Here is a 57,671-nt window from a genome sequence, read left to right as displayed (position 1 = left end):
TGGTGTGGACGCCAATGCACTTCATAAGCCCAAACGTTTCTTCGGAGCTGCCCGTAATATTGAAAACGGTGGTTCACTCACTATTCTTGCTACTGCCTTGATTGATACAGGTTCCAAGATGGATGAAGTTATCTTCGAAGAATTCAAGGGTACAGGTAATATGGAATTGCAGCTCGACCGCAATCTGTCTAACAAACGTATCTTCCCAGCTGTCAACATTGTTGCTTCCAGCACCCGTCGTGACGACTTGCTGCAAGACAAGCAAACGTTGGATCGTATGTGGATACTCCGCAAATATCTGGCTGACATGAATCCGATTGAAGCTATGGACTTTGTGAAAGACCGCATGGAAAAAACCAAAGATAATGACGAGTTCCTAATGAGCATGAATAGCTAAAACTACAGCTAAAAAAGACAAAATCAACAATAAATAGGATTATATATACAAAAAGGGCGAGACATTTTCGGATATCTCGCCCTTTTTATTTATTTTTGTCGCAAATAATCAGATTTCATTATATAAACATTTAATTAATCAGGTGAGGCTCAGTAAAACGATCATACTATTTTTGTTGATGCTATTTTACAGTGCTTACTACATCCAATCGAAAAATATGGATTTGGTAAATGAGCGTACACACCTAATGGAGTACTTGATGGATAATAATCTGGCCTATTCTCAAGAAGTCAGATTGCATGATATCACCCAGTGGGAAGACGAGCTTGTTGACGCATTTCGTAACAAGAAGGACTATAAACACATGTTCCTCATGCAGCAAATGGCTGCCTATGCACTTGTATCTGATGGACATGTCAATGAAGCATTGGAAAAAGCAAATGCCATGCTACAGCAAGCTACCTTAATGAAATATGACATAGGAATAGCCATATCACACTATGCCATTGGTGATACTTATCTCAATGCCAATATGAATAATGAAGCTATTGAGGAATATGAGATAGCCATACAAAAGCTATATAAAATTGCAGATTCCGAAAAATTACAAGAAAAAGTACTCATCCAATTAATCCCCACACTCATCAGATCAGGACGATTAAACGAAGCTAAAGACTATTTGGAGCAGATGGAGCAAGTAAAAGACTATAGACATAGCCGCTTCATAGAAAATATCTTTCAAGCCTATTATTATCTCCACGCAAATAATCTGGAACAGGCTCGGGAATACATTCAGGAGGCAGAAGAATGGTATGAATATTATCCATTCTTTTTTCACAGTTCTATTTTGAAATACATCCAAGCCGAATATGCCAAGCAAATCGAAGATGACGAACAAGCCATAAAATTATATAATGAACTGACCATTAGCACCAGTAGCGCCAATGTCTACAACAGATATCTGAAGATGAAGAATTCATTGGCACGGCTGTATATCAAACGTGGAAGAGCCAAAGAAGCATGCGAGATATTTCAGGATATCAATGCCGCACGAGATTCTATCAATGCGCGTAACTACTCCTCGCAAATTAATCTGTTGCGAACCATATATCAGGTAGACCGACTTGAAATGGATAATCAAAATGAACGTAACCGATTATTGTTTTATTCTATCATGGGGTGTATCCTTATTTTAAGCATATCCATTGCATCGGTACTCTACATCCGTAAGATCAATAAACGACTGATAGCATCCAGGCTAAAACTGGAAAAAGCACGGCAAATTGCAGAAAATTCCATCCGCACCAAGAGCGTTTTTCTGTCGAATATGAGTCATGAAATACGCACGCCTCTAAATGCTTTATCCGGCTTCTCTGCTATCCTGACGGATGCTAATATTGATATCAGTACCCGGCAACAATGCAATGAAATCATTCAGCAGAATTCAGATTTACTGTTGAAACTCATTGATGATGTCGTAGATCTTTCTAGTCTGGAAATCGGCAAAATGCAATTTCTTTTCGCTAACAATAATGCTGTAGCTATATGCCGGAATGTAGTGGATACGGTAGAAAAGATAAAACAAACATCCGCTTCTGTACTGTTCCAAACTTCTTTAGAGAACTTGGAAATCTATACAGATGAAGCACGTCTTCAACAATTACTAATCAACTTACTGATTAATGCCACTAAATTTACCACAGAAGGAAGTATTACTCTTTCATTAGAAAAACAGTCAGAAGAAGTTGCTCTGTTTGCCGTATCAGATACAGGTTGTGGCATAGCCCCGGAAAAACAGGGTACAATATTCAATCGTTTCGAAAAGCTGAATGAAAATGCGCAAGGTAGTGGATTGGGACTTTCCATTTGCCAACTGATTGTGGAACGTTTCGGTGGAAAAATATGGATTGACCCCGAATACAAGAATGGTTCCCGTTTCCTGTTTACCCATCCTATTGCCTCAACTGGCAGAAAGGAGGTATCAGAATGAAACGTCTCTTATTTATAGTAGTCCTTTTACTTCAAATCTTTTTCACATTTGCAAACAGACCAATCAAACGATCATCTGTTACCGATAGTCTTATAACAGAGTTGCAAACACTTCCACATGACACGACCAGACTAAAATTACTCGAAAAGCTTGTGCTTACGGAGCAGAATTCTCCGCATTATATAGAATATGCAGAAGAAATGTTCAACGAAGCGCAGCGTCAAAAAAATGCTAAATACATCTGTAGCAGTACCTATTTTAAAATTCTATATTACTATAATAAAGAAAAAATAGACAGCGTCAGTAAATTGGTTGATTATGTAAAACCCATTGCTGAACGCATGAAATACTACCGTTTGTACTTCAACGCACAAAAACTGCTTATATATACCTATATTTATAGCGAAAAGTATGAATATGCCATCAATGAAGCATTGGAAATGCTCAAGATAGCAGAAGAACTGGATAATGTAGATGGATGCATAGCTGCATATTCATGTCTGGCAAGTGCCTATCATGAAACCAATCGCAAGAAAGAAGAAGGAGAAGCGCTACGCAAGGCCTATCAATATGCTTCCGAGCAAAAGACAAGCAGTACGCAAGTCAATGTTTTGGGCCAACTGATTATGTTCAGCAATGACCAAAATGATTATAAAAAACTGAAAGTATATTTAGATGAAAACAAGCAGCTAATGGAGGAAATGTTAGCCTGGGACCCTGACATGTACGAGTCTTATTTCAACCTCTATCTATTTTCAACAGTATTCCAGTCCTACTACTATACAGGTATAGGAAAAACCGACTCTGCCCAATATTATATAAAGAAGGCACAAGATTTCATAACTCCTCAAAGTTATCTCCCTTACATAACCATGTATCATGATGCCTATGCCAAGTACTATCACCACACTAAAAATTATCAAAATGCATTAGTACACATGGATTCTACTCTGATATATATGCAACAATCTAAATCGGCATTAACGGAATACGCCAAACAATTATCCCGCAAAGCTGATATCCTGCTGGAAATGGGCCAATATGCAGAAGCATTACCACTATACGAAAAATCTAATCACATTCAAGATTCATTGACTGCTGCCATATCAGCCAAGCAATTGGAAGAAATCAAAGAAATATACCATCTTAACCAGCTAGTATGGGAACGCGGGAAACTCAGGAATCGTGTACAAACCAGTATTCTCCTGAGCCTTGGAATCATACTTGTGCTATGTATCACTTATATGCTCCGCATCAACCGAATACGAAAAGCATTGAAAATTTCAAAAAAAGAGACCCAGAAAGCCACACGTCAAACAGAGCGGGCCAATGAAATGAAAAACCGTTTCTTGTCTAACATGAGTCATGCCATCCGGGTTCCTCTGAACGGAGTATTGGGTTTCTCACAAATCATAGCAAACGAAGTGGAAATTGACGAGCCTACCCGTAAAGAGTATGCAGACATCATTCAGCAAAACACTGAACAGCTAATGCGTCTGGTAAACAATGTTCTTGATCTATCCCGTCTGGAGGCTGGTATGATGAAGTTCCAATTAAGTGACTATGACATTGTACAACTTTGCAAGGATTCCGTAGGAATGGCACAAATGCAGAATTCAACCTTGCATATTCATTTCCACAGTGACATTGACGAGTATATTGTTTATACTGATACAAACCGGATGATGCAACTCATCGTCAGTATTCTTACTTGCCCCTCTCCATCTTTCAAAGAAGAACGTGATATCCAATTCACTTTAGATAAAAATGGAGAAATATTATGCTTCAAGATCACGAACTCTCCATTGGCAGACCTCAATTATGCCAATCAGGACTCTGCTTTACGTAACGATGTCAACCTTTTATTACTGAAACACTTCGGTGGTACTTATCAGGTAATCCATGACAGTAAGGAAGGACCGACTATTCTTTTCACTTATCCTGCTACCTCAACTGAATAATATTCTTGCCTCAAAAGAAGGTAGATACAGGGATTTTTTGTACTTTTGCGCCTCAATAAGAGTAATTTGTAATTTATAAATAGTAATTATATCATCATGTTCGATAATTTAAGCGAAAGACTGGAAAGGTCGTTTAAAATCCTGAAAGGTGAAGGAAAAATCACCGAAATCAATGTTGCGGAAACCCTGAAAGATGTACGCAAAGCACTGTTAGATGCCGACGTTAACTACAAAGTAGCCAAAACTTTTACAGATACGGTTAAGGAAAAGGCATTGGGACAAAACGTGTTGACAGCCGTAAAACCCAGCCAATTAATGGTGAAGATCGTGCACGATGAGCTGACCCAGTTGATGGGTGGCGAGACTGCAGAAATTGACCTGGAAGGAAAACCGGCTGTTATTTTAATGTCTGGTCTGCAAGGTTCCGGTAAGACAACTTTCTCCGGTAAGCTGGCACGAATGCTGAAAACAAAAAAGAACAAGAAACCGTTGTTGGTGGCTTGTGACGTATACCGCCCTGCCGCTATCGAACAGTTGCGCGTATTAGCAGAGCAAATTGGAGTTCCAATGTACTCTGAACCGGACAGCAAGAATCCGGTGAAGATTGCCGAAAACGCCATTCAAGAAGCTAAAGCGAAAGGATATGATGTAGTCATTGTCGATACAGCCGGACGTCTGGCAGTAGACGAAGAGATGATGAACGAGATTGCCGCTATTAAAAAAGCAATCAATCCGAACGAAATCCTGTTCGTAGTAGACTCCATGACTGGTCAGGATGCTGTTAATACGGCCAAAGAATTTAATGAACGTCTTGACTTTAATGGTGTGGTACTGACAAAATTAGATGGTGATACCCGCGGTGGTGCAGCTCTTTCTATCCGTTCGGTGGTGAACAAGCCGATTAAGTTTGTGGGTACAGGTGAAAAGTTGGATGCTATCGATCAGTTCCATCCCTCACGTATGTCAGATCGTATTCTTGGTATGGGTGACATCGTTTCATTGGTGGAACGTGCCCAGGAGCAGTACGATGAAGAAGAAGCAAAACGCCTGCAAAAGAAGATTGCCAAGAATCAGTTCGACTTCAACGACTTCCTAAGCCAGATTGCACAAATCAAAAAGATGGGTAACCTGAAAGATCTGGCTTCCATGATACCGGGTGTAGGTAAAGCTATCAAGGATATTGATATTGACGATAATGCGTTTAAGAGCATTGAGGCCATCATCTATTCGATGACTCCGGCAGAGCGCAGTAATCCGGCCATCCTGAACGGTTCGCGTCGTCAACGTATTGCCAAAGGTAGTGGTACGAATATTCAGGAAGTAAACCGCCTGTTGAAGCAATTTGACCAAACCCGCAAGATGATGAAGATGGTAACGGGTAGCAAGATGGGCAAAATGATGCCGAAGATGAAATAATAAAGATAAACTGCAAGCATACCAATCCCGCTAATTTCATATTTTAAATGAAGTCAGCGGGATTGTTGTTATATTCGGTTATTTACTCTATATTTGCGATACTCTTTTAGAACTCCAATGCAAGATAAATTATAATCAAAACAAAAATATTTATATGACATTAATTGATGGAAAGGCAATCTCTGAACAAGTAAAACAGGAGATTGCTGCAGAAGTAGCAGAAATAGTGGCAAAAGGTGGTAAACGCCCTCACCTTGCCGCAATTCTTGTAGGCCACGATGGTGGCAGCGAAACGTATGTTGCTGCCAAAGTGAAAGCATGCGAAGTTTGTGGATTCAAATCCAGCCTCATCCGTTATGAAGCGGATGTTACGGAAGAAGAGCTCCTTGCTAAAGTACGTGAATTAAATGAAGATGTAGATGTTGACGGATTTATTGTACAGCTCCCATTACCCAAGCATATCTCCGAGCAGAAAGTGATTGAAACTATCGATTATCGTAAAGATGTAGACGGATTTCATCCCATCAATGTAGGTCGCATGTCCATAGGATTGCCTTGCTATGTATCAGCAACTCCTAACGGCATTCTTGAACTACTGAAACGCTATCAAATAGAAACTTCCGGTAAGAAGTGTGTAGTATTGGGGCGTAGTAATATCGTCGGTAAACCAATGGCTGCACTAATGATGCAGAAAGCCTACCCGGGAGACGCCACTGTAACCGTATGCCACAGCCGTAGTAGAGATCTTGTAAAAGAGTGCCAGGAAGCCGATATCATCATCGCCGCATTGGGGCAACCCAACTTTGTGAAAGCTGAAATGGTAAAAGAAGGCGCCGTGGTTATCGACGTAGGTACTACACGTGTGCCGGATGCTACAAAAAAATCAGGCTTCAAACTTACTGGAGATGTCAAGTTTGATGAGGTTGCTCCGAAATGTTCATTTATCACTCCTGTGCCTGGCGGTGTAGGACCGATGACTATCGTTTCTTTGATGAAGAATACATTGCTGGCTGGCAAGAAAGCAATATATCAATAATAAAAATACCGAATACCGGAAGGAGACTATTGTGACCACTTGACTCCTTTCGGTATTTATCTTATCCAGTGGAAACCTAATCCACTCAAAGTCATGAGACAAACAATTCCTCTTGCATTACTTTTCTTCTTTATATCGTGTTGTAGCACAGCACAGGAACAAGTGGTGCCGGAATCCACTGACACAATCCCTCCTGCCAAAATCACTCTATTATTTGTAGGTGATCTGATGCAACACCAAGCCCAGCTTGACGCCGCACGTACAGATAAAGGGACTTATGACTACTCTCCCTGCTTCTCTCTCGTAAAAGAGCAAATCAGTGGGGCGGACATCGCTATCGGCAATTTAGAAGTACCTATCGGTGGAAAACCTTATAGTGGTTATCCGGCTTTCTGCGCACCTGATGAATATTTATATGCCATTAAAGAAGCCGGCTTCAACGTTCTATTAACAGCTAACAATCATTGTCTCGACCGCGGTAAAAAAGGTTTGGAACGTACAATCCTAATGTTAGATTCCTTACGTATCCCCTACACCGGAACTTATAGAAATGAAGAAGAACGCTGTCAACGATACCCATTACTCATTCACAAAAATGGTTTTCGAATTGCCCTTCTTAACTATACCTATGATACCAATGGAGTTAAACCATCCTTTCCCAACATAGTGAACTATATTGATAAGAAAATCATGTTACAAGATATCGATACAGCACGATCATGGCAACCTGATGTTATCATTGCCTGTATGCATTGGGGAAACGAATACCAATCGCTACCCAGTCGCGAACAGCAACAATTGGCTGATTGGTTATTGAAACAGGGCGTTACCCATATCATCGGTAGCCATCCTCATGTTATACAACCTATGGAACTACGCACTGATAGTATTACCGGAACACAACACGCTGTAGTATATTCCTTAGGGAATTTTATCTCCAACATGAGTAAGATAAATACTGACGGAGGACTCATTTTCACATTAGAATTAGAAAAAGACACCACAACATCTACCTCCCCACAAGTTCGAGTACAACGTTGCGAATATAATTTGGTATGGACAGCACGTCCCAATCTCACCAAAGAAAAAAATTATGTGCTTTATCCTATAGATTCCACATCTATTACAAAGCTCTCGGAAGCTGCACGTAACCATCTGAATATCTTCGTCAAAAACTCCCGAAAGCTCCTCCAACAGCGCAATGCAGGAATTAAGGAGAATAAAAAATAATGCAGATTTCAATAAAATATTTCGCCAAATATTTGCAGTATCAAAGATAATACCTATCTTTGCACCGCGTTTGAGAAATGACGCAAACATGGTGACTGTAGTTCAGTTGGTTAGAGCGTCAGATTGTGGTTCTGAATGTCGTGGGTTCGAGTCCCATCAGTCACCCAAAAGAAAGAGGAAATTCAGCAATGACTTTCCTCTTTTTTGTTGTATATCAGGATTTTGAGAGGATTAATCCGAAAAGATGTCGTAAAGAACCATATTACAAGTAACGTTTTAAACCTACAAGTAGATAGAGTTTGTTTACCCTAAGATTATGGCAACATTTAAAGCAATCATTAAAAAAGAAAAGATGCGTTCCTATAAGACCTGGGCACAATCAAGCAAAAATGATAGTAGAAATCCATCCTATTATCAAAGATTTAGTTAATAAATATAGAGGTAAAGATAGAGTATTCAACTTTTATGAGCGTTTTTCTTCTATGGCTGATTTAAACCGTGCTATCGACATTGGTTTAAAAGAAATCAGTAAAGAACTTGATATTGAAAACTTCAATTCTATGCGGCCAGGCACTCAATGGCAACAATCGCAATAAACAAAATTGGCATAAGTAAATACCTAGTGAATGACATGTTAAATCATGTAGATACCTCCATGAAAATAACAGAGCTTTATTATTTTAGTTAAAAACTGTAAGTTCCACCGCATTCTTATCGTTTGCAGGGGTATTATCATCAACCAATGGCAGAAGTTCCTCTACTCTTGCCAAAGCAAATTCATATTGTTCTTTACTAACTTTATTCATATCCTGTATCTTAAATGGTTGAACAATCTATTTTATCATATTCTTTATGGGTGCATACTTTCCGAATAAAAATACAGCCCATTGTAAACTTTACAATTACTATCAGTCGATAATTGTTACCTCTAATATTGAATACATAGTGCTGATTGCCTACATAATCAGCAGCAGGAAAATCTACTTTAATATCAGATAGGTTTTTCCATTCTACTTTTTCTGCTATATCATACCAACGTTCTAAGGCTATGCGTGAATCTTCATAGCCTTTCGTTTGGTAGAACTCTTTCAATTTCTTATTTAATAGTACAATAAAAACATGAAGCAATAAATTCAACTACTGATTCGCATAACTTGTTAAAAGCACTGCAAAGTTAGTATAAAATCAACCCTCCACATGCCCATGTTTCTGTAAAAAAGGCAAATTCCTGAAACCATAAAAAAGGCTTATTTGTTATTTTAACGTTCGGAATTATCAGGTGTGCCGCAAACAGTCTCTTTGTTTCAAAAAGTTGAAAGTAGATAATTCTACATTTATTTTTTGTTTGACGACACCTGATTTGCGAATATTATGACGGAGCATAAATCAACAGACTCCTGATATTAAAGACAACATGTATAACTAAAATAAATGATTATGGAAACAAACGAGAAATTAATTGCAGTCGTAGAAATCGGTGGTGACAAAGCAACTCAATTCTGGGCAAGAGCTGATGATTTGGCGCAAGCATACAATGAGAAATCAACGGATATAATCTATTCAGTAAAGAAACTTCCTGATTCTGATAACCTGTTTCACTTCTTCGCTACCTCCAAAGAAGAAATGACACAGGAAACCTTGTTGGAATGTAGCCGTGAGTTCCTGGATGAATTACTGACATTAGTTCCCAGCGAATGCGTCAGAATATCCGTAGTCGGACCTAAAGCAGGCTAAAAGAGTATAAGCAAAGGATTGGGCAGGCAGAAAAGAGGCAGATAAGAATACATTCATTATCTTTGCAACTGTTTTTGTAAACCCAATCCTATATAAAATGAAGTTACTCTGGCTCGACCTCAACAGCTCATACGCACATTCTTCCCTGGCACTTCCGGCACTGCAAGCCCAGATTGCCGATGATACTTCCATCGAATGGGATATCGTATCAGCCACTATCAATGAGAATGTAGGTCTGACCGTCAATGAAGTCTACCATCGCCAACCTGACATACTTGCCGCTACAACCTGGCTTTTCAACCATGAGCAATTGCTCCATATCCTTTCAAGAGTAAAAGCGCTCCTGCCACAATGCTGCATTGTATTAGGCGGTCCTGAGTATTTGGGAGACAATGAATACTTCCTGCATAAGAACCCTTATGTCAGCTGTGTATTCAGAGGAGAAGGAGAAGAAGTATTCCCGCAATGGCTCACATGCCGGAACGAACCGGAAAAGTGGAATACCATTCCCGGACTCTGTTACCTCGACTCCAACGGCCAGTACAGAGACAACGGAATAGCACGCGTACTGAAATTCTCAGATCTCATACCTCCCGAAAAAAGCCGCTTCTTTAATTGGAGCAAACCTTTCGTACAGCTGGAAACGACACGAGGCTGTTTCAACACCTGTGCATTCTGCGTCAGTGGAGGCGAAAAGCCTGTACGTACACTGTCCATAGAAGCTATCCGCGAACGCCTCCGGATCATTCATCAACATGGCATTAAAAACGTGCGTGTGCTCGACCGTACTTTCAATTACAATACCCACCGGGCAAAAGAATTGCTTGAACTGTTTCTTGAATATCACCCGGATATACGTTTCCACCTGGAAATACACCCTGCACTACTTTCCGAAGAACTGAAAGAAGAATTAAAACATTTGCCCAAAGGTCTGTTACACCTGGAAGCAGGTATACAAAGCCTGCGTGAACCTGTACTCGAAAAAAGCCGGAGAATGGGAAAGCTGACAGATGCACTGGAAGGCCTGAAATTCCTGTGTTCTCTACCCAATATGGAAACACATGCCGATTTAATTGCAGGACTTCCACTCTACCATCTTTCAGAAATATTCGAAGACATCCGTGTTTTGGCAGCATACGGTGCGGGAGAAATACAACTGGAATCTCTCAAATTACTTCCCGGCACGGAGATGCGAAGAAGAGCGGAAGAATTGGGTATCCAATATTCTCCACTTCCACCCTATGAAGTGCTTCAAACCCGCGAGATCAATGTAAGTGAATTGCAAACAGCCCGCCAACTCTCCCGCCTGCTGGATGGATTTTATAATACTCCGGCCTGGCAGTCCATCACCCGGAAACTCATTCTGAAAGAAGAAAAATTCCTGTATCGGTTTCTGGAACATCTGATACAAATAGGTTTGATAGACCAACCGATGAGTCTGGAAAAGCGAGGACTCATCTTGTATGAATTCTGCAAACACAACTATCCGGAGTATCAGTTAGAAGCCAGCATCGCTTGGATAGAGGCCGGTATGTCACTGAAAAAACTTCCGGCAGAGAAGGTTAAGACCAAACGGCAGGTTCCTCCGGAGAACTGGCAAGTACTGTATGGCCAATACAAGGATAATCTTCGCCTTTGCTTTCTGCCTGTCAATGAGGAAACCAATCAAGGTTATTGGTTCGGCTTCGAATCAGAAATACAGAAACCGGAACCCGTATTCAAAGCAATGAATTAATTGAAAAGATAAATGGAAGACAAGACCATAGAAAAAGTAGATTTCTCCATCGAAGAGCTGGAAACAAATTATTATGAATGTACATTTGACAAATGTAATTTTTCAGATAAATCAATCGGAAGAGTTATATTCGAAAAATGCACATTCAAGGAGTGCAACCTTTCATTAGTAAAAACCAGTAATACCTCTTGGCTTGATGTCCTGTTCACCGATTGCAAAATGACAGGCATCAACTTCAGTCTTAGCAACCGCTTCGGTTTGTCCGTGGAATTCCATAATTGTCTGCTGTCTTATGCACTGTTCACCGAGATGAAACTCAAAGGAACCCGTTTCACAGGGTGCGACTTGCAAAACGCAGACTTCATGGAAACCGACCTTTCCAATGCAGTATTTAAAGAATGTGATCTCTGTTACGCATCTTTTCATCACACCAACCTGGAAAAAGCAGATTTCACTACTGCACGCAATTATGCCTTGAATCCCGCTGCCAACCGTCTGAAAAAAGCGAAATTCTCCCGCTATGGATTGGAAGGATTGCTCACAGGATTAGGAATAGAAGTTGTCGATTGACGTTTCCTTGTGCAACTTTGGAACAGGTGCAGTACCACAAGGCAATGTAACCCAAACAGTTGTACCCACTCCTTCTTCCGAAGTCAACCCAATAGATCCACCCATACAATCCACAAGGGATTTACAGATAGGCAACCCTAACCCGACTCCTTGTGTAAAAGCGTCCACTTTTTCAAAACGTTCAAAAACAATAGACAATTTTTCTTGCGGAATACCACACCCCGTATCCGTTACTTTAATCTTAATACCTTGCTCCGCAATGCCATAAGTAATATCAATATACCCTTCCTGCGTATGCTTCAAAGCATTGGATAAGAAGTTATTTAATATCTGTTTCACACGTTTTGCATCCAATTCAACCATATAATCCTGCCCTGTATTATGAATACGAATATCCAGTCTTCCGGCCGTTTTCACCCGATATTCAGTAGCACTTTCCATTATCAGGTCGGACAGACAGAACCATGTGGGATGCAGATCTATATACCCCGCCTCTATTTTCGAAATATCAAGAATATCATCCACTATTTTCAGTAGAAGCGCATTGTTGTGGTTGATCAGATTACAAAGCTCTTTCTTTTCCGCTATATCTTCCGTATCTGCCAATATGCCGGAGAAACCAACAATGGCATTTAAAGGAGTACGAATCTCATGACTCATATTTGCCAGAAAGGCCGTCTTCAACCGGTTGGCCTCCTCTGCTTTGTCTTTCGCATCCCGCAAATCATTTTCCAGTTTTTTCCTCTCGCCAATGATCTGGGTACCTCCGATCAGCACAGCAGGTTTTCCATTCTCATCATATTCATATACGGCACCATAGATATTCCTCCATGATAAAGTATTATCTTCATTCTGGTATAAGAATTCTTCATCGATAAGCTTGGCAGAGTCTTTCTCCAATCCATCTATCATTTCATATATCCTCTTTCTGTATTCCGGTAATATATGCGACAGGTGCTCATCTGCGTTCACGACTGTAACTTCCTGCTCATCTTTCTCCAAATCCCCACCCCAGATAATTTCTTTACGTTTCAAATCCCATTTCCACAGTTTCAGCTTAATGGCTTTCACCAGCAAACGCTGTTGAAGGTTCTGCTGTTTCAACTGCTGTTGCTTTTGCTCCAATTCTTGCATCAAGAGATTATAGGGCTTCATCAGCTCCTGCTTACCATCAATACCGGAGAGACGGTTGCGAATCTTATTATATTTTTGAAAATAATAGACTGCCGCTATCAGTGAAACAATGAAAGCAAACAGAGTTATTAAATGTAAAATATACATCATAATTCAAGTTATCTTCATGAGGGTGAATGTGTCAAAATAAAGATTAGAGTTACAAAGGAACTCAATTCTCAGAAAATACCTTGAAATATATTTTATATAGTTATTAAAGATAGTATCAAAAGTTATTAAGAAAAGTATTATATACCTAACACACAACACTTTAAGTATTAATATCATTTTGGGCATTCTTAAACTCCATAGGAGTCATTCCCGTTCTTCCCTTAAACAACTGATGAAACGTAGGCATGCTGCTGATACCCGATGACTCCGCTATAGCACGCAAAGTATAATCGGGGTGTTCTTTCATTAAATATATCGCATAATCCAGGCGCAGGTTATTGATATATCCACTCAGGTTAGTGTCCGTATTCTCCTTTATCATCTTGGCAAAACGAGTGTTATTCATGCGAACAATTCGGGTCAACTCCTCCCTCGACAAGTTGGGAGAAAGATACATTTTATCCCGTTTTATGATGTAATCCAACTTCTCGAAAATCATCTTATTCATCTGCTTATCCTGCTCTTCGTTAGCACCGGACTCATCTTCCACCTTTTCGGGAAAAGAAAGATCTTTCGCTATGCCCGACTGTGAGCGGTCCATTTCCTCCTGCATGGAGAATTGCTCATTGATACGTTTTACCAATGCTTTGTTCTTGTTTCTGATTACACGGTTTTGCTGCCAAAGTCTCCACAAAAAGAATAGCGCCAGCAATGTACCACTCAGAATGCATATCAGCGTAATGTTACGTATCTTCAACTGAAACGCCTGTTCTGAAATACGTGCTTCTTTCTCATTCAGCTCGTAGAGCGTATCCAGTTCCAGTGCAGCATTCTGTTTTTCCCGCTGATAAATGCTATCTTTTATTGCAGCGATAACCCTTTGAAGATCTATAACCGTTTTATAGTTCTCTAATTTTGTATTAGCCAGTATTTCCAGATTCAGGATAGTGAGATACTGGTTGTTCAATGTATCCTGCTGTCGCATCACTTCCTTAAAATCACGACAATTGTCCAATACGGCCTGGCATTCTCCCAAAAGTAATAAATAAGGAGTGGCATCAAATTTACCATCAGGAGTAGAAGAAGCATTTGTCGACTGATATTTCTTATAATAAGCAGCCGCACGCTCCCGGTCTCCCGTTAATTGGAAAAGATAGGCCAATTTGGAGTATATATACGTAAATTGCAGATCCAGTAGATCCGCACGGATTTCCGGTTGTTTACTCATCTTGTCAAGCAGCTTTTCACGTTGCAGACCTATTTCTAAGGCATCGTTTGATCGCTTGTCAGCAATCAGATATCCCATCTTCACTCCATAAAAATAAGAAAGCATTACCTCGTGATCTTCATTTTTAGAGTCATCAAGCAAACCAATAGCCTGATCAAAAAACTGATACCCCTCTTCTTTGAAAGACAGCATTCTTTTGTTCTCTCCCATGCAAAACAGCAACTTACATTCAGACTGTATATCTTTAAGTTCGCGCGCCAGTTCCATACCCTGTACAGCATAGCGCATGCTTTCCTTATATTCACTTAGCAGATGAGACAATTCGGCCATAGCCACCGTCATCGTCAACAGATGCGAAGGAGCATTGTGAGAAAGAGAATCGTGAACATAAGCCCTGCGGGCATAATGAAAAGCAGATTTATTTCTATACATATTACGATAAACCACGCTGCGCAGTTCATCAACGACATTCAAAGGCATTGCACCATTTGCTTCGGCTTCGTCCAGCAATTGCAAGACCCGGTCGGGTTGGGTCATGTAATTCTTCATCATATACTCTTTGGTATATTGTTCCGGCACACGCTTGTCTTCGCCTGCGCAGACAGGCAAAGACAAGAATCCTAATAAAAGGAAGCATAAGTAATAGAAATATCCCATCACATCTTTATTATTCTTCTGTGTCTATTTTCTGATGAACTGCACAATCTGCGCAAATGCCCTTGATAACGTAATTTATTCCAGTCTGCATAAACCCTTCCGGAAGGTTGACCGTTGGGGCATGCACACTTCGGATGCAATACGTCTTGTGGCACTGCTCACAATAAAAATGCATGTGTTGGTCTTCCACCGTACACATACAGCAATCTTCGCAAACCGCATATTTCAGCGAACCGCTTCCGTCATCCACTCCATGTATCAGATGATGGGAAAGGAACAGGGTCAATGTCCTGAAAATGGTAGATTTATCAACCGTATCAAGTTTCTCTTCCAGGTCGGTGACGGACACAGCCCGCTTCATCTCCATCATAGTACGGAGAATCAGCAGACGCATGGCCGTAGGCTTTATATCCCGCAGGGACAATTTATGCAAATATATTTCTTCCATATTTCTTAAAACTTCTTTCTCAATATACGGACTGAATTCAGCACCACCAACAAAGCTACGCCGACGTCAGCAAACACTGCCGCCCAAAGGGTGGCAAATCCGCAGGCACCCGCCAGCAACACCAACACCTTCACCGTAATAGCACCTACTATATTTTGCATCACTATCCGTCGCGTTGCCCGCCCTATAGAGATGGCGGTTGCAACTTTGGATGGCTGATCAGTCTGAATAACGACATCCGCGCTTTCGATGGCAGCGTCCGAGCCTAACCCTCCCATGGCAATGCCCACATCACTGAGAGCCAACACAGGGGCATCGTTCATGCCATCTCCGACAAATGCGACAGACATACCCGGAACAGAATTGAGTTGTTCCAAATGAACGGCCTTATCTTCCGGCAATAAGTCGCCGTAGGCTTTGTCAATTCCCAATTCCTTTGCAAAGATATTAACAATCTCTTGTTTATCCCCGGATAACATTTGAATATTATCTATTTTTAAAGCCTTTAATTTTTTAATAGCATCTACCGCATCCTCTTTCAGAGTGTCTGAAAGTAGCAGTTGTCCGGCATACTTCCCATCCACGGCACAGACCACTACCGTAGCTATACAATCCGCAAGTTCTCCGGGTACAGCTATCTGACGGTCGATCAGTAAACGGATATTACCGACCAATACCTGATGGTGTTCCACCTCAGCTTCCAGACCATATCCGGCCAATTCGTTCAGAGAGGTCACAACCGCAGGTTTCACACCACGTCCGGCAGCATAGTGCACAATGGCTTGTGCCACAGGATGGGTACTCTTCTTTTCTACAGATGCCACTAAACTCAGTAATTCATCTTCGGGGATATCTGTTGCCTGTATGGATGTCACACGGAAACTACCGGTAGTCAACGTACCTGTTTTATCGAATACAACTGCATTGATACGGGTTATGGCATCCAGATAATTACTTCCTTTAAACAAGATACCTGTACGCGAAGCCGCTCCTATTCCGCCAAAATAACCCAATGGGATGCTGATAACCAATGCACAAGGGCAGGATATTACCAGAAATACCAATCCCCGATAGAGCCAGTCATTGAACACATAGTCAAATCCCGGATGCACAGCCGCAACAAGTGCAGGAAGGGCAACGATAAGAAAAGCCAACAGTACTACAATCGGTGTATAAATACGGGCGAACTTCCGGATAAAAAGTTCCGCCGGTGCTTTCCGTTCCGCCGCATCCTGAACTAAAGTAAGAATACGTGCCAGAGTGCTATGGTCATAAGGCTTCGTCACTTGTATGCTCACTGCCTGTCCGCTGACAATCATACCGGCAAGTACCTCGCCTCCTTCGGAGACATTGCGCGGCATACTCTCCCCCGTCAGTGCCGAAGTATCGAAGACGGCATAAGGATTTTGCAGGCTACCATCCAAGGGAACGCGTTCGCCGGGCTTCACTTCGATCACTTCTCCTACATTTACCTCACGGGGGGAAACGGTAGTCAGTCCCCCCATTCGGTATACGTCTACCTGTTCGGGACGTACATCCAGCAAATCTTTGATATTACGGGATGCCTGGTTCACAGCCTTATCCTGCAACATCTCTCCAATGGAATAGAGCAGCATTACTGCCAGTGCTTCAGGATATTCTCCGATATAGAAGGCTCCAAGGGAAGCCAATGCCATCAGCGAAAACTCGTTGAACCAGTCTTTTTGCAAAATACTCTCCCAGGCTTCGCGCATCACGGGCAGTCCGACAGGCAGGAAGCCTATAAGAAACCAAAGAAGCTCGACAACCGGATTAGCGAACCACGTCCATTCCTTATGCTGGAAGATAATACCCAGCAGAAGGAAGACACCGGACAACACCGGAGCCCACCACTTCCGAATGAGAGATTTCTCTTTTTCTTTGCTCTGCGAATGAGTATGTGAACAACAACACTGACATGTACTTTCCATAATCTTCTTACTTTTTTATTTGGTACAAAGGTAAGGAACAGGAAATGCAACCGGGTTGCAAAGAACCTATTGACAACTTATTATAAATTATTTCTGTAATTGCGTAGAATTAAAATCCTATCCGCAAGAAACTAATTCTGTTTATGCACATTATTATTCTTACAACATATATTATATTTTATTACAACAGTTGTGTTTCTTTCTTACAACAACTATTGTAAGAAAGAAACACAACTGTTGTAAGATTAGATTTTAGAATTTTGAAGAATAGTTTCTTGCATCCCGAAGATTAAGCTGATTGACAAGAGGACAAGTTATTAAACATTCTCAAAAAGAGCAACCACCGTCAAACTTTTATTGTAGATAAACAGTTTAATATAGAAATATAAATAACGAACCATTATGAAAGATGTAGTACTAATAGGAGCCAGCGGTTTTGTAGGAACCGCTATCCTCAATGAATTACTGAACAGAGGCCACAAAGTAACTGCCATCGTACGCGACGCGGCTAAGGTGACTGTCAGCAATCCGAACCTGAAAGTCGTTCAGGCAGATGTGACCGATGCCGATGTTCTGATTGAAACCTGTAAAGGAAAAGACGCCGTCATCAGTGCTTATAACCCCGGCTGGAAGAACCCCAATATTTACGAAGAAACGCTGAAGAACTATCCGCTGATAGTGGATAGTGTGAAGAAAGCCGGCGTTGAGCGTCTGCTTATCGTGGGTGGTGCCGGAACCCTGTTCTACGCTCCCGGAAAGATGGTGATGGATGCTGACGATGTTCCAGCCCAACTGTTGCCCGGAATCAAATCCCTCGGAGAATTCTATCTGAATACACTTCGCAAGGAAAAAGATATTGACTGGATATTCCTCTCTCCTGCCGCCAACATGACACCGGGAAAACGTACCGGAAAGTTCCGTTTCGGAAAAGACGACTTAGTGGTAGATGCAAATGGAGACAGCAATATCTCCGTTGAAGACTATGCCGTGGCAATGGTAGACGAGCTGGAACAGAAGAAGCACCACAAGGAGCGCTTCACAATAGGATATTAAACAAGGCTATTTCAGAAAATAAATTCTTTAAATTTCAAAACAGAATAAATGCCGGCAAATAAAGAATCACTCTTCTTTTTTGCCGGCATTTGTCTTTTTACCAAACTTAATTGAACCAACCCTATTTATTCTGCATTCCTTTTCAGCCATTCCAACCTGCGCATATCAGGCAGGTGCTTTACCTTGAAGTTCTCAAACTTAACATTAAACCCGCCTCCGTCGGGACAGGCAGCCATGAATCCAACCTTCACTGGAATATTATCCTGCAACCATGCATTCCGCATCATCGTATAAGTCTTGTCATCAAACGAATAGAAGATTTCAACAGCATCCAGCCTGCGGACAGCTTTAATCCAAATATAAGGAACGGGCTTATCCAACGTGATTACGCTCCAGTCACTGGTCTTGTGAGTCACCACTGTACTCAGATTGAATTTTCCGTCTACAAACTCAATACCTGCTTTGATGTAGTTTTCATGATCGATGCGCAACATCAGTCCCGCCTGGTCAAAGCGTGCCTTATAATCGCCCGTCACTTTCACTTTAACTTCGAATTCACCGCCATACGTTGCATAATAGAAAGGGGCGTCATCCACAGTAAAGCCATAATGAGAGATACGCCAGTAATCACTCTGCGGAGTGACAAACATTGAAAGACTTTTATCCTTTATTTCCCACTGTTCAGGTTCGTTGAACCACTGCATTTTTTCCAACGTCTGTGCAAAAGAGGCTTCCACCCCAATCATCATCAACAGACTAAAAAGTAACTTTTTCATTTCCCGTGTCATTTTAATGAATTATTATTCTGATATATATTTAGCCCTGTCCGCTTCGGTAATCGTACGTAGCACACGGCAAGGATTACCGACAGCCAGTACATTGGCAGGAATACTTTTTGTGACCACACTTCCGGCACCAATAATCGTATTATCACCAATCGTCACTCCCGGCAACACACAGACCTGGGCACCAATCCACACATTATTTCCGATAGTGATAGGATAAGCATATTCAAGTCCCTGGATTCTCTGCTCCGCATCCAAGGCATGTCCGGCAGTATAGAAACCACAATTCGGAGCCACAAAAACATTATCGCCAAATGTAACTTTGGCTCCATCCAGAATAACGCAATTCACGTTCGAATAGAAGTTCTCCCCTATTTCTATATTATATCCGTAATCACAATAAAACGGTTGTTCTATCAAGAAGGATTTCCCGGTCTTGCCGAACAACCGGCGGATAATGCTCTCGCGTTCTTTCTTTTGTGAAGGGCGCAGACTATTCAGTTCATAACATACTTCTTTGCAAACTTCCCTCTCCGATACAAGCTCCATATCATTATTGGCATCATACAATTTCCCGGCTTTCGCTTTTGCTTTTTCACTCTCCATAATTTATTGTACTTAAATAAATAACCATTAGTTTTCATTACCTTTGCAAAGGTAAAGGCTTACAGATAAGTCGGCAATACTGATTAATAACCATTTTTCCCATCTCCATGCCGTATGGACATCGTAAATAAACTGAAGAAAGAGTTACTGAAACAAGCGTTCACCGAGGAACAAAAACAAACGGAACGCCTGAATGAGTGCAAACATATAGCTTCCATATATGCACAGACCGAAAATGCCATAGCAGTATTGAGCGATATGAAAGCAAATATTAGTTATATTTATTACGGCGGGGTAGCCGAGAATCTGGGATTGTCAGAACGGAATACCGCCAAAACCATTCAGTCTATATGGGAAGAAGAAATATTCAGCCACATCCATCCGGACGACCTACAGGAAAAGCATTTGCAGGAACTCCGCTTCTTCCACTTCCTGAAAAGTGTTCCTGAAAAGAAACGTCCGGACTACCACCTCATACACAATATACGCATGCGCGATCATTCGGGCAGGTATGTACACATCTTGCACAGAATGTTTTATATAGCGAGCCACTCAAACGGAAGTGTATGGTTGTCCTTATGCCTTTACAACTTTTCAATGGATACGTCGTTAAGTTGCACCATTCTTAACTCAGCAGACGGGCAAACCCTCGAACTGGAAAAGCAGAATTGCAACGACCTGTTGTCAGACCGAGAAAGAGAAATCCTGCAATTGATAAATAAGGGGAAAATGAGTAAGGACATTGCCCAAGCATTATCCATAAGTGTAAATACCGTAAACCGGCACCGGCAAAATATCCTGGAGAAACTTCAGGTAAACAATTCAATAGAAGCTTGCCGGATTGCTAAAGAATTGCACCTGTTATGATAAGAGAAGTAAGACCGGAATTAATATTAACTCGCTAAAGTAGATTTATGAAAGCAAAATTCTTTTTAAGCTGTATGGCGCTGGCAATCTTGTTCAGTGCATGCAATACCACCAACCGCACCCCGAAGCAGAAGATAGAGCAACAAATAGATTCTGTTCTGAAAGATAAAAAAGCTACGGTAGGTGTTGCCGTACTCGCCAATGATGAGATTGTAGCCGTTTATAATAACCAAATCCATTTCCCCCTGTTAAGCGTCTTCAAATTTCACGTGGGACTGGCCGTTTTGGACAAGATGGATAAAGACCACGTCGGTTTAGACAGTCTTATCGAAGTAAAGTCTTCTCAACTGACGCCCAACACATACAGTCCGTTAAGAGATAAATTCCCCGATCAGGATATTACAATTTCCCTCGGAGAGTTGCTGAAATACACCATTTCGAAAAGCGATAACAATACATGTGATATCCTTATAGAATATGCCGGCGGTATAGACCAAGTAAATGAGTATGTGAAATCGTTAGGAATAAAGGATTGTAATCTTGCGGCAACGGAAACCCTCATGCATACCTCCGAAGATGCCTATCTGAACTGGAGTACTCCGGAAGAAGTAGTAAGGCTATTGAATATAGCCGACAAGCACCCCCTGTTTGCCGCCCAATATAAAGATTTCCTGCAAGCAATTATGCAGGAAACCTCTACCGGTAAAGATAAGCTGAAAGGCCAGTTGCCTGCCAACGTAATCGTAGGCCATAAGACCGGCTCTTCCGACCGGACTCCGGAAGGGATAAAGATTGCTGATAATGATGCAGGCTTTGTTATCCTGCCCGACGGACAGAAATATTATATAGCTGTCTTCGTCATGGAGTCGCAGGAAACCGATGCAGATAATGCAGCTATCATCGCCAGTATATCCAAAATTGTATATGATACTTTAAACTCAGATATCCAATGAATAAGAACACTGATCCCCGCTGGCTCGAATGGGCCAAGGAATTACAATTCATAGCTCAGGCAGGACTGACCTACTCCCGCGATCCCTTCGACATCGAGCGTTTTGAACGTATCCGGGAAATATCGGCAGAGATTATGAGCCATCAAAGCGATCTGCCGATAGAGAAAGTAAAAGAATTATTCTGCAATGAAACCGGTTTCCAAACACCTAAACTGGATACCCGGGCCGCCATCTTTAAAGACGGGAAAATACTTCTGGTAAAGGAAAAAGCTGGTGTATGGTCTATGCCCGGTGGCTGGGTAGACGTCAACCAAAGCATCAAAACCAATACGGAGAAAGAAGTCAAAGAAGAAGCCGGACTGGATGTAAAGGCCGTACGCCTGATTGCTTTGCAGGATAGAAACCTGCACAACGTGCCTCCTTATGCATACAATGTCTGCAAAGCCTTTGTTCTTTGCGAAGTAACAGGCGGAAGTTTTCAGAGCAATATAGAGACTACCGAAAGCAACTATTTCTCTCTGGACGAGATACCTGCATTGGCCGAAGAAAAGAACAATAAAGAACAGATAGGCATGTGTTTCGCCGCCTATCTGGATGAAAATTGGAAGGTACCATTCGACTAAAACAACAGGCTGCAAATCTATTCCATTCCCAGTATCTCTTTCATCTTCGGACGGAAATCACCGCCCCATGCCTCAAGCTGTTCGATAATGGGAACGAGTGTTCTGCCCGCTTCCGTTATGGAGTATTCCGTGTGAGGCGGAAGTACTGTAAATATCTTCTTCTCGACCATGCCGTGCATTTCCAGTTCTTTCAACTGCTGATTGATAACCCGAGGACTTGCATCTGTAAACAAACGATGCAATTCACTCGGGCGTTTAGGGCTGGTGAGCAATTCCTGAATAATACAGGACTTCCATTTACCGCCTATCACCTCCATCGTTATCTTTATGCCACAATCAATATCAAAAGGTATTTTCTTCTTATACATAGAGTCAAGTTTGCACAAAAGTAATCATATCAGAGGAAAACTGCACAAAAGACTACAAAGCGTCAATCTCTTCTGGCGTTAGACCGGTAGCTTTAACTATAATGTCAATAGGAGTCTCTAATTGCTTCATGTTACGGGCAACGGTCAGGTAAGCTTCCGCGCGTCCTTCTTCACGACCTTCTGCACGACCTTCTTCACGTCCTTCCTCACGTCCTTCCTCACGTCCTTCCTCACGTCCTTCCATCTTGCCTTCCAGTTTGGCTGAATCCAGCACATCATTCTGAATCATCACAGCACTCAAATGCTCATCATAAGCCATACGTTCTTTAGGAGGCATGGAAAAATATTTCAGTTTCTCACGAGCTTCACTCAAACCGGGAGCTGTGGTATCAGGACAAATAGTGCCATACTTCAAGTATTTCATCCATTCTTCAAGCGGGGTGGCAGCCACCTTATCAAACTCATTCACACGAATCAAGATGTATTCAGGAAATATCTCAGCAGGCATTCGAGGTACGATAGCATCACGCTCTTTGACATTCACTTGCAGGCGGTCACCTGTATGCACACCTACAAAATGATTTTGACCATGATACAGGTAGTCACTACCCTTCCCGATATCAAAGTAAAGAATACTGATAGAATATATTTTCTTCACCTTATAATAAGTCTCGCCCAACGAGATGTGTTCAGTGATGGCCTTGGCAACGCCATAAAGAATCCGTTCCAGATAATAAAGTTCACGAGTGTTTTGTATCTCGATAATAATAATCTCATCCTTACTGTTACGCGCCTTAATATCCACACGATTGAATTTATCTTCGGCAGATAGCTGATTACCTTCACTCTCCAGTATTTCCAGAATAGTAACTTTCTCACCCAAAAACACGGTGAGGAAACCTTCTAATACACCAAAGTTTGCCTTCTGACGGAGCAAGCGTTTTATTGCCCAATCGAAACGCACATATTTATCTTGAAGCTCTTCCATATTATCTGAGTATTAATTGGAATACATTAGTTTACCTACAAAGATACAGCTTATTAAGAAAAGGACAAGCAAACAGGCAAAAGAAAGTATGCCGGACAAACAAAAAACATCTACCAAAACGTTTCGCATTCATTACATTTTATCACTAAAAATTTATCGCTTAGATCCCATTCTCGTAAAAATGAAATAAACGCTTTTACAGGTAGGGATAAATTTATCAGTATATGAATAATTTAGCCGTACTTGTGTATTACTCCGCCACTTCTTATTTTTGTACCTAAAAATGAGAAAGTATTTATTATCAGCTGCACTCATTATTGGAGTCGCTTCAATGTATGCACAACAACCCGTAAAAAGTAAAGATATGAAGAAAGAAACCACCCCTCTCCGCCTGATTTATCCGCAATGGCAAGGCGGAATCGTAGATCATTGGATGCCGGATATTCCGGCAGAAGACTCTTCCAGAGGTTATTATTTAGGTGCCCAGTTACTGAACCTGCTGGCTCCGGACAGCAATCAGAAAACCGTGGAAGTTCCGGTATCTCTCGATATAAACGACAGAACAACGGAAAAGGGTATCAGCTCCCGTAACGTGATTGTCAAACAAAGCAAGGCTGCGCTCGATATACTTAACGAAAACAAACCGGACCGGATTATCATCCTGGGCGGAGAATGTTCGGTCAGCGTTGTTCCGTTCACTTATCTGGCTGCCCGATACCCGAACGATGTAGCCATAGTCTGGATAGATGCGCATCCGGACATCAACCTGCCTTATGATGAATACAAAGGGTATCATGCCATGGCCCTCACCGCTTGCTTCGGAATGGGTGACGAAGAGATTATGAACTTGTTGCCCGGTAAGTTTGACGCTTCCAAAGCATTAATCGTAGGGCTGCGTTCATGGGACAAAGGCATGCAGGAACGGCAAAAGGAATTGGGCATAAAAGGTCTGGCACCGAAAGAAACAGCGGACAACAGTTCCGCCATTATGGAATGGTTGAAAAGTACCGGAGCTTCCAAGGTTGTCATCCACTTTGACCTGGACGTGATAGATCCTGCCGACATGATAGCAGGCGTCGGCGTAGAACCGGGCGGAATGAAGACCGAGGAAGTAGTCCGCGTGATTAACGACATTGCTTCCGAATATGACCTGATAGGATTGACCGTAGCCGAACCAATGCCACGTATTGCTATTAAAATCAGGAATATGCTGAATCAGTTACCTTTATTAAAAGAGTAAGAAAAGAGAAACTCACAAATAATCTCTATATTTGTATGGTCTCAAACAAAAACAACTGGAATCTATAAAAAATACGGACCATGCATACGATATTGATTATTGAAGACGAACCAAGAGTAGCCAGCCTGCTCAAGAATGGACTGGAAGAGAATGGTTATCAAACCATGGTGGCTTACGATGGCATCATGGGACTACGCCTCTTCCGTGCCCATACTTTCGACCTGGTAATTTCCGATATTATCCTGCCCAAGATGGATGGCTTTGAACTATGTAAAGAAATCCGCAAAACGAATCCAGGCATCCCTATCCTGATGCTGACAGCCTTAGGCTCTACAGATGATAAACTGGATGGATTCGATGCAGGAGCCGATGACTACATGGTGAAGCCTTTCGATTTCCGCGAACTCTATGCAAGAATCAGGGTACTGCTGAAACGTAATAATGAAGCAGCCGCACCGCAGCCCCGAGAGATCAGATATTCCGACCTGTACATTGACCTACAAGGAAAGAACGTAACCCGAAACGGCACTCCCATCAAACTTTCACCCAAAGAATACAACCTGTTGCTCTACATGGCCGAGAATGCAGAGCGGGTTCTCAGCCGCATAGAAATAGCCGAAAAGGTCTGGAATACTCACTTTGATACCGGAACCAACTTTATCGATGTATACATCAACTATCTTCGCAAAAAGATAGACAAGGACTTCGACACCAAACTGATCCATACCAAAGCCGGTATGGGCTTTATACTGACGGATAAACTATGAAGATCAGGACAGCCTTAACCCTGCGGTACACCTGTATCACAGCTGCCGTATTCCTGGTATTCATCACTGCCATCTACTACGTCAGTGAACACTCGCGCAGCAATGCCTTTTTCAGGAATCTGAAAAGCGAAGCAATCACCAAGGCACACCTGTTTCTGAACAACCAGGTGGATGCCGAAACCATGCAATCCATTTACCTGAACAACAAAAAGTTCATTGACGAAGTAGAAGTAGCCGTCTACGACACCGACTTCCGGATGTTATACCACGACGCCTTACAAAACGACATCATAAAGGAAACTCCGAAAATGATAGAGCGCATCCTCCAAAAGAAAGAAATAGACTTCTACATCGAGGATTACCAGGGAGTAGGCATCATCTATACTTTCGGAGGCAAGGATTACATCGTTACCGCCGCTGCCTACGACGGCTACGGATATGCCAAGCGGGAAATCCTGAAAGAGACACTTGCCCTATTACTGTTCAGCGGACTGACCGTGCTGATTATTGTAGGTTACCTCCTTGCCCGGAGCGCATTGACACCCATCAGAAGCATCGTGAAAGAAGCGGAGAACATAACCGCCTCACGAATCAACAAACGCCTGCCTGTCAAGAATGAGAAAGACGAATTAGGCGAACTGAGCCTTACCTTCAATGCCCTGCTCGACAGACTGGAAAAATCATTCAACTCGCAGAAGATGTTTGTCAGCAACGTGTCTCACGAACTGCGTACCCCTATGGCTGCCCTTTCTGCCGAACTCGATCTTGCCGTGCAGAAAGAACGAAGCCCGGAGCAATACCAAAACGCCATCCACAACGCGTTGCAGGATTCGCAAAGAGTGATTAAACTCATCGACGGACTACTGAATCTTGCCAAAGCGGATTATGAACCGGAACAAATCAAGAGAGAAGAAATCCGTCTGGACGAACTGTTGCTCGATGCAAGGGAACTTGTGTTGAGGGCGCACCCCGATTTCCATGTGGAACTCGTATTCGAGCAAGAAGCCGAAGACGACAAGGTGCTCACGGTGATCGGAAATAGCTATCTCCTTACAACAGCGTTCGTAAACCTCATCGAAAACAACTGTAAATACTCCCCGGACCAAACTTCCTTCATCCAGATTTCTTTTTGGGAAGAATGGGCCATCATCCGCCTTTCGGACGACGGTGTGGGTATGTCAGACAAAGACAAAGAGAACTTGTTCCAACTCTTTTATCGTGGCGAAAACAAAGATGTGGCATCCGGCTACGGCATCGGCATGACTTTGGCACAAAAGATACTGAGCCTGCACAAAGGGGAAATATCCGTCTTCTCGCATCCGGGTGAAGGGACCACTTACGTCGTTAAGCTCCCGCATATCTGATCTCTCTAATGGTTTTCTAATATTACTCTAATAAATCTCTAACGGCTTCCCCACGAAGCCGTTCTTACTTTTGCGTCGTGAAATAGAAACGCAATTAGTAACTTCAAAAAAGGAAAGAGATTATGAAGTGGAAGAAAAAGTTACAACAGCCTCAGTATGCATTCAACTCCGAGAAAGTATTCCTGACTGCCACACAACCGGCAAAATCCGTTTACTCATACCTGCAAACGACAAGGCTCGGGTTGACAAGGGCAGAAGTTGAAGACCGCCGGCTTACGTATGGAAAGAACGAAGTGGTTCACGAACAAAAGAAGAATCCGTTCATCGTATTCATCAAGACTTTCATCAATCCGTTCATAGGAGTACTGACCGGATTGGCAATCATATCACTCATCATCGACGTACTCATGGCAGAGCCGGGAGAACAGGAATGGACGGGAGTCGTCATCATCGCCGTCATGGTAGTGTGCAGTGCCATCCTGCGTTTCTGGCAGGAATGGAGAGCCAACGAAGCCACAGATTCGCTGATGAAAATGGTGAAGAACACCTGTCTCGTGAAGCGTGCCGGAAGCGGTGAAGAAGAACTGGATATCACGGAATTGGTTCCGGGAGACATCGTCTTCTTGGCAGCCGGAGACATGATTCCGGCAGACATGCGTATCATCGAATCAAAGGACTTGTTCATCAGCCAGGCTTCCCTGACCGGAGAGTCGGAACCGATAGAGAAGTTTCCGGAAGTAAAGGAAAAACAATACCGGAAAGGCAGTATCGTGGAACTGGATAACATCTGCTACATGGGTTCCACCGTTATCAGTGGCGCAGCCAAAGGCATTGTGTTTGAAACCGGCAACAGGACTTTCCTCGGTACTATCGCCCGCAACCTCACAGGACACCGTGCTACTACCGCTTTTGACAGAGGAATCAGTAAAGTAAGTCTGCTGCTCATTCGCTTTATGTTGGTCATGGTTCCATTCGTCTTCTTCATCAACGGGTTTACGAAGGGGGATTGGTTCGAGGCTTTTATCTTCGCCATTTCGGTAGCCGTGGGACTCACGCCCGAAATGCTTCCGATGATTGTAACTGCCAATCTCTCTAAAGGTGCTCTGTCCATGTCGAAGAAGAAAACGATTGTCAAGAATCTGAATGCCATCCAGAACTTCGGTGCGATGAATATTCTCTGCACCGACAAAACGGGTACGCTGACATGCGACAAGATTGTTCTGGAAAAATATATCAATGCAGATGGCAGCAATGACGAAAGCAAGCGGATATTGCGTCACGCTTACTTCAACAGCTATTTCCAAACCGGATTAAAGAATCTGATGGACAAAGCCATCCTCTCACATGTAAAGGAACTAAAGCTGGAACATCTGAAGGATGCTTACACCAAAGTGGACGAGATACCGTTCGATTTCATCCGCCGGAGAATGTCCGTAGTGATAGAAGACAAACAGGGAAAACGACAAATCATCACCAAAGGAGCTGTGGAAGAGATGCTCAGTATCTGTTCGCACACGGAATTCAATGGAGAAGTACAGGCTCTGGCGGATGAGCTGAAGGTCAAAGCTCAAAAGATCAGCGAAGAAATGAACCGGAAAGGGATGAGAGTACTGGCCGTTGCTCAGAAAAGCTATATAGAAAAGGCGGGCAATTTCTCCGTAGGCGATGAGAAAGAAATGGTTCTGATTGGTTTCCTGGCTTTTCTCGATCCCCCGAAACCCTCTGCGGCAGAAGCCATTAAGCAACTGCACGAATATGGTGTGGAAGTTAAAATCTTATCGGGGGACAATGACATTGTAGTGAAAGCCATAGGTCGGCAAGTCGGTATCGACACAAGCTATTCATTGACCGGACCGGACATTGAGAATATGGATGAGGCCATTTTGAAAGAACAGGTAAAGACTACCACCTGCTTTTCCAAATTGACGCCTCTGCAAAAGACACAGATTATTTCCATCTTACAGGAACAGGACAATACCGTAGGATTTCTGGGAGACGGCATCAATGACGCTGCAGCCTTACGGCAATCGGACATCGGCATTTCGGTAGATTCCGCAGTGGACATCGCCAAGGAAAGTGCCGATATCATCCTGCTGGAAAAAGATCTGATGGTACTGGAAGACGGGGTACTGGAAGGCCGGAAAACTTTCGGGAATATCAATAAGTACATCAAGATGACGGCAAGTTCAAACTTTGGTAATATGTTCAGCGTCATGTTTGCCAGTGCATTCCTGCCGTTCCTGCCAATGATGCCGATCCATCTGCTCATCCAGAATTTGCTGTATGACATTTCGCAAACAACAATTCCGTTCGACCGTATGGACCCGGAATTTCTGAGGAAGCCACGCAGATGGGATGCATCTGACCTGAAACGTTTCATGATTTATATCGGTCCGATCAGTTCCATATTCGATATTGTCACTTATCTGGTAATGTGGCATGTGTTCGGATGCAACAATACGGAACACCAATCCTTGTTCCAGTCGGGATGGTTCATCGAGGGACTGCTTTCGCAAACCCTGATTGTACACATGATACGTACGCGGAAAATTCCGTTCATACAGAGCCGTGCCACATGGCCCGTAATCGGTATGACTTCTTTAGTGATGATTATAGGAATTGCCATACCGTTCACATCTTTCGGAGCATCCATCGGTTTGCAAGCGCTTCCATTGAGTTACTTCCCGTGGCTGGTGGGTATTCTGCTTTCCTATTGCGTACTGACTCAACTGGTAAAGAATTGGTATATCAAGAGATTTTCGAGTTGGTTGTAAAAGAAGGCCCTGCTTTTCTTCTTTGTCAGACGATACTGGCGGATGAAGAAAGCAGGGCTATTAGTATCAACAAAACTATAGTGTCATTATTCAGATAAAACTATCATCAATCAAAAAATCTGTTATTCAGAGAAGGACTCGTCGCATACTTCGGTGATTTGTTCATAAGGAATACATCCATAGCTGCGGTCGTCCAGATAACGCAATGCTACATACGGCACATCTGCTCCGGAAACATACATTTGCAATATAGATATCACCTCTGCCATACGCGAAGTGTATGAGCCATTTCGCTCATTGCAAATCTTCACCCACACGCGGTCTCCTCTTTTGATGGGCAGTTCTATATTCTTCATAAACTGTATAATTAATGCGTTTGTTGGAATTACTTGCATAGTAACGGCAAATAACAAATGCAAAGTTGCGTCTTTTTTGACAGAAAAGCAAACAAACCCTAACAAAATATGAATAAATCTTATATCGGACAGCAAAAACAACATTAAGATTAGTCCCTGATACATACAGTTTCCGATTCTTTACCTCAGCAGGCAAAAGGAATTGTGTTTCCGCTTTATCCTTTGAAAGTGGAATGCTTCTTTGTGTACCTTATTATCAGGAAAACTTCTTTTTACCATAAAATGATGCCGTCCGAAAACCCTTTTCCGACCTGTATCAAATGGTAGTTTGCCGTTACTATGCAAGTAATTTCACCTCAACGAAGTACCATACAGCATATTAAATCTGCCATCTTTCTTCTTTTTACTTTTCTTCACCAAGGAAATCACTTGCCTGTTTATTCTGTCTATCACCTCCGCATCAAAAGGTTTCAGATAAGTCATCGTCACCCGAATGGACGAGTGCCCCAACGACTGGCTTATCAGTCCCACAGGTACACCACTATGATAAGCAAGTGTAGCCCATGTATGGCGTGCGGTGTACGAACTTACGGAAACACCGGGCAATAACAGTTTCATCAACCGCGCCAACTCCCGGTTAAAATGTCGCAATGTTTCCTGATAGCGGTGGTGATGTTCCTCCATGAACAGTCCTCCATGCAGAAGCGGGAACAGATACTCCGAATCCGTCTTGTCCCTGTACTTCTGCAACAGCCTCATCGCATCGGGCGGCACATCCACCACCATCAGTTTCCCCGTCTTATGCCGATGGTAAGTGATGCGTCTATTTCTCAAATCCGACTTCCGCAAGTGTGCCAGGTCGATGAACGGCATGCCGCGCAACATGAACATCAGCAAGAAGTAGGTAAGCACCTGTTGCTGATGCAATGTCAGCATACTGAAATCTGTATTTCTGAGTCGCTCCATCTGTTCTGCCGTCAGCGCCCGCTTGGTGCGCGACTCTACCTTCGTATAAACATCCTTGAACAGCACCGGATTGTACCCCTCTGTACCCGGTGACATCCAGCGATTGTACACCGCCTGCAATGTACGCATGTAAGTAGAGATAGTGTTCGGACTGGAATGTTGTCCGGCCAGCCACTCCTCATACTCTTTCAGGCGCTTCGGAGTGAAGATCTCCTGCATGGACAGAGAGGTTGTAGCAATTTCCGGATGCTTCTCCGCTGCATGAAACTTCTCATAGGAACGCAGTGTGCAAGCATAAACATGCATTGCCGGAAACTTTCCTTCCCGCTTCAGCATCCTGATAACTTCCGCCATGTAAAGCCGCAAGTCACTCTTCGCATTTTTTCTTTCTACATTCATAAAGCATTGATTTTAATTACGTGATTTAAAACTGCTTGTACCACAGAACGTACGTGCAGTAGTAATGTTTATGAGTGCCAAAGATAAAGCTAAAGGAATCCGACAAGAGAATATTTATAAATGATACGAATCTGGTATTGAATTTGATTTATATCGATATAAAAGGAAATAATTCATCATTCTAAACAGGGCATTTGTCACAATTTATCAACATTAAAAAAAACATTTCATAAACAACTGATTATCAGATATATTATAACGATAGTATCTCAGTATATGACTGAGGTACCCTAAGTATCATACTGAGATACCCTATATATACGACTGATCTCAAAGACATCTTACTTTATAAATATTTACCACTCATTTATAGGACGTTTATTATACTATATCATCGTTTTACCCATAACAGGAAAGAAAGGAATAAAAGTGATTAGTGTTTGGTGATAAGTGATTAGCGCCATTCGGTATATTATTTTTTAGACGCGGATGACACGGATAACGCGGATTTAAAAGGCTGCGCTATAAAAGTGGAAAAAAAAAAGACCCGCGTCATCCGTGTCATCCGCGTCTAAAAGATTATTTATCATTTAGTTCATAACCCTACAAGAAAGAGTTAATTCAACTCCTGATTCTCATAAATTGTGAAATAGTAGTAATTCTTTCCCTACCCGTTGAACTAATGCCTTGCGCACTCTGTTCTCTGACCAAAATAGAACATTAATTTAGTTTTTAACCATTAAACCTGTTTAATTATGACATGTAAAGATTCTCACTTTTTGATTGGCCTGGGAGTAGGTTCAATCTTAGGAGCACTGGCTTACGGCTTTGCCCGCAGTGCAAGAGCAAAAAAAATGAAAGCAGAAGTATTCGATGCCCTGCACAGAATTGAAGGACATACCGAATGCCTGATCGAATCTGCTAAAGAAAAGGCATTGTATGCCGGAGAAAAAGTAGCTGACAAAGTAGCGAATGAAACTTCTGTCATCGCAGAAAAAGCCAATGACATCAAAGGTAAAGTTCACTCTATGGCTGATGAAGCTAAGAAGTAATCAATCTGCTCATTACCGTAAAAACAGAGGGAGGCGGGGTATCATGCCCACAATCTCTCTGTTTTTTCATTATATGCTCGTGATTGAATGGGCCTCACTTACCAATGAAGCTGGATAATCGCAGATTTCCAATATCTTAATTGCATTATGCTCGGTCGCAACTCCACGTTTCAGCTTGTAATCGAAAGACAGAATACCGTCTTTCACCGACTCGCTGAAATAGTATAATTCGTATTCTTCTTCCAGCATATCGGCCAGTTCCAAATCGTGCGTAGATACAAATACCAGATTATCACTTTTCACCAGCCAGGAAAGCACAGCTTTCGAAATCGCTATCCGTTCCTTGGTATTGGTTCCTCTGAACAATTCATCGAGCAGGAAGAGGTGATTTCCATGACTGCTTTCATTTACAAAATCCTTGATAGTCATCACTTCCTGCATAAAGTAACTCTTATTTTCCATCAAGTTGTCTCCCTGATGGATGGAAGATAGAAGAGAAATCCGGGTATTTATCTCAAATACTTCTGCAAAACAGGTATGAAGTGCTTTCGCTGCTAACAGATTCACTCCTATCGTACGCATGAAACAGGTCTTACCCGCCATATTCGAACCGGTTATCAATGCCGACTTCTCATGCAGTACCATATCGTTCGGAATACAGTTTTCTATCAGAGGATGATACACAGCCTGTGTACGCAATCGCTCCCCTGCCTTGTTATCTCCCGGCAAGCAGTAATAAGGCAACTCCTCCCTCAAGATGGCAACAGACAAAATAGAATCCAGAAAACCGATAAAGCGGTAAACATTGTGGATAACCGTCGCCTTCTCTTTCAACAGATGAAAAGTTCTGCCTACCGCATACGCCTCGTGGAGAAAAAATACCCGGATTAATTCCGCTACCACATAAAGCATAATAGCCATGTCGTTATCGAGACTGATATTGAAACGGAAATAAGAAATATACTTCTTCAGACCTTCCACAGCTTTCAAGTCAGTCGTGATAGAAGGATCTACAGAGACAAACTCCTTATTCTGCGCCAGCTTTCCCGCCTGTCTTATCATCTTCAGAAGCTGAGGTATGGAGAAAAAGTATCTCTGGATTTTCGCCTTATTACGATAGTGCAACACCGCATTCGCCACAAATGAAAAGACAAATAAAGTAAGAAACACTCCCGAATGAGTGATCAGCATCAAAGCCAGAAACAACAAAGGCAGAAACCGGCATATATTAATAAGAACCATCTCCTTAGCACCAATCCCTGTGTTGTCGTTTTCCAGAATGGATACAATGGAATAAGCATCCGGCTTATCCAATTCCTTCAATGCATTACTCAAAAGAGTACGCAATTCCGCATGAGTTGTCAATGAAGACAGAAGGGCTTCCTGCTTTTCCATGCCAGAGGTTTTATCGGATAGCAGAAGATAATACAAGTATTGCCTGCCTATGCTGGAATGACAATAATCGATCTCGGCAAACAAATCGTCCAGATTCAGGTCGTCAATGGTGTTAGCGGATAAACCGGTTTCGCCCTCGGCATTTCTATAAAGGAAATAGTTAGCAATTTCGGACATGGTGTATTCTTTGATTATTCAGTAAACAACAAATCTATTAAAATCAACTGGAAAAGCAAACTCTTTTAGAAATATTGTTTTACCTGAACCACTATTCTTTCATGAAAAAGCAGCGATTCACTGAAATCGGGAATAATTGCAAACTATACATGTGATATCGTTATCCCCCACCCCAACGGAACCGCCTACCTTTGCAACATCAGAAAATAAGAATAAAACTCTAACGGAAAACAGTATGAAACAGAAATTAATAACATTAGCAGGTTTGCTGATTTCGGGAACGATTTTAGCACAAAACGGAGGAACAATTATGAAGAAGTATGAAAATCAACTGCCGCAGGAAGGCAGAGGCAATGTGCATGTAGCCTATCAGGGAAAGACTATCGACCAAATGATTTATGAGTTCATGGAAGAACAGGGCATACCGGGCATGACGCTCGCCATTGTGCAAGCACCTTACATTCCGCGCGTAGTGGGCTACGGAGTAACAGATTTTGAGAAAGGGAATCTGGCAGCTGCAAAAACACTTTGGCCTATCGGCCCTATTTCACAAGGCTTCACGGCAGTAGCCATCATGCAGTTATATGAAAAAGATAAACTGGACCTGAACGATACTATTGGCAAGTATCTTAAGGATATTCCGGAGAACTGGAAAAATATCAGCATCCTCCAGCTGATGCAACATAGTTCGGGCATTGCCGACTACCGTTCGCAAAAGGGCTTCAATGTATCTGCCGATTATCAGCCCGAACAACTGATAAAAACGGTAGAAGCTATTCCACTGGCTTTTGAACCGGGTACAGACGTAAAGCAGAGTGCTACAAACTTTCTGTTGCTGACTTCTATTATTGAGAAAGTAAGCAAGATGTCGTATCACAACTTTGTGAAGAAGTATCAGATAGATTACCTCGGTCTGCAACAGACCTATTTCAGAGAGGATTTAGCCAGAGTAAAACAAGAAGATGTTACAACGACTGCCAATGTACACCAGATTTTCAAGAAAGATAAAGACTACATCAACCCGTCAGAGACGACTACGGGATATATAGAAAAGGATGGAAAGTTAGTTGCCGCCCCTGCTATCAGCTCCTCCTCAATGAAAGGTTTTTCTGATATATGGGCATCTGCCGAAAATGTCAGTCATTGGGACATCGGCCTCGCCGGAGGTGTACTGATAGCTAAACCGGAAAACCGAGAAATGATCTATAAACCTACCCAACTGGCAAATGGAAAGATTATTCCTGCGATAGCCGGCTGGCAGTTCTACAACCACAAAGGTCTGATGGATATAAAAGGAAACGTATCGGGACATTCAGCTTTCCTGAGCCGCTTTACGGATGCATCGGAATTGGTATGCGTAACTCTGCTTGCCAACAAAGAAAGGGTTGACCTGACAAATCTGGGACGCAAAATTGCTGCTGCCTTCGATAGCAACAAGATGGGAACAGGTACCAATGATAACCTGCTCTATACTTACGAAAGCCAGTTCAGCGTAGCAGAAACAATGGCCCACATCGAACAGACTCTGAAGACTATGGGGATACCTGTATTTGCAAAATTCGACCATGGCAAAAATGCTGAAGAGGTAGGTCTTGAACTCCGTCCGAACCAAGTTATCGTTTTCGGTTCACCCAAGGTAGGAACCCAATTAATGCAAGAGAATCCCAGCATCTCCATTGAATTACCACTGAAGATATCTGTCTGGGAAGACAAGAACGGTAGTGTATGGGCTACTTTCCCGCAAATGAAAGTGATGGGTGCAGAATACGGTCTTGATAAAGAACCGGTTATAGGGAAAATGCAGGGGCTGTTAGAAAAGATAGTTATTCAATCGGCAAGTGTATATTAAGTAAAAACAGAAACACAAAAACTTTATATAAAAAACGGAGCGGGGATATGTCCAAAAGAATGGATCCCCGCTCTACTCTTGATATAATTCAAAAACATAGATCCCATATACCACAAGCCCTCTCAAGCTCTACCAATGAAGCAGCATATCCCTTCATCGTCTCCAGATATCCCTGCTGCACCTCATTGTAGGTGCGCTGGGCAACCAGCACATCCAGAATGTTCGTTTCTCCCCTCTTGTACTTGTAGACCATTCCGTCGAGCACCTTGCGGGAATCTTCGAGTACGCCGGCTCTATATTGAAATACTTTCTTTTTCTCCGCCTCATAGTTGTACCAAGCCTGGTGAATCTCCGCCTGTATCTGCAATTCCATATCCCGCTCCCTAACTTCCGACTGAGTTATGCGAAGTTTAGCCGCCTTTATCGCTCCCTTATTCACATTCGAAAATTTCAGAGGAACCGATACTCCGCCAATGGCAGAACGGACCGGAGGAAAAAATCCATGCCAATCTCTTTCATAAGATGCGGAAAGGGCTATATCGGGACGACGTTCAGCTCTTGTCAGCTTGTACTCACGGGCACTGACTTCTGTGCCCTTCTGTGCTACAAGCAGGTCTATGCGATTGTCCAATCCCACCTTTATCAACTCTGCCAACGCAAAATCCCTGCTTAATTCCTCCCAATTGCCCAATGGGATATTCAATGTATCAGCCGTAGCCCCCATGCGCCGGTTGAGCATCACCAAAGCTGATTGATAAGCCGCCTCCTGAGTGTAAACGGCATTCAGCAAAGTCATGGCTTCGAGCTTTGACTGGCGGGCATCGTTTTCGGTAATCTCACCGGCAGCATAGCGCAGACTGTCCGACTGGCTGAGTTGCAACATATATTGATATGAACGGTTCTGTACGCCAAGCAGCTCTCGCTGAAGGATGGCTTCGAAGAAAAGATCGGCGGCATCCGCTCTCAAATCCTGAAAGCCTTGCTCCAGCAACAGTTTTTCAAGTTCTGCCCGGCTGCGTGCAAGCCGAATACGGTTTCCACGCTTGTTACCCAATTCAAGAGAATAGGAAAGCCCCAATGAAAAGTTATCACTACCCGCTTCAAACTCCAGTTCCGGATCGGGAAGCACCTTCTGCGCAACCGTTTCCGCATCAGCTATGCTGACATTTAATCTCTCTGCCAGATATCCCAGATTACTCTTCCCTACCCGATTCAGATATTCCGTAAAAGAAATATCCTGCTGCGGATACTCACGGACTTGAGCAAAAGACGGAATACATGTCATTCCTGACACCAGCAGTATGAGTAAAACTCTATATCGTAAGTTCATTTTCATCATTCTTCTTTTTAATAAAAACACGGTTTTCAACTAAGTAATAAAACACCGGAAGCACAAACATGGAGACAAGTGTCGCAAACATCAACCCATATACGATGACCGTTGCCAACGGGCGCTGTACATCGCTACCGATTCCGGTTGCCATCGAAGCAGGAAACAATCCAAGTATGGTGGTGACGGAAGTCATCAGAATAGGACGAAAACGTTGCCGCGCCCCTTCCACCACAGATTGGCGAAGTTCCATTCCCGTCCTGCGCAACCCGTTGATTTGTGACACCATGATGATACCGTTCTGTATGGAAAGCCCGAACATAGCTATAAAGCCAACGGCCGACGATACATTCAGCGTCATGCCGCGCACGTTGAGGGCAAGCATACCTCCAAAGAGTGCCAGAGGTACAATAAGCAGTACCAAACCTGCCTGCCGGAACTTTCCGAACGTTGCATAAAGCAGAATGAACATGCACATCAACGTCAAGGGAATAATGACCGCCAGTCGGGTATAAGCTCGTCGCTGATTTTCAAAAGCCCCTCCCCACTTGACGGTATATTTACTTTTGTCATAATCCACCTTTTCACTGATTGCCTTCTGTGCCTCACTCAGGAAAGACGACAGATCGCGCCCGCGAAGATTCAGCTTTACCGTCAGATGGCGCCTGTTCATCTCCCGGGTAATGGTACTTTCACCAATGCTCAGCCGGATATCGGCAACTTGCGAAAGCGGAATCCTGGCACCGGTAGAAGAAGTCAGCATAAGTCCGGCTATCTTTTCGGGAGTATCACGTGCATCTTCTTTATATTTGCAGGTAATGTCGTACTGCCTATCGCCTTGGTACAACTGGGCTACGGCTTTACCACCAATGGCAACTTCTATCAAATCAGCTACATCCGAAACCTTCAGACCGTAACGGGCAATGGCACTACGATCCATAATAATCTGCAGTTGAGGCAACGGAGGTTCTTGGTCGATGTCAAGATCAACGGCACCTTTCACTGTTCCCAACACTTGGGTTATATCTTCCGCAAGACGACGTGTCTCACGGAAATCCTCTCCATACACCTTCACCACCAGCTCGCTATGCGCACCGGCTATCTTATCCATCACTCCGTCTATCATAGGCTGACTGAAGCCGACTTTAAAGCCGGGAAGAGTCGCATACTCCTTTTCCAGTTCCTGAATCAGGTCGTTTTTGGTCTTTCCCTTGGGCCATTCACCATAGGGTTTGACGCCGATGGAAACTTCAAAATGCGAAGGGGTGAATGGATCGGTTCCATCGTCATTGCGCCCCGCCTGCACCATAATATAGGTTACTTCGGGATACTTCATCGTACGGGCACGCAAGGTATCGGAAAACTCTCTCGACTTTTCCACCGAAATGCCGGGCGGCAGATTGACTTGCAGCCAGATGGAGCCTTCGTCCAACTCCGGAAGGAAGTCTTTACCAACCGTAATACTGAGGACGATGCCCGCTACCAGAAATACAACCGATGGTATAATCGCCTTCAGAGGAGCATCAATGACTTTCGCTACTACACTTGCATATTTCTCTTTCAACTTCTCCAGCCAGCGGTTCCTATAAAGCTTGCGCGGCTTGCGATAGATGGCATAAGCCAGTCCCGGAATCAGTAAAAGTGCAACCAGAAGTGCTCCTATCATGGCATAACTCATCGTGAATGCCATCGGTGTGAAAAGCTTCCGCTCCACACGTTCAAAAGCAAACAGCGGCAGGTAAGCCGTAATAATCACAATCGTGGAGAATAGAATGGGACGCCCCACTTCCTTGGTACGCCGAGCTATGCTTTTCTCTTCCAGGCAGTTTTCAGGATGATCTTCACGTTTCTTGAGAATGGTTTCCAGCATGACAATAGCACCGTCTACGATAATACCAAAGTCAATGGCACCGAGCGAAAGCAGATTAGCCGGAATATCCGTAAGATGCATCAGAATGAAAGCTATAAGGAGGGAGACAGGTATCGTGACAGACACCAGCAATGCCCCACGCCAGTTTCCAAGAAACAGAATGAGCACTACGATGACCAAAGCCATTCCCATCAACAGGGTATGAGAAACTGTACTCAACGTAGTATCTACCAGACTGGTGCGATCCAGAAAAGTATGTATATGCACTCCTTCCGGAAGCATCTCGTGATTCAGTTCATCCACTGCCGCATGAATACCTGCAAGTACCTGTGATGGATTCTCATGTTTCAACAAAAGCACAATTCCTTCCAGACTTTCAGAATAGTTGCGCATACGGTCTGTATAGCCCAATACGCCTTTTCTTTCCAGATTTCCATATTTCAAGGAGCCTATATCACTGAGAAATACAGGCACTCCGGAGGTAGTACTGACTACGATATGACCCAAATCGTCCAAGTTCTCTATCAGTCCGATACCACGCACCACATAGCCCAGATCACCACGATTCAACACACTGCCTCCCACATTGGCATTATTATTCTCGATTGCTTCGATAACCTGAGTAAGAGATAAATTGTATTGCTCCAACTTATGCGGATCTACTTCTACCTGGAACTGAGTGGTTATTCCCCCGAAGTTGGTGACATCGGCCACTCCAGGCACTTCCTTGATGCGGGGGATGATGACCCAATTCTGCAAGTCGGTCAATTCACGCAGCGAATGCCGGTCACTCTCAATGATATAGCGATATACCTCTCCTATAGGCGATGTCAACGGGTCGAGTCCCGGAACCGCGCCATAAGGCAGTTCCACTTCGTTCAGTCTTTCCTGTACACGCTGGCGGCTCCAGTAGTCTTCCACCCCATCTTGAAAAACAATGGTAATCATGGATAGTCCGAAAGTGCTTTTACTGCGCATAACATGCATACCGGGCAAGCCGTTAATGGCACGTTCCAGTGGTATGGTAATCTGCTGTTCCACTTCCTCAGCTGCCAGACCGGGAACTTGGGTAACAACCTGTGAGGTCACATCTGCAATATCGGGATATGCTTCTATCGAAAGTTGTTTCCACGAGTAGTATCCGAATACGCACAACATGGCAAACAGACAAAGCATCACCCATCTTTTCTGTATAACCGAAAGCATTATTTCCTTCTTCATGATTTCCTATTTTAAGTAGTATCCTCCTTCACTGATAATTTCATCTCCCGGCTGCAGGCCTCTGTTTATGACTGCTACCCCATCTCTGATGACCTCCACTTCCACCGGCCTCCGCACAAAAACTTCCGGAGCCTGCCGGACGTACACGTAGCTGTCCTTCTCTCCCTGCAACAAAGCCTTTTCAGGTATCTGAACCTGCTCCATAACCGGACTGAGAAAATGCACGGTAGTGTACATCCCCAATTTAAGAAGTCCTTGTGAATTATCACAGACAGAAAGCACTTGGATAGACCTCGTCTCCGCATCTACCGCCTCTTCCACATGATAGATATTTCCTTTAATAGTAGTGCCGGGCAATGCCGCTACTTCAATGTCCAAACTACTGCCCGAAGCGATAAACCGAATATCTTTCTCTTTCACCTGCGCAGCAATCCACACACTCGACAAGTCGGCAACGATGGCTATAGATTCAGTATCATCTTTCAGGTACTGCCCCGTCACAATATTATTCTCTATCACTTCTCCCGAAATAGGCGAACGAACGATAAGCGGCTGTCCCAGAATCATCTCCTCCGGATCATCCACTTGATACACCTTCAATGCGGCGGAAGCATTCTCAAACTCTTTATCGGCTACCAGCAAAGCATTCTGCGCCTCTTCCAGTTCCTTTTGCGAACTGACTCCATTCTTTATTAGATCTTCCTTACGCTTCAAATCTTTTCTGGCAAGTTCCCTCGATGAAAGAGCCTGAAAATATTCTTTCTGTGCAGTCGTAAAATCCGGTGAACTGATTTCGAACAGAGGAGTGCCTTGTCGCACGGTTTGCCCTATCCGTATATACGACTTCAGCACCCGACCTGCAAACGGAGGGGCAATATAGGCATAGCGGGTAGGAATAGGTCGCACGATGCCGGAGGTTATAACTTCTTTGGAATAAGGTTCGAGCCGGGCTTCCGATACTTTTATTTTCTCATTCAAAACGTGGTCTGCTACATAGACTGTATCCCCCTTTATGCGATAACCACTCTTCTGTTCCTGTTCCGTACTCTGTCCGCATGCCGCAAAAAGCAACGCACCACCCAGCAGCAACATTGGCAAAATTCTCTTCTTCATCATACTAAGTTTAATATAGTTAGAACCAATTTTCGGGCACAAAAATAGCGGACAAGTCCGCAGGGAGCCGTTAGAAAACGATTAGAACAATATTAGAATCTTATTAGAAGATATCTCAGCATAAGAAAACAGGGAGATCCGGACTTCTACATCCGAACCTCCCTGTTCTATTCTTCTATCTACAGATACAAGTTACACTTTATCCGCAATGGAAGTACTTATTGACAAGTTTCAGCATTTCCTCCTGATTGTCATGCACTTCACTGCGTAACGTACGGTCTTCATAGGACCGCAATTTACTGATAATTCCATCGACCATTGCAGGGCTGAATACATGGTACTGTTCGAAAATAGCACGTTGTTTTTCCAGGCAATCGGCAGAAGCGGCACAGCTATCAGGAAGTTGAGCCAATTGTTTCAGTTTATCCTCATTTTCTTTCTTATGAATATTCACATTCACATAGGTCTTTTCCGCAATCTCCAAAGCATTTTCAATTTCAAAACCATGACGACATGCTACGGCCAGTCCGGCTATCAGTTGGTACAAATCGGCAGAACCGTCCGGAGAACGCATTTCCACGGTTTGTTTCTGCGTAGTGTCATAGTGGCTGGGAGCTTCCAACGGATTAGCCAGCATACACATATCGGTCTTTGCCGACCATCCCAGCGGAACACGTACCAATACAGACCGGTTACGATCTCCCCAACAGATATTTGTCGGAGCTTCCTGATGCGGAACCAAACGGAAATAAGAAGTAGGATTCGTATTGCCGAAAGCCGTAATGGAAGGTGCAAGTTCCATCATTCCCGCAATAGCCTTGCGGGCAGTTTCGGAGAGTACACCGTCTTTCAGCATCTGGTTTTGACCGTCTTTCATGATACGCATATGGATATGCAATCCTGAACCGGCCTTTCCGGCTGTAATTTTCGGTGCAAACGTAATGTCATATCCATATTGATAAGCCAAGTTACGGATAACCCATTTCGCAATCATCAACTGATCGGCAGCCAGATCGGCACGCACCGGCAGGAATTCAATTTCATTCTGCTCATAGATTTTACCGTCGAGCGTGAAATTACCTACTTCGGAATGCCCGTATTTAATCTGTCCGCCCGCCTTTGCAATATGCAGCATACAGTCGGTACGGAAGTCATTGAACTTGGCATAAGGAGCAGATTCATGATAGCCACGTTGATCAGTAGCAGGGAACAGGCCGCTATCTTCTGATATCACATAATATTCCAATTCGCCCATAGCCTGGAATTCCATTCCGGTTACATCAGTAAAGGCTTTGCAAGCTTTACGCAACGTATATTCCGGTGAGCTTTCCAATAGTTCGCCATCTTTATTGAAGTAAGAGCAAAGCATGGAAAGTGTTGTGGTTTCAGCAAAAGGATCGATAAAGGCTGTACAAAAACGCGGCACTACATACAAGTCGCTACTGCCCGCTTCAATAAATGGGAAAAGGCTTGATCCGTCTACACGTTCACCACAAGTCAGTATGGCATCAAGGTAAGCAGCGTCGTTAATGACAAAATTCAATGTTTTCAGCCGCCCGTCTGCTGCAGGATACATGAAGTTCACCATGCGGATATCGTTCTCCTTGATATAAGAAATAATGTCTGCTTTCGTAAATTCGGAAGCCGGTTTTTGAAGAGCAGCCACCAACAGGTTGGCGCTCATTGATAGTTCATGATTCATACGTTGGTTGTTTTTTAAGTTATTATATGGTTAACAATGTGTTGTCATGCAATGATTCCCCACAAAGATAATATTTTATAATAACTTCAATAGATATGGTACTCAAAAAAAGAAACAGTTACTATTCCTTTTTTCCGTCATATCCCCACTTTACGTAAATAGCACCCCAGGCAAACCCTGCCCCAAATGCTGTAAAGATGAGGTTATCACCTTTCTTTAGCTTATCTTCAAAATCCCAGATACAAAGCGGAAGTGTGGCGGCACTCGTATTCCCATAACGTTCGATATTGACCATCACTTTCTCGGCTGGAATCTCCAGGCGCTGCGTCACAGCAGTGATAATGCGCTGGTTGGCCTGGTGGGGAATTACCCAACTAATATCATCTTTACTTAAATGATTTCTTTCAATGACAGCCTCACAAGCATTAGCCATATTGGCCACAGCATATTTGAAAACCGTACGTCCTTCCTGATAGATGTAATGCATGTGATTATCCAGTGTATAATACGAAGGAGTACATACAGAACCTCCCGCCTTAATATGCAGGAAAGGCAGTCCCTTACCATCCGTTCTCAGCACTGAATCCATTACACCCAAATCTTCTGTAGTAGGTTCCAGCATGAAGGCTGCCGCACCATCACCGAAAATGGGACAAGTGGCACGATCGGTATAATCTATGATTGAAGACATTTTCTCAGCCCCTACCACAATAATCTTCTTGTAGTTTCCCGAGCGAATAAAGTTTGCTCCCGTCTCCAGTGCATACAGGAAACCGCTGCAAACCGCCTGCACATCAAAAGCAAAAGCACGTTTCAATCCCAGTCGCTCACACAAGATGGAGGCTGTAGAAGGCAGGCGATAGTCAGGAGTGGTAGTAGCAACAATCACCAGGTCTATTTCATCCGGTTGAGATTTCGTACGCTGCATTAACTGCTTGGCAGCTTTGCGGGCCATATACGAAGTTCCCAGCCCCTCTTCATGCAAAATACGTCTTTCCTTTATGCCTATACGCCCCATAATCCATTCATCGGTGGTATCGACCATTTTGGAAATCTCATCATTGGTTAGGATATAATCGGGTACATATCCTCCGACTCCTGTAATTACTGCGTTTATTTTCTCCATAAACTCTACCTAGTTTAGTAAATTCTGATTATAGGGACAATTATATATAAGTGATACATAAGCAAATGCGGGCGCAAATATACAGAAAAGACTATGAATTCCAAGAATTGGCCAAAAACACTTTGGTCTTTTACCAATGAAAAGGAATAATTGACCAAATTTTCGTTGAATATTATTTCTTAATCCAAATATTGACGATTTCGGAGATAAACATTTGATGTTTGGAGGATTCGTTTTTATAAGCTTCTTCCATGATTTTTGATTTATAAGGCTCGGTCAGGTTGGCATAGTCCAACTCCTGAACAAACCGATTACCGGTAATAAAATCATTGTTTTCATTGATATTAGGATAATTAAGTCATTAATCATTTAATGTACTCAAGGATAATCAATTTACTGAAAACTCCGATATTTATCAAAAAAAGAGAAATGAAAGTAAAGTCTTTACTACGAAACAGTTCATCAATGGGTAGTCAGAAAAGTCTTCTCAACTTTAGGAAGCGTTTGTTCGATAAGAATTTTATTCATAAATTCACTTGGACTCATGTTATGACACCGCTTAAAATTCCGAACAAAAGTACCAGCAGTTGCATAGCCACATTGTTCCGGCAAATCTTTAAGGGCAATTGAAGGATTTTCTCTCATCAATTGTTCGGCATACTGAATACGGAAATTATTCAGCCAAACACTGAAACCTTTATCACAGAATCTATTGATGCTAACCGATAAATAAGAACGATTCGTATTCAGTACATCAGCCAACGTCTCTATCGTAAGGTCACTTTTAAGGAAGTATTGTTCATCACGAACTTTATGTAAGGCTTGCCAGAATAAAAGTTCATATTGATCCATAGATACAGAATGTGATTCAGGCATATCTCCTTCATCGCATTTCTTAATCATTCCTTGAAGTCTATAATTTACAGCACCTTGTTTCTTCAACTTGCGGTACATAGATATAGACTTGAATGTAGCTGCTACAGAAATTACCAAGAGAAAAATACAAATTGCAGCCACATGTGTATTTATTCTATTTACATCTTCACTCTCATTAAGCTCATGCTTCAATTCCTGAATCTTTAAACGTTCTGCATAATTCTTTTTATCGTTTTTCGCTTTAAATTCCAAATACGTTTGCAGAACTGAATCTCGTCGAGCTAATAAATCCAGAGCCTTTTCATATTGCTTAGTTTCACGGCAGAAAGAACTAAAATTGGTAAGGGCTTTTATTTGGAGCTCCATCCGAACGGGCGTTTTAACCATCTCTTTCATTAAAGGTTCAACAATCATAAAATATTGACTTGCTTGTTGAATCTTACCTTTTTTCCACAATAAATCAGCAAATAAATAACAAGGAGATAAAAAACAATTGGGTAAAACAACATTCTTACCTTTTCTTTGATAATAGTTACATTTTTCATTATAAGCTTTCATAGCTCTATCCAAAAATGCAGAAGCGGAATCTTCCTTCCCTTCAGAAATATAGGTTTCAGCCATCATACAATTTAGAACAATTTTATTGCTTCCTTCTTCTGACAACAATCTTTTAGATAAATAAATACGTGCATTATCAGGCTTATTTAATTCCATGTAGTTCTTTACTATTTCATTCTGCACGGAAGAATTAGATGTCATTTCCTGGCTTATCTGATTATAATATTCCAATGATTTTGAGTAATACCCCGCCTCACATAAATACTTTATCAACATTATGCCGGAAGATTTCCGTAAGTCTACAAATTCATGCTCTACAGCTAACTGATAAGCCTCTTCATATAGCGGCAAGGCATTATCGTAATCTTCCAACATCACAAAATGTTTTGCTATAGTCAGAAGACACTTACCTATATCTTCTGGCATATCAGCCTCACGATATTGTTTTAACAATTTATACCAAATAGAAAGAAATTCTTCTTGATTTCCCCGTTCATTAAACAATAATGCTTTCATTTCATTCACTTGCCATTCTTCTTTCTGTGTAAGTGAATGATTGGTTTCTAACATTTCTATCCATTTAAGTCCCTTAGAATAAGCACCAAAAACTCCAAATCTATCCAATTTATTACAGATTGTAACTAATTGAATTAGAATTTCTTTTCTATTTCTACCAGAACTTAAAGGCAAAACCTCCATTAAAAGTTGTTCTTGCTTTCTTACTCCATCTATTTCTTTTTCGTTCCTATGCGATATTTTAATTATATATGCTAGCCTATTCCGAGAAGGCATATCTCTAACTTCAAATAATAAAGAATCAAAAGAAGCTGATAATATCGGCATTTTTAACAATTCTTCATCCAAAATTCTGTTATCGCCAAGGCTAGAACAAGCACTACATAAGAACAGAAAAAGAAATAGATAGAAACTCTTCACGTAATATAACTATCTAAAGGTTATCGCCCTAAATGCACAAGCACTGGCACAATCTTCACATTCAGTGCAGTATCTTTCTTCTTTCATTTGTACTTTCTCATTCTCTATGTAAAGAAGCTCCAAACTACATGCATCCACACACTCACCACATCCCGTACATTTGTCAATGTAAATAATCCATCTACCGACAGGACCCGGACTTAATTTTTGTCCATCCAAAATTTCTTTTTTTTCCATAACTCTATTGTTTTTTAGTTAGTCGCCTCAAAACTACGGAATCTATTTAGAAAAACAATCCTATTTGTACAGAAATATTTTCCTTATTTGAATTAAATAGTTTTTTAGAAGCATTTTCATATCCCGCCGTCAATCGCGCAAACCAAGTAAAAGAAATTATATGAGTATAAGTTAGTGATAAATGTAATGCCAATCTGGGCTCTGTTAAGTAATTGTACTCTTGTTCCAATCGATCCATATTCTGCCATAATTTGATTGCGGGCGTATTCTGTCCTGATTGCAACTGTTTTTCAGCTATCATAGTTCCACCTCCTTTACCGTACTCTGCCCCAATAGCTAAATCAATTCGGGCATTAGATAATAAGAAATTTCGAGTAAATGTAGAATATGCAGTAAAACGGCTCACAGTTTGCGTATATTCAGCCGGATAAAAAAGCAATTGACTTTTTGTCTGCTTAAAGTCAATTCCCGAAACGATAGAATAACGACTATTCCACTCATTATAAAGTCGATAGTAACCATACGTCAACCCATATTCATTAATACGGGAAGTAGAACGGAGAACCTTCCCCGAAGAATGCCATGTACCCATGTTCTCTTCCTGCTGCTGCAAAAGATCATAACTATCCGACTTGTCAAACAAAACTTTCCAACTCCATTCATGTCGATTCAATGAAGAAACTAATGAGCCTATCCCTTTATAATCCAGTTTCCAGCCATCTGTTTCACTTTCTTTCTTGTTTTGTATGCGGTCACTTACTATATTTTGTCTGACAAGGTTCCCTCCTATTTGTTGAAATAGCCGGAAGCGTCCATAAGCTCCCTCTTCTTGTAAGAATCCTCCTAATTCCTGTGCAGAATAATACCATTTTATGTTTTCTCCTTTAGGCAAAGTTTTAAAGTACCCTAACGGATAAGAAACGAAGAAAGGATATGTCGTATGAGTACCTATATTTTGATAATCTACCGTTTCTTTACGATTGCCATAAAATATGGAAGCACCCAAACGATGGTTTCCATACTCATAACCAACTCCGGGAGTTATTCTCCACTCCATCCATTGGTTTTCATTCCGGGGATCTGCATCCTTGACATTCAGGTCAACTAAATAATCAAACCTCGAACCTATCAGCCAATGCGAAGAAACGGGTAATGAAAATGCACCGGACAGTTGGTATTGTTCCGAACGTTGATCGCCACTCACTGAGTCACAAAGATTTATTCCACGCCAGCAGTCACCGGTCATCCCATTCCAGTTCACCTCTTGCTTTCGGTTATTCACATATCCTATTTTTCCATATAAAGAGACATTACCTATAGTCTGATAGGATTCACCAAACACTGCATACTTATTGGATGAAGCCGGCAAACTGACATTACCAAAGTTTCCATCTTCAAACCTATACCCCACTTCCGCCACAGAGAACGAGCGGAAACGGTTGAATGACATTCCTACCGGATTAGCTCCTGTCAGCCAATTATTCTGCTGATAAACCTCTTGCATAGAATAGATATGCAATGAATCAGACTGCGCATATACGGGAATCGCCGACAGAAGCCATAAAATAAATAATGTACTCCGCATAGTTGCTTGCTTATTTTTTCAAAGACGGTTCGGATACGACAAAGTCCTCTGCCGCATTATTCGTATCCTGATAAATGAAATGCCCGTTGGTTGATGCTGCACTTTTACGTATCAACGATTTCCCGGAATAATCTCCTTCCGGAATATACACAGGTTCATGGTTCAGTTCGTCAGGCACACGCTTATTGGCAAGCTTGGCTTCATTTTCCACACACTCCACACAATCAATCACCCACTCTTTCGGAATCATCAAATAAAATTTAGTCTTATTAGAAGCTTGGGGCCTGTTTTCCCTGTTCAATGGATTATTTATATATTCCTCCGCACTAATACCTTCAAATCCAAATATCATGAATGTGGGGCCAACCACCGGAAATGAATACATCCATGCGGTCGAGTTAAGATTTAAAAGCAGGTTCAATGGTTTCACACCGGGTGCTATGGTCTGTTTGCTCAAACTTACATGCCAAAATCCCCAGTCAACTTTAGATAAGTCAACCGAATTAGCATGCTGATATTCGCCTCCGGTATGATCTACAGCATTCGTTGCAATGGTAGTTTCTGCTCCCGGCAATAAAGGATACTCCTTACCGCTACCCGGAAATTGCCAGGTCATATCAGCAACGGGAATCCGTTTCATATCCGTATATTTCACCCAGGGAGATACAATACCCGGCATCGGATCCACCAAAGCCAGACACAATCCATCCAGATAAATAGTCTCATCAGAGTTATTATAGAGTGTAACATATTGGTCAGCCTGGTAATCTGCTCCCAACTCTCCTTTACAGCCCACATAATAAATCTCTTTAATGACCAATGCATTTATTTTAGAACGAGCCAGTTGCAACTGAACTTTCATTACTTCTTCACCCTGTTCGGGCAATAACGACAAAGATTCCAATCTTCCACTGAAAATAATTCCGGAAGCAGATTGATAATGTACGGCAACTGTATAATATCCATATTCCACATTAAACAGAGCTACTCCATCAGAAGAACATGAAGAGGTATAAACCGTGCCTTGATCTTTATTTGTCAATACCACCTCCATCTCTTCAAAAGGCAAGATCACTTCATCCGTAGGAGAAAGTAGTTGGACACTCACAGAGCATGAAGAACTATTTTCATCCCCGGTACAAGCACAGAGAAATAACACGAAGAAAAACAATACATAATATTTCATTCTCATTCAATATCTAAAATTTAATACAAATACTAATTTTAAAAGCGGATACTAATTTCCGCACCATAATATAAATCCGGATTCACAACTGTATATTTCTGTATGCTCCGCCGATATCGTTTCGGATTGGATTGCAGCAGGTTATTGGCACAAAAGGCAACCGAAACATGACGTCCTATCTCTTTAGTAACCCGAAGATTCAATAAGAAATAAGGTTTATACGAGTCCTTCAGAAAAGCGGTAGTTGTATTCGCCCTGATCACTAAATCAGCAAAACGTTCATCCGTCGCCATGTCCGGCGTGAAAGGATGTTGGTTTCCCTCTCCATCTATATAATAAACCGGATTCAGGCACTTCTGATTATTACTATCCGTGTACACAGGATTATTAAACCGGCTCTCCATTCCCCGCTGTTGTTTATCCATCCACACAGCCTGAAGCGTCAGGCTCGTGATCAAACCGATTCTGGGAATTTGAGTAACACACTGAAACCGACTATTCAATTGTTGCCAGATTTGAGTATTCGCAACAGAAGGCCCTGTTTCATAAATACCTACATAAGGGTAAGCTTTTCCATTCACTTCTATCTGAGGATGCAAGGCAGAAAGTGCCGTATTCTTTTCACATACATCCAGATATCCGCCACTTATGTAAAATGAAGAACGCAATGCCTTTGAGTGAATCGGACCAATGGTATACTCAACACCTTGTTTCTCCTGTTCTATACCATTCTGGGGTGATGAATAGGTGGCAAACGTAGTATTCAAAGTATATGGAAGAAGTTCACCATCATTCATGACACCCTCATCCGTCAATTCCGGTTGTTCTCCTTTACTGATCAAGGGGGAATAGCGGCGATAGGAAAAAGGTTCGGCAAGTTGGGAGGTACAATAGCCATTTTTGAGATGTTCCTTAAACCATACCACATCCGCAGTAACACCTCCTATCCGGAAATTCACCCCTATTTCAAACTTCTGATTAACAGGCAAACGCAAGTCGGAGTTAAAATTACGGTCAGTTACAAATGTATGCATGACGGTCAGACGCTGATTATTCTCAGCATCATTGTACGTAAAGCAATTCATATCCGTATACGATTTATCGGGATACAAATAAGCAAGTACAGGCATCTTATGCATCAATCCCCACCCCAGACGTACACTGAAACGACTCAGAAAAGCATCATCCGTTCTATCAATAAATATATGGGAAAGATTGATACGCGGATCAACAGAAGAGTTCCGGCGCAGACGCTTAGTCGGCAACTGAGTAAAACGTACTCCTGCCTGCACTTCGGTCCGCATCTTCCCATAACGGAGAATAAAGTGATTTTCAGCAAAAGCAGAATACTTATATAATAAAGGTATATCCCGATAAGACCTTGTCCGCACTCTGAGCATTTCCAAGGGAGGGTGAAGAGGATCGAAACATATTCCTTTTCCACGATTCCCTTCCACCTCAGCATGAAGCCCCAGTTGAAAATGGTTACTGATATTCTCACCCATCGTTTTTCTGTGATTGGCAGTCAACGATACATCTCCGTTCAACGGTTTGCCTTCAACGGATAACTGAGAGAAATAATGGGGAGGCAGGAACACTCCGGCATGTTCACCTGCCTGTGCGGTATAGGTGGTAACTTGCTGCGTTCCCGAATAATATGTACTGGATTCATTCTTCTGGCTTCCATACGTAAACCCCAGCTGATATTCCAGATTGGAAATCCAGGAACGATTCAATTTCCACTGTCCGTTAGCAGAAAAGGATATGTTTTGATTCCGGTTTTTCCGAAATTCACCATCCACCGTATTCTGCCCTCTTTTATCATTGTCCTTCATCCAATAACCACGCATATTAAGACGCAAAGTAGCCGACCGGAAATCCTTTGCATAAGCCGCTTGGATTCCAAATCTTTGAAAAGATTCTTCAAAGACTTGAGGCGATTGATTTGAAAGTGCATAATCCGCTCCTAAATAGAGAGTTCCCCCATTATTACTGATCGCAATGCCCTTCCCCACAGAAGCAAGTTTCTCCGTAGCTGTCAGACGAATGCCGATAGTAAAAGGTTGTATCCCGGCTTTCGACTTAACCAGAACAACCCCACTGGTCACATCTCCATAACGTGCCGAAGGAACACCACGTATCACCTCGACCGACTCCACAGAAGATGGAGACAAAGAACGCACGTCGAAACCGGATAACACCGTGCTATTAAAGAGGCTTCCCCTACCTTCAAGCCCCATTTGCTGCATATTGGCATTATTATTCATGCGAAGTCCATCCACCACTATGGCTGTCCCTAAAGCATTAGTCGTATTTTCATAAGTTGCACTGCGGATGGTAAAGGCAGCCGGAGCATTCAGATCCGGATTGCGTACAAGAACACCGGGTAGTAATTGAGATAAGACAGAAAGGTCAGTAGCCTGTATATGGCGAATAGCATCCTGCCCAATGACAGAACGGGTTCCCGGAGCATCTGATTGAGTAGCAGTAACAATCACCTCCTGTAACCGGATGTTGCGAAGAGTATCTATAGCCAGTATCTCAGTCTGTCCATATACCGCCAGCGAACAAACCAAAAAAGCAATCAATATAAAACCCCTGTAACAATTATTCATTTGTACAACCCAAGATGGCAGTTTACATACCTAACGAGTGTTATATAACAACCCTCAGATTAAGGGGCAAAGGAAACAATTTTCTACCAACATTTCATTACCAAACTTAAAAAAATGCAGAATAAAATCACTCTTTTCAGACTTTTGTATGTACATTTGCAAGCAACAGAACAACAATACTATGCCATTTTTCATATTAAAGACACTGCTTATTTGTACTTTTCTGCTGACTTGGGCTGTACTAAGTCTTGCTTCTATCTCTCTGATTTGGAGAAACAAGCATAAAAAGGATTTGGTTATATCATTAGCACCAATCCTACTAATATACTGGGGATTAATGTCATATAGCACATTATACGAAAATTTCTTCCTGCTTCAGAGAACATCCCTCTTACCCACCCTATACTGTTGGGGACTGACTTTTCTCCCTCCTTTACTCTATTTCTTTATCCGCTTCCGTATTACCGGAATATTTCCCCAAAAGCCACAATGGTGGAAGCATTTGTTACCCTCGATGCTATTGTCGTGTTGTTACATACTGATGTCAGTTTTAAGTCCGGTGACAGATCGCTTAACTTACAGTTGGGCTGAAATTCTATCATCGTTCCCGGCTTGGTGGACACTTTTCCGTTTAACGTGTATAATAACAGGAATCACACAGACTTTCATTTACATGTTGCTTTTGCGAAATATGAATGAAACAGACTGTATATTCCTAAAATCAGCTTTCGATATTCAAAGAAAAAGCATCCTAATATCAGGGTTCTTCTTCATGTTCTTACTGAATATGTTTACTTCTTCATACATCTGCAATCTTTTATACAACCTTTGTATTGGTGTATTAAGTGGATATATCTTTTATAATTCTCTCTTACACCAATTCGTAAAACAAAAGCTCAAGTCGCATATTTATCGGGAAACATTGTCCCCGTTCCCAGTGAATAACCTAAATCAACAACCAGAAAGCAAATCAGAAAAAGAAGTCGTAGAAAAAAAGGTGCTCATAAATGGAAAGAAGAGCTCCAAAGTATACTTGACTCCTCAAAAAATCAATGAAATAAACCAACTATTACAAACACCGGAATTCATTTATGATCAAAAAATAAAATTGGAGCAATTCGCTCAAAGACTGGCAGTCAATTCTACCTATTTAAATAGATATTTCAATCAAGAATATGGATGTAGTTTTCTTCAATATCTTACGTCACTTCGCATCGAACAAGCAGAAACGCTCCTAAAAGACTCGAATGCAGAAATAGAAGACATCTGTTATAATACAGGTTTCAACAGCCCTTCTGCATTTCACAAAGCTTTTAAAAACCGATATGGTTACTCTCCCTCGGAATGGAGAAGAAGATGTCTCACTGAAAAGTTGAATGCAGGCGTTCAATAAAAAGTTGGTTCAAGTTACTCTCACTACTCTCACTTTCAATGTGAATCGTTGATAGTTAATACATTAAGTGTGGTGGCAGTAAAAAATCCAGTGTGAGAGTAAGTGGCTTACTCTCACTTTCGCAGTAAGGGTCTCCGCGATGGCATCTTGTGTTTTCTTCTTCTTGCCGTTATCTTTGCCTTCAAAAAAAACGTCATGTACTCTTTACCTATTTTTCCTCAGATAGTGGACGACTATAAGCGGCATTTGCGTAGTGGTGTCACTCCTCCCCAGTGCTTTTACCAGTTCGTCAAACCCTACCATGTACGATACGTAAGCCTTACCATGTACGATACGTAAGCCTTACCCAATGGATGCGTCGTCACGGTCTTTCGGTTCAACAGCTTCAATACGATGCCCTGCTGGAAAAGTGCGGCACGCACCGGGATGAAGTCCTCGCTCAATTATCCTCGAAGATGCAGCCTGATATCCATCCTGTCATTCTAAAAGGAAAAGGTGGCATATCCGAAGACAAACTCCTTCGTAAAGTCAGCGTTACTTTCCCTGACGGTCTGGTCGTCAGCATCGTTGAAGCCAGCTCAGCGGCACTTTATGATTTCATTAACCGATACAACCACCTTTTAGACAGCCAGGATGTTCGGATTGGATGAAAGGTTGAAATACCACCTGTACGCCTCATACATAAACCTGGGAAGCGGAACGGAAAAACTATCTACACTGGCTGTCGGAAAGCCAGGCTCTAATCCGCTTGCGGGCGATGCGTATCTGTTTTTCAGCAAGGATAGAACCTGCGTAAAGATACTCAGATGGAATATTGACGGATATATTTTATACGAAAAGCGTCTTGAACGGGGCACCTTTGAACTCCCCCGGTTTAAGCCCGGTGAGAGGTGGATAGAGCTTGAATGGAGGCATTTTTTTATGATAATGTCAGGCATCCCGTTGAAGTATGCAAGGTTTAGGAATAGGCTGGACATAAGGATGTAACATGTTATACTACAATGTATTACATCTTGTGATAGTTCATCTGCCGGCCGATTCCCGTGAAAGGGAAACAGCCGCCGCTGAGCGCACCGCACAGGCCGAAGCGGAGTCTGCCGTGCTGCGCGTGCAGATCAGCGAGCTTCAAGCGCAACTGTCCCACGTCGTCCGCCTGCTTGAAAAGAGCAACGAGACTTCCGAGAAACTGGCCAATGAACTCAGGCTGTACAGCCCGAAGAGGTGCGAAAGAATCAGGGAGAGTGAAGATTCCCCGGAAATTCTTGTGGAAGAAACGCCCGCCGCGGGGGATGAATCGACAGCCGGTGAAGCAACGGAAAAGCCGTCCCGCTGGGCGGGAGCGAAAAGTCGCGGCAACAATAATGCCAAACGCAAGGAATATTTCTGTTCGGAAGTCCGCCATCATGAGGTCTGGCCGGAATCCGTCGGAGACACTGGCGGGAAGTCCGCCAAGGTTCTTCGGACAAGGATGGTCATCAGATACGAGTACATCCCCGGGAAGTTCATCAAGCATATTTATACACTAAACGTCTGCCAGGTGGACGGAAAAGCGGTAACGCCCCTCGCGCCCCCGGCGCCCGTCTTCAACTCGAATTTCGACTCCTCGTTCATAGCCGCCATCCTACAACTGCGCTACGCATACTTCCTGCCTGTGGAACGCATAGCGCGTCTCTTCAATGAATGCGGCTTTGACGTGGGCAAAGGGACGCTGGACGGCCTGCTCGCCAAGGCGTACGCCCTGATTGAGTCTATGGATGGAGCGATGAAAAGAGCCGTACTGGAACAGGGCCTCCGCTCCACCGGCGGCATTTACAGTTCAAAGGCATACATCTGGTGCGCTCAGGCCCGCCACCTGAATCTCGTCCACATGTTCTATAATAAAGGCTCCAGAGGGAAAGAAGTATTCACGGATTATCTGCCGCGTAGCTATCGCGGTGCTGTACAGACGGACGGGCCGGTCAGTTACAGGGAAATAGAGGGCGAAGGCTACCCGGATGCCATACACCTCACATGCTGGCAGCATTGCAAAAGGAATTTCCTGGACATAAAGGAAAGTGAGGACGCGGGAAGGATAGTGAGGAAAATCAATAAACTTTATCAAAAGGACCACAGAATGGGAGAAGAATGGTCGCCGGAGAAAATAGTTAAATACAGACAAGAATACGCTCCGCCCATTTTCAAGGAAATAGAGAATACGATAAAAGAAGTGTTGGCCAAACCTACAACACTACCCAAAAGCGCACTGTACAAGGCCTGCAACAAGGTCTTGAACCAGTTCGAGTCTTTATGTTCCTATATCAAGGGGGCGGAATATGACTTGGACAACAATGCCATTGAACGAACCATGAGAACGATAAGCATGAGCAGAAGAAGTTCTCTTTTTGCCGCAAGCCACCAGGGAGCAAAACGTTCAGTGCTATTTTATTCGCTGGCATGTTCCTGCAAACTGAATAATATCAATACATTCGAATACTTCAAGGATATACTGGACAGACTTGCCAAATTGCCCGACCCGGGAATGTATCCGGAAATACTCAGAGAATTGCTACCGGACAAATGGTTCAAGAAAGAACTATAACTTCAAATTGTTAGAAAATGGGAATTGCTCAGAGTTATGAGTCGAGACAAGCGAAAAATAAGCAGAGATGCCATCGCGGAGACCCTTACTACCGATGAACAGGGGATCGGGGGAAACTGAAGGCTGAAAGAGGAAAAAGAACACTTAATGTATTGAATAAAATCTGAAAACAAGTAATGTTGTGATCCGGAACAAGTAATGTTGAGAATGATTACATTGCTTGTTCTTATCCACAACAAGCAATGTAATTTCAGGCAAGTCCGATTCCGTTGACTTTTAACGTCTATATATCATATCGGTGGCGTTGGATATATAGATGCTGCACATCCGATATATAGATGTGTCATGTCCGATATATATTGCTAATATTCGGAGCATCTGTTAAATTTCTATTGGTTATGCTTTGTATATTTCGGATAGGTTAATCACTTTTATTCCTTTCCATATCATAATGCTGGGTTATTATAGATATTTCTCCCACAGATAGCGGAGCGGACTGAGTAGACGTGCAGTTACGCTCCGTTCATCCGTCATGACCTCTGCTGTGCCGGAAAGCTCTCCTTTAAAGTCCAGTTGCTTGCCATATGAGGTGCATAAGTTCTGTGGCAGACCTACCGTGACAGTGTACATATTGTCCTCGCTTGCTAATAGTGAAACAGACAGCACTTCCCCGGTGAGGAAGCCGAATTCCATGTATGGATACCCTGTCACGCTGATATTAACTCTCTGCCCGGGGGATACTTTGCCCGATCCGCTGACGGGTAATTTTATTTTTCCTATAATGTCACCGGGAGAGGAGGCTACAATAGAGAACACTTTATCTCCCGCATTGACATTCTGGTTCTTCTGCCAAATATTATTGTAAGATAATATACCACCGGAAGGGCTGATAAAGAGATAACCCAATTCCCAATCGCTGATGCTTACTTGCAAATCATTTAGAGCAGATTTTAACGAAGTACTTATTGTATTGGCTTCCCGACTACGTTCCATACGGATCTCTACAATATTCTGTTGCAATTGGGCTTCTTGAATTCTAGCGGACGAGAGTGAAGTCATTAATTGTTCGCGTCCCTGCCTGCGATTCAGATAGGTTTGTTGTGCTTCTTCATAATCAGCTTTCGATAT

General features: G+C 42.6%; 47 protein-coding genes, 1 tRNA gene and 1 pseudogene (1 of these 49 running past the window's edge). 25 read left to right on the top strand and 24 right to left on the bottom strand.

From position 1 onward, the window contains the following. The 8 genes from rho to DW036_RS13975 form a co-directional block, all read left to right on the top strand. Positions 1-397, top strand: partial view of a transcription termination factor Rho gene (gene rho / locus DW036_RS14010; RefSeq protein ID WP_118464942.1) — the final stretch only. 1,658 nt of this gene lie to the left of the window's left edge; only the last 397 of its 2,055 coding nucleotides appear in the window; the start codon falls outside the window, past its left edge; it ends in the stop codon at positions 395-397. Between the two features lie 178 nt (positions 398-575). Beyond that, positions 576-2,387 (top strand): ATP-binding protein, encoded by a 1,812-nt coding sequence (locus tag DW036_RS14005; protein ID WP_118464941.1) that lies wholly within the window; start codon positions 576-578, stop codon positions 2,385-2,387. A 152-nt stretch (positions 2,388-2,539) separates the two neighbouring features. Beyond that, a complete protein-coding gene (locus DW036_RS14000; RefSeq protein ID WP_233560446.1) occupies positions 2,540-4,348 on the top strand; it encodes a HAMP domain-containing sensor histidine kinase in 1,809 nt (602 codons plus the stop codon). Between the two features lie 96 nt (positions 4,349-4,444). Further along, positions 4,445-5,764 carry a signal recognition particle protein gene (ffh, locus tag DW036_RS13995; protein ID WP_118464939.1) on the top strand — a complete coding sequence of 440 codons (1,320 nt, stop codon included), beginning with the start codon at positions 4,445-4,447 and terminating at the stop codon, positions 5,762-5,764. Between the two features lie 154 nt (positions 5,765-5,918). After that, on the top strand, positions 5,919-6,800 hold the full coding sequence (gene folD, locus DW036_RS13990; protein WP_118464938.1) for a bifunctional methylenetetrahydrofolate dehydrogenase/methenyltetrahydrofolate cyclohydrolase FolD: 882 nt from the start codon (positions 5,919-5,921) through the stop codon (positions 6,798-6,800). A 93-nt stretch (positions 6,801-6,893) separates the two neighbouring features. Further along, the gene (locus DW036_RS13985; RefSeq protein ID WP_118465228.1) at positions 6,894-8,030 is read left to right on the top strand and encodes a CapA family protein; all 1,137 of its coding nucleotides are present in this window, start codon (positions 6,894-6,896) and stop codon (positions 8,028-8,030) included. A gap of 91 nt (positions 8,031-8,121) precedes the next feature. Then, a tRNA-His gene (locus tag DW036_RS13980) sits at positions 8,122-8,195 on the top strand. Positions 8,196-8,419: 224 nt separating this feature from the next. Next, positions 8,420-8,626 (top strand): hypothetical protein, encoded by a 207-nt coding sequence (locus DW036_RS13975; protein ID WP_233560445.1) that lies wholly within the window; start codon positions 8,420-8,422, stop codon positions 8,624-8,626. 87 nt (positions 8,627-8,713) lie between these two features. Here the strand turns inward: DW036_RS13975 and DW036_RS13970 are convergent. Then, positions 8,714-8,836 (bottom strand): annotated as a pseudogene (locus DW036_RS13970) (transcriptional regulator); the annotation flags it as partial. 10 nt (positions 8,837-8,846) lie between these two features. Next, positions 8,847-9,143: a type II toxin-antitoxin system HigB family toxin gene (locus tag DW036_RS13965; protein WP_118465227.1), complete on the bottom strand. Its 297-nt coding sequence runs from the start codon at positions 9,141-9,143 to the stop codon at positions 8,847-8,849. Positions 9,144-9,467: 324 nt separating this feature from the next. Between DW036_RS13965 and DW036_RS13960 the strand changes: the two genes are divergently transcribed. From DW036_RS13960 to DW036_RS13950, 3 genes are all read left to right on the top strand, one after another. Then, positions 9,468-9,764, top strand: coding sequence for a hypothetical protein (locus tag DW036_RS13960; RefSeq protein WP_233560444.1), 297 nt, complete (start codon positions 9,468-9,470; stop codon positions 9,762-9,764). Between the two features lie 97 nt (positions 9,765-9,861). Continuing rightward, entirely contained in the window at positions 9,862-11,499 is a 1,638-nt protein-coding gene (locus tag DW036_RS13955; RefSeq protein WP_118464936.1) for a B12-binding domain-containing radical SAM protein, read from the top strand. A 12-nt stretch (positions 11,500-11,511) separates the two neighbouring features. After that, positions 11,512-12,069, top strand: coding sequence for a pentapeptide repeat-containing protein (locus DW036_RS13950; protein WP_118464935.1), 558 nt, complete (start codon positions 11,512-11,514; stop codon positions 12,067-12,069). Here the strand turns inward: DW036_RS13950 and DW036_RS13945 are convergent. The 4 genes from DW036_RS13945 to DW036_RS13930 form a co-directional block, all read right to left on the bottom strand. Beyond that, complete coding sequence (locus tag DW036_RS13945; protein WP_118464934.1) at positions 12,046-13,353, bottom strand: HAMP domain-containing sensor histidine kinase; 1,308 nt, start codon at positions 13,351-13,353, stop codon at positions 12,046-12,048. The two genes, DW036_RS13950 and DW036_RS13945, sit on opposite strands and share 24 nt — an antisense overlap. 160 nt (positions 13,354-13,513) lie before the next feature. Then, a complete protein-coding gene (locus DW036_RS13940) occupies positions 13,514-15,238 on the bottom strand; it encodes an AraC family transcriptional regulator (protein WP_118464933.1) in 1,725 nt (574 codons plus the stop codon). Between the two features lie 10 nt (positions 15,239-15,248). Next, on the bottom strand, positions 15,249-15,686 hold the full coding sequence (locus DW036_RS13935) for a Fur family transcriptional regulator (protein ID WP_118464932.1): 438 nt from the start codon (positions 15,684-15,686) through the stop codon (positions 15,249-15,251). A 5-nt stretch (positions 15,687-15,691) separates the two neighbouring features. Beyond that, a complete protein-coding gene (locus DW036_RS13930) occupies positions 15,692-17,635 on the bottom strand; it encodes a heavy metal translocating P-type ATPase (RefSeq protein ID WP_118464931.1) in 1,944 nt (647 codons plus the stop codon). A 402-nt stretch (positions 17,636-18,037) separates the two neighbouring features. Between DW036_RS13930 and DW036_RS13925 the strand changes: the two genes are divergently transcribed. Continuing rightward, the gene (locus DW036_RS13925; RefSeq protein ID WP_118464930.1) at positions 18,038-18,688 is read left to right on the top strand and encodes an NAD(P)-dependent oxidoreductase; all 651 of its coding nucleotides are present in this window, start codon (positions 18,038-18,040) and stop codon (positions 18,686-18,688) included. A gap of 125 nt (positions 18,689-18,813) precedes the next feature. On the opposite strand, the gene DW036_RS13920 is transcribed toward DW036_RS13925, so the two are convergent. Continuing rightward, positions 18,814-19,464 (bottom strand): DUF1349 domain-containing protein, encoded by a 651-nt coding sequence (locus DW036_RS13920; protein ID WP_118465226.1) that lies wholly within the window; start codon positions 19,462-19,464, stop codon positions 18,814-18,816. A gap of 24 nt (positions 19,465-19,488) precedes the next feature. Continuing rightward, positions 19,489-20,079, bottom strand: coding sequence for a sugar O-acetyltransferase (locus DW036_RS13915; protein ID WP_118464929.1), 591 nt, complete (start codon positions 20,077-20,079; stop codon positions 19,489-19,491). 114 nt (positions 20,080-20,193) lie between these two features. Between DW036_RS13915 and DW036_RS13910 the strand changes: the two genes are divergently transcribed. From DW036_RS13910 to DW036_RS13900, 3 genes are read left to right on the top strand one after another with little or no spacing between them, the layout of a single operon-like run. Continuing rightward, positions 20,194-20,946, top strand: a complete 753-nt coding sequence (locus DW036_RS13910) for a response regulator transcription factor (RefSeq protein WP_118464928.1) — start codon at positions 20,194-20,196, stop codon at positions 20,944-20,946. A gap of 47 nt (positions 20,947-20,993) precedes the next feature. Next, a complete protein-coding gene (gene bla, locus DW036_RS13905; protein WP_118464927.1) occupies positions 20,994-21,899 on the top strand; it encodes a class A beta-lactamase, subclass A2 in 906 nt (301 codons plus the stop codon). Beyond that, positions 21,896-22,522, top strand: coding sequence for an NUDIX hydrolase (locus DW036_RS13900; protein ID WP_118464926.1), 627 nt, complete (start codon positions 21,896-21,898; stop codon positions 22,520-22,522). The genes bla and DW036_RS13900 overlap by 4 nt, the downstream gene beginning before the upstream one ends. 17 nt (positions 22,523-22,539) lie before the next feature. On the opposite strand, the gene DW036_RS13895 is transcribed toward DW036_RS13900, so the two are convergent. Together DW036_RS13895 and DW036_RS13890 are read right to left on the bottom strand one after the other, a co-directional pair. Then, positions 22,540-22,890 (bottom strand): helix-turn-helix domain-containing protein, encoded by a 351-nt coding sequence (locus DW036_RS13895; RefSeq protein ID WP_118464925.1) that lies wholly within the window; start codon positions 22,888-22,890, stop codon positions 22,540-22,542. 52 nt (positions 22,891-22,942) lie between these two features. Further along, positions 22,943-23,878, bottom strand: coding sequence for a PD-(D/E)XK nuclease family transposase (locus DW036_RS13890; RefSeq protein WP_118464924.1), 936 nt, complete (start codon positions 23,876-23,878; stop codon positions 22,943-22,945). Between the two features lie 364 nt (positions 23,879-24,242). On the opposite strand from DW036_RS13890, the gene DW036_RS13885 reads away from it, so the two are divergent. The 4 genes from DW036_RS13885 (at position 24,243) to mgtA (ending at position 30,023) form a co-directional block, all read left to right on the top strand. Beyond that, a complete protein-coding gene (locus DW036_RS13885) occupies positions 24,243-25,118 on the top strand; it encodes an arginase family protein (protein ID WP_187374614.1) in 876 nt (291 codons plus the stop codon). Between the two features lie 80 nt (positions 25,119-25,198). Continuing rightward, positions 25,199-25,885 carry a response regulator transcription factor gene (locus DW036_RS13880; protein WP_118464922.1) on the top strand — a complete coding sequence of 229 codons (687 nt, stop codon included), beginning with the start codon at positions 25,199-25,201 and terminating at the stop codon, positions 25,883-25,885. Continuing rightward, positions 25,882-27,249 carry a HAMP domain-containing sensor histidine kinase gene (locus DW036_RS13875; RefSeq protein WP_118464921.1) on the top strand — a complete coding sequence of 456 codons (1,368 nt, stop codon included), beginning with the start codon at positions 25,882-25,884 and terminating at the stop codon, positions 27,247-27,249. The genes DW036_RS13880 and DW036_RS13875 overlap by 4 nt, the downstream gene beginning before the upstream one ends. A 122-nt stretch (positions 27,250-27,371) precedes the next feature. Next, the gene (mgtA, locus tag DW036_RS13870; protein ID WP_118464920.1) at positions 27,372-30,023 is read left to right on the top strand and encodes a magnesium-translocating P-type ATPase; all 2,652 of its coding nucleotides are present in this window, start codon (positions 27,372-27,374) and stop codon (positions 30,021-30,023) included. A 122-nt stretch (positions 30,024-30,145) separates the two neighbouring features. Here mgtA and DW036_RS13865 read toward each other — a convergent pair whose 3' ends face one another. Together DW036_RS13865 and DW036_RS13860 are read right to left on the bottom strand one after the other, a co-directional pair. Further along, positions 30,146-30,379: a hypothetical protein gene (locus DW036_RS13865; protein ID WP_233560443.1), complete on the bottom strand. Its 234-nt coding sequence runs from the start codon at positions 30,377-30,379 to the stop codon at positions 30,146-30,148. Positions 30,380-30,730: 351 nt separating this feature from the next. After that, positions 30,731-31,744, bottom strand: a complete 1,014-nt coding sequence (locus DW036_RS13860) for a site-specific integrase (RefSeq protein WP_118464919.1) — start codon at positions 31,742-31,744, stop codon at positions 30,731-30,733. Positions 31,745-32,499: 755 nt separating this feature from the next. On the opposite strand from DW036_RS13860, the gene DW036_RS13855 reads away from it, so the two are divergent. Beyond that, positions 32,500-32,796 (top strand): YtxH domain-containing protein, encoded by a 297-nt coding sequence (locus DW036_RS13855; protein WP_118464918.1) that lies wholly within the window; start codon positions 32,500-32,502, stop codon positions 32,794-32,796. 69 nt (positions 32,797-32,865) lie between these two features. Here DW036_RS13855 and DW036_RS13850 read toward each other — a convergent pair whose 3' ends face one another. Then, positions 32,866-34,368 carry a hypothetical protein gene (locus DW036_RS13850; RefSeq protein WP_118464917.1) on the bottom strand — a complete coding sequence of 501 codons (1,503 nt, stop codon included), beginning with the start codon at positions 34,366-34,368 and terminating at the stop codon, positions 32,866-32,868. A 235-nt stretch (positions 34,369-34,603) separates the two neighbouring features. Here DW036_RS13850 and DW036_RS13845 point away from each other — a divergent pair, with 235 nt between their 5' ends. Beyond that, positions 34,604-36,217, top strand: a complete 1,614-nt coding sequence (locus DW036_RS13845; RefSeq protein WP_118464916.1) for a serine hydrolase — start codon at positions 34,604-34,606, stop codon at positions 36,215-36,217. Positions 36,218-36,305: 88 nt separating this feature from the next. Here DW036_RS13845 and DW036_RS13840 read toward each other — a convergent pair whose 3' ends face one another. The 10 genes from DW036_RS13840 to DW036_RS13795 form a co-directional block, all read right to left on the bottom strand. Then, entirely contained in the window at positions 36,306-37,553 is a 1,248-nt protein-coding gene (locus tag DW036_RS13840) for a TolC family protein (protein WP_118465224.1), read from the bottom strand. Then, positions 37,531-40,638, bottom strand: a complete 3,108-nt coding sequence (locus tag DW036_RS13835) for an efflux RND transporter permease subunit (protein WP_118464915.1) — start codon at positions 40,636-40,638, stop codon at positions 37,531-37,533. The genes DW036_RS13840 and DW036_RS13835 overlap by 23 nt, the downstream gene beginning before the upstream one ends. Before the next feature lie 6 nt (positions 40,639-40,644). Further along, complete coding sequence (locus tag DW036_RS13830) at positions 40,645-41,754, bottom strand: efflux RND transporter periplasmic adaptor subunit (protein WP_118464914.1); 1,110 nt, start codon at positions 41,752-41,754, stop codon at positions 40,645-40,647. Between the two features lie 196 nt (positions 41,755-41,950). Next, complete coding sequence (locus DW036_RS13825; RefSeq protein ID WP_118464913.1) at positions 41,951-43,453, bottom strand: glutamine synthetase family protein; 1,503 nt, start codon at positions 43,451-43,453, stop codon at positions 41,951-41,953. 121 nt (positions 43,454-43,574) lie between these two features. After that, positions 43,575-44,579: a beta-ketoacyl-ACP synthase III gene (locus tag DW036_RS13820; protein ID WP_118464912.1), complete on the bottom strand. Its 1,005-nt coding sequence runs from the start codon at positions 44,577-44,579 to the stop codon at positions 43,575-43,577. 462 nt (positions 44,580-45,041) lie between these two features. Next, positions 45,042-46,877: a helix-turn-helix domain-containing protein gene (locus DW036_RS13815; protein ID WP_233560442.1), complete on the bottom strand. Its 1,836-nt coding sequence runs from the start codon at positions 46,875-46,877 to the stop codon at positions 45,042-45,044. An 81-nt stretch (positions 46,878-46,958) separates the two neighbouring features. After that, the gene (locus DW036_RS13810) at positions 46,959-47,186 is read right to left on the bottom strand and encodes an ATP-binding protein (protein WP_118464910.1); all 228 of its coding nucleotides are present in this window, start codon (positions 47,184-47,186) and stop codon (positions 46,959-46,961) included. 46 nt (positions 47,187-47,232) lie between these two features. Beyond that, positions 47,233-48,771 carry a DUF6850 family outer membrane beta-barrel protein gene (locus DW036_RS13805; protein WP_233560440.1) on the bottom strand — a complete coding sequence of 513 codons (1,539 nt, stop codon included), beginning with the start codon at positions 48,769-48,771 and terminating at the stop codon, positions 47,233-47,235. 10 nt (positions 48,772-48,781) lie between these two features. Continuing rightward, positions 48,782-49,963: a DUF4876 domain-containing protein gene (locus DW036_RS13800; protein WP_118464909.1), complete on the bottom strand. Its 1,182-nt coding sequence runs from the start codon at positions 49,961-49,963 to the stop codon at positions 48,782-48,784. Positions 49,964-49,995: 32 nt separating this feature from the next. After that, positions 49,996-52,545 (bottom strand): TonB-dependent siderophore receptor, encoded by a 2,550-nt coding sequence (locus tag DW036_RS13795; RefSeq protein ID WP_233560439.1) that lies wholly within the window; start codon positions 52,543-52,545, stop codon positions 49,996-49,998. A gap of 964 nt (positions 52,546-53,509) precedes the next feature. Here DW036_RS13795 and DW036_RS25980 point away from each other — a divergent pair. The 4 genes from DW036_RS25980 to DW036_RS13775 all read left to right on the top strand — a co-directional run bounded on the left by DW036_RS25980 (position 53,510) and on the right by DW036_RS13775 (position 56,543). After that, positions 53,510-53,965 (top strand): AraC family transcriptional regulator, encoded by a 456-nt coding sequence (locus DW036_RS25980; protein WP_233560437.1) that lies wholly within the window; start codon positions 53,510-53,512, stop codon positions 53,963-53,965. 272 nt (positions 53,966-54,237) lie between these two features. Further along, the gene (locus DW036_RS13785; protein WP_147401492.1) at positions 54,238-54,615 is read left to right on the top strand and encodes a hypothetical protein; all 378 of its coding nucleotides are present in this window, start codon (positions 54,238-54,240) and stop codon (positions 54,613-54,615) included. Then, the gene (gene tnpB / locus DW036_RS13780; RefSeq protein ID WP_118464906.1) at positions 54,599-54,952 is read left to right on the top strand and encodes an IS66 family insertion sequence element accessory protein TnpB; all 354 of its coding nucleotides are present in this window, start codon (positions 54,599-54,601) and stop codon (positions 54,950-54,952) included. Before DW036_RS13785 ends, tnpB begins: the two co-directional genes overlap by 17 nt. A 1-nt stretch (position 54,953) precedes the next feature. Beyond that, positions 54,954-56,543 carry an IS66 family transposase gene (locus tag DW036_RS13775; protein ID WP_233560435.1) on the top strand — a complete coding sequence of 530 codons (1,590 nt, stop codon included), beginning with the start codon at positions 54,954-54,956 and terminating at the stop codon, positions 56,541-56,543. A gap of 462 nt (positions 56,544-57,005) precedes the next feature. Here DW036_RS13775 and DW036_RS13770 read toward each other — a convergent pair. After that, on the bottom strand, positions 57,006-57,671 hold a 666-nt coding region (locus DW036_RS13770; RefSeq protein ID WP_118464905.1), incomplete at its 5' end, for an HlyD family efflux transporter periplasmic adaptor subunit.

Origin of the sequence: Bacteroides sp. AF39-11AC (assembly GCF_003474285.1) — a bacterium.
Taxonomy (GTDB): domain Bacteria; phylum Bacteroidota; class Bacteroidia; order Bacteroidales; family Bacteroidaceae; genus Bacteroides.
This window is presented reverse-complemented; position numbering and strand designations above follow the sequence as displayed.

Coding starts and splice junctions, on each gene's coding strand:
- DW036_RS14005 (WP_118464941.1), top strand. CDS start 576: ATGCTATTTTACAGTGCTTACTACATCCAATCGAAAAATATGGATTTG.
- ffh (WP_118464939.1), top strand. CDS start 4,445: ATGTTCGATAATTTAAGCGAAAGACTGGAAAGGTCGTTTAAAATCCTG.
- folD (WP_118464938.1), top strand. CDS start 5,919: ATGACATTAATTGATGGAAAGGCAATCTCTGAACAAGTAAAACAGGAG.
- DW036_RS13985 (WP_118465228.1), top strand. CDS start 6,894: ATGAGACAAACAATTCCTCTTGCATTACTTTTCTTCTTTATATCGTGT.
- DW036_RS13975 (WP_233560445.1), top strand. CDS start 8,420: ATGATAGTAGAAATCCATCCTATTATCAAAGATTTAGTTAATAAATAT.
- DW036_RS13960 (WP_233560444.1), top strand. CDS start 9,468: ATGGAAACAAACGAGAAATTAATTGCAGTCGTAGAAATCGGTGGTGAC.
- DW036_RS13955 (WP_118464936.1), top strand. CDS start 9,862: ATGAAGTTACTCTGGCTCGACCTCAACAGCTCATACGCACATTCTTCC.
- DW036_RS13950 (WP_118464935.1), top strand. CDS start 11,512: ATGGAAGACAAGACCATAGAAAAAGTAGATTTCTCCATCGAAGAGCTG.
- DW036_RS13945 (WP_118464934.1), bottom strand. CDS start 13,353: ATGATGTATATTTTACATTTAATAACTCTGTTTGCTTTCATTGTTTCA.
- DW036_RS13940 (WP_118464933.1), bottom strand. CDS start 15,238: ATGGGATATTTCTATTACTTATGCTTCCTTTTATTAGGATTCTTGTCT.
- DW036_RS13935 (WP_118464932.1), bottom strand. CDS start 15,686: ATGGAAGAAATATATTTGCATAAATTGTCCCTGCGGGATATAAAGCCT.
- DW036_RS13930 (WP_118464931.1), bottom strand. CDS start 17,635: ATGGAAAGTACATGTCAGTGTTGTTGTTCACATACTCATTCGCAGAGC.
- DW036_RS13925 (WP_118464930.1), top strand. CDS start 18,038: ATGAAAGATGTAGTACTAATAGGAGCCAGCGGTTTTGTAGGAACCGCT.
- DW036_RS13920 (WP_118465226.1), bottom strand. CDS start 19,464: ATGAAAAAGTTACTTTTTAGTCTGTTGATGATGATTGGGGTGGAAGCC.
- DW036_RS13915 (WP_118464929.1), bottom strand. CDS start 20,079: ATGGAGAGTGAAAAAGCAAAAGCGAAAGCCGGGAAATTGTATGATGCC.
- DW036_RS13910 (WP_118464928.1), top strand. CDS start 20,194: ATGGACATCGTAAATAAACTGAAGAAAGAGTTACTGAAACAAGCGTTC.
- bla (WP_118464927.1), top strand. CDS start 20,994: ATGAAAGCAAAATTCTTTTTAAGCTGTATGGCGCTGGCAATCTTGTTC.
- DW036_RS13900 (WP_118464926.1), top strand. CDS start 21,896: ATGAATAAGAACACTGATCCCCGCTGGCTCGAATGGGCCAAGGAATTA.
- DW036_RS13895 (WP_118464925.1), bottom strand. CDS start 22,890: ATGTATAAGAAGAAAATACCTTTTGATATTGATTGTGGCATAAAGATA.
- DW036_RS13890 (WP_118464924.1), bottom strand. CDS start 23,878: ATGGAAGAGCTTCAAGATAAATATGTGCGTTTCGATTGGGCAATAAAA.
- DW036_RS13885 (WP_187374614.1), top strand. CDS start 24,243: ATGAAGAAAGAAACCACCCCTCTCCGCCTGATTTATCCGCAATGGCAA.
- DW036_RS13880 (WP_118464922.1), top strand. CDS start 25,199: ATGCATACGATATTGATTATTGAAGACGAACCAAGAGTAGCCAGCCTG.
- DW036_RS13875 (WP_118464921.1), top strand. CDS start 25,882: ATGAAGATCAGGACAGCCTTAACCCTGCGGTACACCTGTATCACAGCT.
- mgtA (WP_118464920.1), top strand. CDS start 27,372: ATGAAGTGGAAGAAAAAGTTACAACAGCCTCAGTATGCATTCAACTCC.
- DW036_RS13865 (WP_233560443.1), bottom strand. CDS start 30,379: ATGAAGAATATAGAACTGCCCATCAAAAGAGGAGACCGCGTGTGGGTG.
- DW036_RS13860 (WP_118464919.1), bottom strand. CDS start 31,744: ATGAATGTAGAAAGAAAAAATGCGAAGAGTGACTTGCGGCTTTACATG.
- DW036_RS13855 (WP_118464918.1), top strand. CDS start 32,500: ATGACATGTAAAGATTCTCACTTTTTGATTGGCCTGGGAGTAGGTTCA.
- DW036_RS13850 (WP_118464917.1), bottom strand. CDS start 34,368: ATGTCCGAAATTGCTAACTATTTCCTTTATAGAAATGCCGAGGGCGAA.
- DW036_RS13845 (WP_118464916.1), top strand. CDS start 34,604: ATGAAACAGAAATTAATAACATTAGCAGGTTTGCTGATTTCGGGAACG.
- DW036_RS13840 (WP_118465224.1), bottom strand. CDS start 37,553: ATGAAAATGAACTTACGATATAGAGTTTTACTCATACTGCTGGTGTCA.
- DW036_RS13835 (WP_118464915.1), bottom strand. CDS start 40,638: ATGAAGAAGGAAATAATGCTTTCGGTTATACAGAAAAGATGGGTGATG.
- DW036_RS13830 (WP_118464914.1), bottom strand. CDS start 41,754: ATGATGAAGAAGAGAATTTTGCCAATGTTGCTGCTGGGTGGTGCGTTG.
- DW036_RS13825 (WP_118464913.1), bottom strand. CDS start 43,453: ATGAATCATGAACTATCAATGAGCGCCAACCTGTTGGTGGCTGCTCTT.
- DW036_RS13820 (WP_118464912.1), bottom strand. CDS start 44,579: ATGGAGAAAATAAACGCAGTAATTACAGGAGTCGGAGGATATGTACCC.
- DW036_RS13810 (WP_118464910.1), bottom strand. CDS start 47,186: ATGGAAAAAAAAGAAATTTTGGATGGACAAAAATTAAGTCCGGGTCCT.
- DW036_RS13805 (WP_233560440.1), bottom strand. CDS start 48,771: ATGCGGAGTACATTATTTATTTTATGGCTTCTGTCGGCGATTCCCGTA.
- DW036_RS13800 (WP_118464909.1), bottom strand. CDS start 49,963: ATGAGAATGAAATATTATGTATTGTTTTTCTTCGTGTTATTTCTCTGT.
- tnpB (WP_118464906.1), top strand. CDS start 54,599: ATGTTCGGATTGGATGAAAGGTTGAAATACCACCTGTACGCCTCATAC.
- DW036_RS13775 (WP_233560435.1), top strand. CDS start 54,954: ATGTTATACTACAATGTATTACATCTTGTGATAGTTCATCTGCCGGCC.